The organism is Alkalibaculum bacchi (assembly GCF_003317055.1).
Lineage (GTDB): Bacteria > Bacillota > Clostridia > Eubacteriales > Alkalibacteraceae > Alkalibaculum > Alkalibaculum bacchi.
The window spans coordinates 1-57,671 of the sequence record NZ_QNRX01000014.1; the positions used below are offsets into that span (position 1 = coordinate 1).

50 protein-coding genes (1 of these 50 running past the window's edge) are annotated in these 57,671 nt (G+C 34.4%); 37 read left to right on the plus strand and 13 right to left on the minus strand.

The window, feature by feature from the left end; genetic code table 11:
• Window positions 1-189 precede the first annotated feature (189 nt).
• Both DES36_RS10450 and DES36_RS10455 read right to left on the minus strand, forming a co-directional pair.
• A complete protein-coding gene (locus DES36_RS10450) occupies window positions 190-1,686 on the minus strand; it encodes a 4Fe-4S dicluster domain-containing protein (protein WP_113921149.1) in 1,497 nt (498 codons plus the stop codon).
• 21 nt (window positions 1,687-1,707) lie between these two features.
• Window positions 1,708-1,977, minus strand: coding sequence for a hypothetical protein (locus tag DES36_RS10455; protein ID WP_113921150.1), 270 nt, complete (start codon window positions 1,975-1,977; stop codon window positions 1,708-1,710).
• 423 nt (window positions 1,978-2,400) lie between these two features.
• Here DES36_RS10455 and pyrR point away from each other — a divergent pair, with 423 nt between their 5' ends.
• The 8 genes from pyrR to nspC all read left to right on the plus strand — a co-directional run bounded on the left by pyrR (window position 2,401) and on the right by nspC (window position 10,710).
• On the plus strand, window positions 2,401-2,934 hold the full coding sequence (gene pyrR, locus DES36_RS10460; protein ID WP_113921151.1) for a bifunctional pyr operon transcriptional regulator/uracil phosphoribosyltransferase PyrR: 534 nt from the start codon (window positions 2,401-2,403) through the stop codon (window positions 2,932-2,934).
• Between the two features lie 198 nt (window positions 2,935-3,132).
• Window positions 3,133-3,771 (plus strand): HAD-IA family hydrolase, encoded by a 639-nt coding sequence (locus tag DES36_RS10465; RefSeq protein ID WP_113921152.1) that lies wholly within the window; start codon window positions 3,133-3,135, stop codon window positions 3,769-3,771.
• 633 nt (window positions 3,772-4,404) lie between these two features.
• Complete coding sequence (gene speD / locus DES36_RS10470; protein ID WP_113921153.1) at window positions 4,405-5,172, plus strand: adenosylmethionine decarboxylase; 768 nt, start codon at window positions 4,405-4,407, stop codon at window positions 5,170-5,172.
• A 15-nt stretch (window positions 5,173-5,187) separates the two neighbouring features.
• On the plus strand, window positions 5,188-6,636 hold the full coding sequence (locus DES36_RS10475) for an aminotransferase class I/II-fold pyridoxal phosphate-dependent enzyme (protein ID WP_423230758.1): 1,449 nt from the start codon (window positions 5,188-5,190) through the stop codon (window positions 6,634-6,636).
• A 24-nt stretch (window positions 6,637-6,660) separates the two neighbouring features.
• On the plus strand, window positions 6,661-7,512 hold the full coding sequence (gene speE, locus DES36_RS10480; RefSeq protein WP_113921154.1) for a polyamine aminopropyltransferase: 852 nt from the start codon (window positions 6,661-6,663) through the stop codon (window positions 7,510-7,512).
• A gap of 3 nt (window positions 7,513-7,515) precedes the next feature.
• Window positions 7,516-8,361, plus strand: coding sequence for an agmatinase (speB, locus tag DES36_RS10485; protein WP_113921155.1), 846 nt, complete (start codon window positions 7,516-7,518; stop codon window positions 8,359-8,361).
• Between the two features lie 16 nt (window positions 8,362-8,377).
• Entirely contained in the window at window positions 8,378-9,577 is a 1,200-nt protein-coding gene (locus DES36_RS10490) for a saccharopine dehydrogenase family protein (protein WP_113921156.1), read from the plus strand.
• Window positions 9,577-10,710: a carboxynorspermidine decarboxylase gene (nspC, locus tag DES36_RS10495; protein WP_113921157.1), complete on the plus strand. Its 1,134-nt coding sequence runs from the start codon at window positions 9,577-9,579 to the stop codon at window positions 10,708-10,710. The genes DES36_RS10490 and nspC overlap by 1 nt, the downstream gene beginning before the upstream one ends.
• A 240-nt stretch (window positions 10,711-10,950) precedes the next feature.
• Here the strand turns inward: nspC and DES36_RS10500 are convergent, their stop codons facing one another.
• Entirely contained in the window at window positions 10,951-11,304 is a 354-nt protein-coding gene (locus DES36_RS10500) for a NifB/NifX family molybdenum-iron cluster-binding protein (RefSeq protein WP_113921158.1), read from the minus strand.
• 186 nt (window positions 11,305-11,490) lie between these two features.
• On the opposite strand from DES36_RS10500, the gene DES36_RS10505 reads away from it, so the two are divergent.
• On the plus strand, window positions 11,491-11,847 hold the full coding sequence (locus tag DES36_RS10505; protein ID WP_113921159.1) for a DUF134 domain-containing protein: 357 nt from the start codon (window positions 11,491-11,493) through the stop codon (window positions 11,845-11,847).
• Window positions 11,848-12,022: 175 nt separating this feature from the next.
• The gene (locus DES36_RS10510) at window positions 12,023-12,190 is read left to right on the plus strand and encodes a CDIF630_02480 family spore surface protein (protein ID WP_113921160.1); all 168 of its coding nucleotides are present in this window, start codon (window positions 12,023-12,025) and stop codon (window positions 12,188-12,190) included.
• 158 nt (window positions 12,191-12,348) lie between these two features.
• Here DES36_RS10510 and nifJ read toward each other — a convergent pair whose 3' ends face one another.
• Window positions 12,349-15,870, minus strand: a complete 3,522-nt coding sequence (nifJ, locus tag DES36_RS10515; protein ID WP_113921161.1) for a pyruvate:ferredoxin (flavodoxin) oxidoreductase — start codon at window positions 15,868-15,870, stop codon at window positions 12,349-12,351.
• A 698-nt stretch (window positions 15,871-16,568) separates the two neighbouring features.
• Between nifJ and DES36_RS10520 the strand changes: the two genes are divergently transcribed.
• From DES36_RS10520 to DES36_RS10530, 3 genes are all read left to right on the plus strand, one after another.
• A complete protein-coding gene (locus DES36_RS10520) occupies window positions 16,569-17,309 on the plus strand; it encodes an NYN domain-containing protein (RefSeq protein ID WP_113921162.1) in 741 nt (246 codons plus the stop codon).
• Window positions 17,310-17,443: 134 nt separating this feature from the next.
• Entirely contained in the window at window positions 17,444-17,986 is a 543-nt protein-coding gene (locus DES36_RS10525) for a prolyl-tRNA synthetase associated domain-containing protein (RefSeq protein ID WP_113921163.1), read from the plus strand.
• 34 nt (window positions 17,987-18,020) lie between these two features.
• Window positions 18,021-18,986, plus strand: coding sequence for a Gfo/Idh/MocA family protein (locus DES36_RS10530; protein ID WP_113921164.1), 966 nt, complete (start codon window positions 18,021-18,023; stop codon window positions 18,984-18,986).
• 22 nt (window positions 18,987-19,008) lie between these two features.
• On the opposite strand, the gene DES36_RS10535 is transcribed toward DES36_RS10530, so the two are convergent.
• The gene (locus DES36_RS10535; protein ID WP_113921165.1) at window positions 19,009-19,632 is read right to left on the minus strand and encodes a cobalamin B12-binding domain-containing protein; all 624 of its coding nucleotides are present in this window, start codon (window positions 19,630-19,632) and stop codon (window positions 19,009-19,011) included.
• A 358-nt stretch (window positions 19,633-19,990) separates the two neighbouring features.
• Here DES36_RS10535 and rpe point away from each other — a divergent pair, with 358 nt between their 5' ends.
• Window positions 19,991-20,650 carry a ribulose-phosphate 3-epimerase gene (rpe, locus tag DES36_RS10540; protein WP_113921166.1) on the plus strand — a complete coding sequence of 220 codons (660 nt, stop codon included), beginning with the start codon at window positions 19,991-19,993 and terminating at the stop codon, window positions 20,648-20,650.
• 96 nt (window positions 20,651-20,746) lie between these two features.
• On the opposite strand, the gene DES36_RS10545 is transcribed toward rpe, so the two are convergent.
• The 3 genes from DES36_RS10545 to DES36_RS10555 form a co-directional block, all read right to left on the minus strand.
• On the minus strand, window positions 20,747-21,658 hold the full coding sequence (locus DES36_RS10545; protein WP_113921167.1) for a glycyl-radical enzyme activating protein: 912 nt from the start codon (window positions 21,656-21,658) through the stop codon (window positions 20,747-20,749).
• A gap of 20 nt (window positions 21,659-21,678) precedes the next feature.
• Complete coding sequence (locus tag DES36_RS10550) at window positions 21,679-24,084, minus strand: glycyl radical protein (RefSeq protein ID WP_113921168.1); 2,406 nt, start codon at window positions 24,082-24,084, stop codon at window positions 21,679-21,681.
• 101 nt (window positions 24,085-24,185) lie between these two features.
• The gene (locus tag DES36_RS10555) at window positions 24,186-25,142 is read right to left on the minus strand and encodes an ROK family protein (RefSeq protein ID WP_113921169.1); all 957 of its coding nucleotides are present in this window, start codon (window positions 25,140-25,142) and stop codon (window positions 24,186-24,188) included.
• A gap of 199 nt (window positions 25,143-25,341) precedes the next feature.
• Here DES36_RS10555 and DES36_RS10560 point away from each other — a divergent pair, with 199 nt between their 5' ends.
• The 6 genes from DES36_RS10560 to rpiB all read left to right on the plus strand — a co-directional run bounded on the left by DES36_RS10560 (window position 25,342) and on the right by rpiB (window position 31,600).
• On the plus strand, window positions 25,342-26,334 hold the full coding sequence (locus tag DES36_RS10560) for a LacI family DNA-binding transcriptional regulator (RefSeq protein ID WP_170128270.1): 993 nt from the start codon (window positions 25,342-25,344) through the stop codon (window positions 26,332-26,334).
• Window positions 26,335-26,470: 136 nt separating this feature from the next.
• Window positions 26,471-27,448, plus strand: coding sequence for a D-allose transporter substrate-binding protein (gene alsB, locus DES36_RS10565; RefSeq protein WP_113921171.1), 978 nt, complete (start codon window positions 26,471-26,473; stop codon window positions 27,446-27,448).
• Window positions 27,449-27,533: 85 nt separating this feature from the next.
• The gene (locus DES36_RS10570; RefSeq protein WP_113921172.1) at window positions 27,534-29,054 is read left to right on the plus strand and encodes a sugar ABC transporter ATP-binding protein; all 1,521 of its coding nucleotides are present in this window, start codon (window positions 27,534-27,536) and stop codon (window positions 29,052-29,054) included.
• A gap of 11 nt (window positions 29,055-29,065) precedes the next feature.
• Window positions 29,066-30,025 (plus strand): D-allose ABC transporter permease, encoded by a 960-nt coding sequence (alsC, locus tag DES36_RS10575; RefSeq protein WP_113921173.1) that lies wholly within the window; start codon window positions 29,066-29,068, stop codon window positions 30,023-30,025.
• A gap of 208 nt (window positions 30,026-30,233) precedes the next feature.
• Window positions 30,234-31,151, plus strand: coding sequence for an allose kinase (gene alsK / locus DES36_RS10580; protein WP_170128271.1), 918 nt, complete (start codon window positions 30,234-30,236; stop codon window positions 31,149-31,151).
• Window positions 31,148-31,600, plus strand: coding sequence for a ribose 5-phosphate isomerase B (gene rpiB, locus DES36_RS10585; protein ID WP_113921219.1), 453 nt, complete (start codon window positions 31,148-31,150; stop codon window positions 31,598-31,600). Before alsK ends, rpiB begins: the two co-directional genes overlap by 4 nt.
• Window positions 31,601-31,711: 111 nt before the next feature.
• Here the strand turns inward: rpiB and DES36_RS10590 are convergent, their stop codons facing one another.
• Entirely contained in the window at window positions 31,712-32,479 is a 768-nt protein-coding gene (locus DES36_RS10590; RefSeq protein ID WP_113921175.1) for a DeoR/GlpR family DNA-binding transcription regulator, read from the minus strand.
• Between the two features lie 463 nt (window positions 32,480-32,942).
• Window positions 32,943-33,887: a ribokinase gene (locus DES36_RS10595; protein ID WP_113921176.1), complete on the minus strand. Its 945-nt coding sequence runs from the start codon at window positions 33,885-33,887 to the stop codon at window positions 32,943-32,945.
• Between the two features lie 789 nt (window positions 33,888-34,676).
• Here DES36_RS10595 and DES36_RS10600 point away from each other — a divergent pair.
• From DES36_RS10600 to DES36_RS10640, 9 genes are all read left to right on the plus strand, one after another.
• Entirely contained in the window at window positions 34,677-35,801 is a 1,125-nt protein-coding gene (locus DES36_RS10600; protein ID WP_207657451.1) for a sugar ABC transporter substrate-binding protein, read from the plus strand.
• 77 nt (window positions 35,802-35,878) lie between these two features.
• Window positions 35,879-37,399 carry a sugar ABC transporter ATP-binding protein gene (locus DES36_RS10605; protein ID WP_113921178.1) on the plus strand — a complete coding sequence of 507 codons (1,521 nt, stop codon included), beginning with the start codon at window positions 35,879-35,881 and terminating at the stop codon, window positions 37,397-37,399.
• Window positions 37,377-38,363: an ABC transporter permease gene (locus DES36_RS10610; protein WP_113921179.1), complete on the plus strand. Its 987-nt coding sequence runs from the start codon at window positions 37,377-37,379 to the stop codon at window positions 38,361-38,363. Before DES36_RS10605 ends, DES36_RS10610 begins: the two co-directional genes overlap by 23 nt.
• A 102-nt stretch (window positions 38,364-38,465) precedes the next feature.
• Complete coding sequence (locus tag DES36_RS10615; protein WP_113921180.1) at window positions 38,466-39,242, plus strand: DeoR/GlpR family DNA-binding transcription regulator; 777 nt, start codon at window positions 38,466-38,468, stop codon at window positions 39,240-39,242.
• Window positions 39,243-39,380: 138 nt separating this feature from the next.
• Window positions 39,381-41,246 (plus strand): hypothetical protein, encoded by a 1,866-nt coding sequence (locus DES36_RS10620; protein WP_113921181.1) that lies wholly within the window; start codon window positions 39,381-39,383, stop codon window positions 41,244-41,246.
• Window positions 41,240-42,139, plus strand: coding sequence for a type I phosphomannose isomerase catalytic subunit (locus tag DES36_RS10625; RefSeq protein WP_113921182.1), 900 nt, complete (start codon window positions 41,240-41,242; stop codon window positions 42,137-42,139). Before DES36_RS10620 ends, DES36_RS10625 begins: the two co-directional genes overlap by 7 nt.
• A 349-nt stretch (window positions 42,140-42,488) precedes the next feature.
• The gene (gene lspA, locus DES36_RS10630) at window positions 42,489-42,911 is read left to right on the plus strand and encodes a signal peptidase II (protein ID WP_113921183.1); all 423 of its coding nucleotides are present in this window, start codon (window positions 42,489-42,491) and stop codon (window positions 42,909-42,911) included.
• 362 nt (window positions 42,912-43,273) lie between these two features.
• Complete coding sequence (locus DES36_RS10635; protein WP_113921184.1) at window positions 43,274-44,155, plus strand: malate synthase; 882 nt, start codon at window positions 43,274-43,276, stop codon at window positions 44,153-44,155.
• Between the two features lie 168 nt (window positions 44,156-44,323).
• Window positions 44,324-45,907: a hypothetical protein gene (locus DES36_RS10640; protein WP_113921185.1), complete on the plus strand. Its 1,584-nt coding sequence runs from the start codon at window positions 44,324-44,326 to the stop codon at window positions 45,905-45,907.
• Window positions 45,908-46,646: 739 nt separating this feature from the next.
• On the opposite strand, the gene hcp is transcribed toward DES36_RS10640, so the two are convergent.
• Together hcp and DES36_RS10650 are read right to left on the minus strand one after the other, a co-directional pair.
• Window positions 46,647-48,368 (minus strand): hydroxylamine reductase, encoded by a 1,722-nt coding sequence (gene hcp, locus DES36_RS10645; RefSeq protein WP_113921186.1) that lies wholly within the window; start codon window positions 48,366-48,368, stop codon window positions 46,647-46,649.
• Between the two features lie 210 nt (window positions 48,369-48,578).
• Entirely contained in the window at window positions 48,579-49,001 is a 423-nt protein-coding gene (locus DES36_RS10650; RefSeq protein WP_113921187.1) for a DUF2935 domain-containing protein, read from the minus strand.
• A gap of 254 nt (window positions 49,002-49,255) precedes the next feature.
• On the opposite strand from DES36_RS10650, the gene DES36_RS10655 reads away from it, so the two are divergent.
• From DES36_RS10655 to DES36_RS10675, 5 genes are all read left to right on the plus strand, one after another.
• The gene (locus DES36_RS10655; RefSeq protein WP_113921188.1) at window positions 49,256-50,341 is read left to right on the plus strand and encodes a DVU_1551 family NTP transferase; all 1,086 of its coding nucleotides are present in this window, start codon (window positions 49,256-49,258) and stop codon (window positions 50,339-50,341) included.
• Between the two features lie 54 nt (window positions 50,342-50,395).
• Window positions 50,396-51,418, plus strand: a complete 1,023-nt coding sequence (locus DES36_RS10660) for an XdhC family protein (RefSeq protein WP_113921189.1) — start codon at window positions 50,396-50,398, stop codon at window positions 51,416-51,418.
• A gap of 30 nt (window positions 51,419-51,448) precedes the next feature.
• Window positions 51,449-52,483, plus strand: a complete 1,035-nt coding sequence (locus DES36_RS10665; protein WP_113921190.1) for a molybdopterin-binding protein — start codon at window positions 51,449-51,451, stop codon at window positions 52,481-52,483.
• Window positions 52,484-52,494: 11 nt separating this feature from the next.
• Window positions 52,495-53,337: a TylF/MycF/NovP-related O-methyltransferase gene (locus DES36_RS10670; RefSeq protein ID WP_113921191.1), complete on the plus strand. Its 843-nt coding sequence runs from the start codon at window positions 52,495-52,497 to the stop codon at window positions 53,335-53,337.
• A gap of 256 nt (window positions 53,338-53,593) precedes the next feature.
• Complete coding sequence (locus DES36_RS10675) at window positions 53,594-53,806, plus strand: hypothetical protein (protein WP_113921192.1); 213 nt, start codon at window positions 53,594-53,596, stop codon at window positions 53,804-53,806.
• Between the two features lie 268 nt (window positions 53,807-54,074).
• On the opposite strand, the gene DES36_RS10680 is transcribed toward DES36_RS10675, so the two are convergent.
• Window positions 54,075-55,457, minus strand: a complete 1,383-nt coding sequence (locus DES36_RS10680) for an MFS transporter (RefSeq protein ID WP_113921193.1) — start codon at window positions 55,455-55,457, stop codon at window positions 54,075-54,077.
• Between the two features lie 492 nt (window positions 55,458-55,949).
• Here DES36_RS10680 and DES36_RS10685 point away from each other — a divergent pair, with 492 nt between their 5' ends.
• The 3 genes from DES36_RS10685 to ftcD form a co-directional block, all read left to right on the plus strand.
• Window positions 55,950-56,459, plus strand: coding sequence for a M15 family metallopeptidase (locus DES36_RS10685; protein ID WP_113921194.1), 510 nt, complete (start codon window positions 55,950-55,952; stop codon window positions 56,457-56,459).
• 111 nt (window positions 56,460-56,570) lie between these two features.
• Window positions 56,571-56,792: a YdbC family protein gene (locus DES36_RS10690; RefSeq protein ID WP_113921195.1), complete on the plus strand. Its 222-nt coding sequence runs from the start codon at window positions 56,571-56,573 to the stop codon at window positions 56,790-56,792.
• A gap of 253 nt (window positions 56,793-57,045) precedes the next feature.
• Window positions 57,046-57,671: the 5' portion of a glutamate formimidoyltransferase gene (gene ftcD, locus DES36_RS10695; protein ID WP_113921196.1), read on the plus strand. The gene runs 250 nt beyond the window's last position; the window shows 626 of its 876 coding nt (coding positions 1-626); the start codon lies at window positions 57,046-57,048; the stop codon falls past the right edge of the window.

The window sequence follows — 57,671 nt, forward strand, 5'->3', positions numbered from 1 at the left end:
TTGAATATCACCAAAAACAAACAAAAATGGGTTCAAAATGTAATATTATCGTGTCCAAACGTGGCATAAAAAGCTTATTTTCACACAATCTGACGACCCTTCCAGTCATTTTATATAGCGACTGTTCGTATCTAAAATGCTTTAACATAGAAATTAGAGCAAAAAAAGAAGAGCGCTGATTGCTCTTCTTTATTTTTTAGACTGAATTTTATCATTTTCAGATGGTGTCTTATAGATAGATTCATTAGAGAATTTGGTGACACTTTTTCTTGCTCGTGGAAGTGAAGTAAGAGTACCAGGTCCGCCGATACAGCCGCCTTCGCAGGCCATACCTTCTATTAGACATCCATTTTTCTTGCCTGCCTTGGCTTGTTTCATGAGTTTTACACAATCATGTAAACCATTGGCACTTTCAATTTCTATCTTTTTATCTGGATCTAATTCTTTGATCATAGCTTCTACAGCGCTAGCTACGCCTGTAGCTATTGCGTATCCTCTTCCTGTGACAGAGGCATCTTGAATTTCTTCGTCTACTTGGATTTCAGATGGCTCAATGTCTTTTGCAATAAACATACCCATGAGTTCTTCAAAAGTAATAACAAAATCTACATACTCAGCTACGTTTTCTTCAAGTGCTTCTAGTTTTTTAGAAATACAAGGTCCAATAAAAACCACAAGAGCATCTGGATTGTTTCTCTTAACATATTGAGCTGCGTATACCATTGGACTTGAAGAGTCCGAAATATACTGGTATTGATCAGGATAAAACTTTTTCACCATAGAACTCCACGAGCTACAGCAACTTGTCCCCATATAGGGTCTGTGCTCAGGTACTTCTTCAATAAATTCTTTTGCTTCGTTGACAGTTGTAATATCTGCACCTAAGCTTACTTCGACAACTTCAGTGATTCCAAGTTCTTTGATCGCCTCTACTACTTGTGAAGGACTTGTCAATGCACCAAACTGTCCTACAAAGGATGGAGCGATGATACCATAGACTTCTTTTCCACTTTGAATGGATTTGATTAATTGATAAATTTCAGACTTATCAGCTATGGCACCGAATGGGCATTCTTGTATACATCTTCCACAGGATACACATTTGTCGTGAAATATTTTTGCTCTACCTAATTCATCACTACCAATGGCGTTTACACCACAACCAGCAGCGCAAGGCCTTTCGTATTGAGTTATAGCTGCATAAGGGCAGGCACTAATACATTTGCCACATTTAATACACTTGTCCTGATGGATAAAGGCTGCATTTTTTTCAATACTCACCGCATTTGTAGGGCACACATTAGTACATGGATGTGCAAGACATTTTCTACAATTGTTTGTAACCCATACAGTCTTTGTTGGACATGCTTCACATGCAAAAGGAATCACGTTGACTAGAGGTGGCTCATAAACCCTATAATCTAGATTAATTTTGTCAATACCTTCTTCAATAGGTCCCATATTTGCTGCACTTCTTACATCTAAACCCAAGGCTAAACGGAGTCTTTCTCCAACTACAGCTCTCTCTCTAAAAATACTCTCTCGGTATGTTGCCCTTTCACCAGGCAATAAGGCGTATGTTGAATCTCCTAATTTGGTCAAATCGCCATCTTCATAGGCCAATCGAGCAATTTCTGAGAATACCATCCTTCGAATATTTATTACATCAACGTAACTTTCCTTCATCTAAACCTCCATGTAATACTTTTATTCTTTTCTGGCTGCCTCCAGAATCCTAGCCATTACCATCTGGCTGTGAGCATTGTTAATCACTTCGCCATCGATAAAGACTTTAGGATAAACATCCCCTTCATCCTTACATCTATTGTTGCATTTTACTAGTGATACTTCTAATTCGAAGCCTTCTGCAATCTCCATATCTTTTAAGACGGTTTCCTGCAAATCCTCAACACTTTGTATAATATGATCTGCACCGAACATCGTACATTTAGACCCCACACATATTTCTAATTTCATTATTTTGCCCCCTTAGATTGAATGATATTAGTTATATTATAAACAATATCGAGCAATTAAACTACTAGATTATTATATTATTGACAATTTCTTTTCATCTATTCACTCGTATTGTAAATAATATTTTCAATCCTAAGAAAACTTATTATATACAAAACTGATTTGTAATTCAATGTATTATAATGCATTTTTTATACAATGATTAGATGGTTAGTCGTTTAGTTCGTTGGACTGGAAAAAACGAAAAAGCCGAATACTGAAAGCTGAATGCGGAACTTTAAAGGCAGTGTAGAATTGAAAATGTAAAATACAGGATTTTAAAGTGTAAAGTAAGGAAAAATCATTGTTTGAGTTGATTGATTAAGAGGAATATATGGTATACTATACAAAAGAAATTTAAAATATGGGGCAGGAGAATTTATGATGAAAGATTCAATTATACTTGTAGATGAGAAGGCAATGAAAAGGGCATTGACTAGAATCGCTCATGAAATTATTGAGAAAAACAAGGGTGTAAAAAACTTAGTTATTATTGGCATAAAGACAAGGGGAGTACCTCTCGCTCGTCGCATAGCAGAAAACATTGAAAAATTTGAAGGAGAAAAAATTCCTGTAGATGTATTAGATATCACATATTATAGAGATGATTTAGAGAAAAAGACAGAACAGCCTCGTGTAAACAATGCATTGAAAGTAGAAGTAAAAGACAAAACAGTAGTCTTAGTAGATGATGTTATTTATACAGGTAGAACTTGCCGTGCAGCCATGAATGCGGTTATGGAGTATGGTCGCCCACAAAAAGTTCAATTAGCTGTTATGGTTGATAGAGGCCATAGAGAATTGCCCATTCGACCAGATTTTGTAGGAAAAAACCTGCCAACGTCTAAGGATGAAATTGTACATGTTCTGACAACAGATATAGATGGAAAAGACGAAGTCGTTTTGACGAAACAATAATTTGAAACGATTGTTAAACAATCGTTGAACAATGGTTAAACGGTTGGAAAGCAATCATTTCAAACCGCTCACTCCTATAGACGAGCTTCCGCTTTCCACATTCCACTTTCCGCAATACAACTGAGACACTGAACTATAAATTCAGTGTCTTTTAGGTAATATAATAATTTTAAAATACATATAGAAACAGGAGAACTTATGATTACTACAATTATTTTTGACTTTGATGGAACTTTATTAGAAACGACAGAATTGGTAAAAAACTCATTTAAACACATATGTCAGGTGTACAATAAGGAATATAATGAAGAATATATCTTATCTACTTTTGGAGAGCCACTAGCTAGTGTTATTAGTAGGGATTATAAGGAATACGATGTAGATGAGGTTTTAAGAACCTATAGAAATTATCAAGAAAAGCGGTTTGATAATGAGGTCAGTCTATATGATTCAGTATATGAGACCTTAAAATACCTATATGAAAAAGAATATAAATTGGGTATTGCTACTTCAAGGCTTAAAGATAGTACTCTTAAAGCACTAGAGCAGTTTGATATTGCGCATTTTTTTAAGTGCATCATTACTGCAGATGATGTAGTTAATCCAAAGCCTCACAAGGAACCTCTTGAAAAGGCTATGATCTTATTAGATAGCAAACCAAAAGAGACAATGTATGTAGGAGATGCAAGTATTGATATGATTTGTGCTCAAAATGCTGGTGTACTACCCGCCCTTGTTGGTTGGCAATCAAACTCTATAGAACTAGCAAAAGAGCATGGAATTAAACATTTATTGTCTACTATGAAGGATTTGATTTCTATTGTCCAAACAAAATAATGTATAAAATATTCTTCGACATATTACGAGAAAATGCTTGTAAATTGTTGTTTGATTCTTTATAATGTTCTTTATATGACAAGAGGCAAGAGCCTTCTCATTGTTTTTACTAGAAAGAATTTTTGACCATCTCTTTTTTAAAGAGTTTATAGCCATACGGACAGCTGGGTCAAAAGCCGGAAATGGCAACTTTGTTGCCTTATTGGTTGAGTGTTACGCTCATTTTGATAAGTTGGCTAATAATAGCCAGGTGTATCGCAGCACATTAAACTTGTGGATCAATCAATAAGAGTAGTAAAAGTAATTCTTTGCTATATAAACTCTTAGCCTCTGAGGACAAAATTTATGCTACTATTTCTATGTGGCAATAGAGTTTTGAATTATTTTATTCGATTGAAGACCAAGTTTATGTGAGTAACATATAAACTTGTTTTTTTTATGCGAAAAGCTGAAAGCGGAAATTCGCCTGTGGCGAGAAATATTTTACAATTGTTTAATGATTGTTGAACTACCGTTCACCATCGTTCAACAAAGCGTATGATTGTATATAAGGAAGGAAATAATAAATAGTGTTCTTGCGTATTTAACGCTATAAGCCTAGTCTTATCCTACTAATAGAAAGAAGATTGATAAATGGAAAAAAAACTTAAACTATACGGATTTAATAATCTAACAAAATCATTAAGTTTTAACATATATGATGTCTGTTATGCAAAAAGTGCTGTGGAACAACAAGAGTACATAGCTTATATCGATGAGGAATACAATTCAGAACGTCTTACGGGCATTTTGACTTCTTTGACGGATATGATTGGGGCTCAAGTACTAAGTATCTCAAAGCAGGATTATGATCCAGAAGGGGCTAGTGTTACAATTCTTATTGCAGAAAAGGCTATAAATAGCCTGAGAATGCGAGGAGATGCCGTAGTAGCTCATTTAGACAAAAGCCATGTAACCGTTCATACTTATCCAGAGTATCATCCGGATACCTTTATCGCTACATTTAGAGTCGATATCGATGTAGCCACTTGTGGAGAAATTACTCCATTGAGTACCTTAGATTTTCTGATTGATAGCTTTGATTCAGATATCATTACAATGGATTATCGAGTAAGAGGGTTTACAAGAGATGTAAATGGGGAAAAATTATTTATGGATCATGAGATCAATTCCATTCAGGATTATATTGCAAATTCAACACTTGAAAAGTATGAAAAAGTAGATATCAATGTAAAAGAAGCAAATTTATTCCATACAAAAATGCTTTTAAAAGAATTAGAACTAAAAAACTACCTCTTCAACAAAAAGGAAGAGGAATTATCTATAGATAAACGAAATGAAATCAAAGATAGCTTACGCAAAGAAATGCTCGACATATACTATGGTCAAAATATAAAATAAAGGCAGGTGACAGTAGTGTTTATTGAAAGACAAAGAAAAGCCCCTATCTACGAAGCTTTAAAAAGATTCAAATCAGAAAGAGTAGTTCCATTTGATGTACCAGGTCATAAACAGGGCAGAGGCAATCCAGAGCTGACGAATTTTTTAGGCAAACAGTGTATGGAATTAGACGTAAATTCTATGAAACCTTTGGACAATCTATGTCATCCTATATCTGTAATAAAAGAAGCAGAAGAGTTGGCGGCAGAAGCTTTTGGTGCAGCTCATGCATTTTTTATGGTCAATGGGACTACATCAGCTGTTCAAAGTATGATTTTGAGTGTGTGTAAAAGGGGAGAAAAGATCATCCTGCCTCGAAATGTGCATCGTAGCGTAATCAATGCACTTATTATCTGTGGCGCAATACCTGTTTATGTCAATCCACAGACAGATGAACGGTTAGGGATTTCTCTTGGCATGAGACTTGAAGATGTCAAAAAAGCAATTTTAGAAAATCCAGATGCCAAAGCCGTTTTTGTCAATAATCCAACCTACTATGGTATCTGCTCAAATATTAAGGAAATCTCAAAGTTAGCGCACCAATATAATATGTATGTTTTAGCAGATGAGGCTCATGGAACTCATTTTTATTTTGGCAAAAATATGCCTACAAATGCTATGGCTGCTGGAGCAGATATGGCGAGTATCAGCATGCACAAGTCAGGTGGCTCATTAACCCAAAGTTCTTTTCTGGTTATTGGACCAAATATGAGTGAAGGATATATAAGACAGATTATCAATTTAACTCAAACAACGAGTGGCTCTTACTTGCTTATGTCTAGTTTAGACTTGTCTCGAAAAAACTTGTATCTAAATGGTGAGGATATCTTCCAAAAAGTATGCTCCTTAACAGATTACGCGCGGAAAGAAATCAATGAAATAGGGGACTATTACGCTTATTCTAAAGAAATCGTCAATGGAGATTCTGTATTTGATTTTGATCATACTAAGCTTAGCATTAACACTTTTGACACAGGATTAGCAGGTTTAGAAGTATACGATATTTTAAGAGATGAGTATGGCATTCAAATAGAATTTGGGGATCTTGGAAATATATTAGCTTATATTTCGGTGGGGGATAGACAACGAGATATAGAGCGTTTGATTAGCGCATTAGCTGAAATAAGACGCCTTTATAAAAGAGATAAATCCGGAATGTTAAAAATGGAGTATATCAGCCCACAAGTAGCAACCACTCCTAACGAAGCATTTTATGCAGATACCAAGTCCTTGCCTATTGGAGAAACAGCAGGTTATATTTGTGCAGAGTGCGTTATGTGTTATCCACCAGGTATTCCAATACTCGCTCCTGGAGAGCGAATAACAAGAGAAATTTTAGATTATATAAAGTACATCAAGGAAAAGGGCGGTTCTTTAACAGGTCCTGAAGACTTAGAATTAGAATATTTAAATGTTTTAAGCTAGCTAGAAACAGAAAGGAGGGGTATTATGAATCTAGTATTTACAGAAAAGCACACAGAAAATGTTGGTTTATCTATAGGAGTAACACGTCAGCTTTATTCTGGACAAAGTGAATTTCAACTAATAGAAGTCTTTGAATCAGAAGATTTTGGGCGTTTTTTAGCCTTAGATGGATTTATGATGTTAACGGAAAAGGATGAATTTATTTATCATGAAATGATCGTCCATGTGCCTATGGCCGTTCATCCCAATCCTCGAAATATCCTCATTATCGGAGGAGGAGATGGAGGAGCAGTAAGAGAGCTATGTCGCTATAAAAGCGTAGAGCACATCGATTTAGTTGAAATTGATGAGCAGGTAGTGCAGGTGTGCAAAGAGCATTTGCCAACAGTAGCTTCTGATTTAGATGACTCTAGAGTCAAAATTCACTATGAAGACGGTTTACGCTATATTAGACGTTTTACGGATTACTATGATCTTATCATTGTAGATTCTACAGATCCTTTTGGTCCAGGAGAAGGGCTGTTTACAAAAGAATTTTATGGCAATTGCAATAAGGCCCTAAAAGAGGATGGCATTTTATCTAATCAGCATGAGAGTCCCTTTTATCCATTAGATGCCTCTGCCGTTCGTCAAATACACAAGAGGGTGATTACTAGTTTTCCATTGTGCAGAGTGTATCAGGCTCATATTCCTACTTATCCTTCTGGTCATTGGTTGTTTGGATTTTCCTCTAAGAAATACCATCCTGTGAAGGATTTAGATTGTCAAAAGTGGGAAGAACTAGGTCTTAAAACCCGGTATTACAATACAAAATTGCATAAAGCATCCTTCGCATTGCCTACTTATGTAGAAGAACTAATCAGGGAAGTGGAGTAAACTATGGAGAAGTTTCTTGGATGTGAGACAAACTATGAACAAGCAGATATCGTAATTTTTGGAGCTCCCTTCGACTCTACTACAAGCTTTCGGCCAGGAACTCGTTTTGCTAGTAGAACCATGCGAGCAGAATCCTTTGGCTTAGAGACTTATAGCCCTTATTTAGATGCAGACATGGAAGACCAAAAGGTTTGTGATGATGGAGATTTAGAATTGTGCTTTGGTGATCCAAAGTCAGCATTAGACGCTATCGAAGAAAAAACAGCACAAATCTTAAAGGATCATAAATTGCCGGTTATGATCGGTGGAGAGCATTTAGTCACTTTAGGTGCACTTAGAGCTGCTCATAGTAAACACTCGGATTTGCATATTATCCATTTTGATGCCCATACAGACTTGCGAAATGATTATTTAGGAGCTACGCTCTCTCATGCTACGGTTTTGAGACGAGCTTGGGATTTGGTTGGAGATGGGCGGATTTTTCAGTTTGGTATTCGCTCAGGGGAAAGAGTTGAGTTTGAATGGGCAAAAGACCATGTACACTTACAAAAGTTTGATTTTATGGGACTAGAGGATGTCATTATGTCTTTACAGGGCAAGCCCATCTATTTTACTTTAGATTTAGATGTATTAGACCCATCTGTTTTTCCAGGTACAGGTACTCCTGAACCTGGGGGAGTGAATTTTTTACAATTGTTAGAGGCAGTGAGAAAAGTATGTAAACTAGATATTGTAGCCTGTGATATCAACGAGCTGTGTCCTGTTTACGATCAAAGTGGAGTTTCTACTGCCGTAGCTTTAAAAATTATGAGAGAATTGTTGTTAGAATTGAGTATTAAAAACAAATGATATTGGAGGTAGAAAAATGGGAAAAGCATTAATAATAGGTTGTGGTGGCGTAGCAAGTGTTGCAATTCACAAATGTTGCCAAAATTCAGAAGTATTTGAAGAAATTTGCATTGCCAGTCGTACGGTTTCAAAATGCGATGAACTGAAGGAGAAACTACAAGGTGGAAAGACAAAAATATCTACTGCAAAAGTAGATGCAGATAATGTAGACGAGTTGATCGCATTAATCAATGATTTTAAACCTGATGTAGTTTTAAATCTAGCACTACCATATCAAGATTTGACCATAATGGATGCTTGCTTAGCGACAAAGACAAATTACGTAGATACAGCAAATTATGAGCCTCTTGATACCGCTAAATTCGAATACAAATGGCAATGGGCATATCAAGATAAATTTAAAGAAGCAGGCATTACAGCTCTTTTAGGAAGTGGTTTTGACCCAGGAGTAACAGGAGTCTTCTCTGCATACGCTATGAAACATTATTTTGATGAAATACATGAGATCGATATTTTAGATTGTAATGGTGGAGATCACGGTTATCCATTTGCGACAAATTTTAACCCTGAAATCAATATACGTGAAGTAACCGCAAATGGAAGCTATTGGGAAAATGGGGAATGGATTGAAACAGAGCCGATGGAAATTAAAAGGGTTTATGATTTTCCAGAAGTGGGCACAAAAGACATGTATCTTCTTCACCACGAAGAACTAGAAAGTCTAGCCTTAAATATTAAGGGAATCAAACGAATCCGATTCTTTATGACTTTTGGACAAAGCTATCTTACTCACTTAAAATGCTTAGAAAACGTAGGGATGACTTCTATTGAACCAATTGAATTTGAAGGAAAGCAAATTGTGCCTTTACAGTTTTTAAAAGCTGTTCTTCCAGACCCTGCATCTTTAGGACCTCGTACAGTAGGTAAGACGAATATCGGTTGCATCTTTAAAGGAATAAAGGATGGAGAGCCAAAAACTTATTATGTATACAATGTCTGCGATCATCAAGAATCGTATAGAGAAGTTGGAAGCCAAGCCATCAGCTATACTACAGGCGTACCAGCTATGATCGGAGCTATGATGCTCATGACTGGAACATGGAAAGGCGAAGGGGTATTCAATATCGAACAATTTGATCCAGATCCATTTATGGAAGCCTTAAATAAATGGGGACTTCCTTGGAAGGAAGACTTTAATCCAGAGTTGGTGGACTAATGAAAGATCGTTTTTATGATCTACCTACACCTTGTTATGTAGTAGATGAAAAAAAAGTGATTTCTAATCTAGAGGTACTAAAAGATGTTATGGATCGCAGCGGATGCAAGATTTTACTAGCACAAAAGGCTTTTTCTATGTTTAGCATGTACCCTTTGATTTCAAGATATCTATGTGGTACAGCAGCTAGTGGGCTTTATGAAGCCAAACTAGGCCATGAACATTTTAGTGGGGAAAATCACGTATTTTCCCCTGCTTATAAAGAAGAAGAATTTATTGAAATCGTAGAAATTTGCGATCATATTATTTTCAATTCCTTTTCTCAGTGGCGAAAATTTGGTCCTCGTGCTTTAAAAAAAGAGCGCTCTTGCGGACTTCGGATTAATCCTGAATGGTCTACTCAAGAAGGACATGAAATTTACGATCCCTGTGCTACCGGTTCTCGTTTAGGTACAACTATTGAACATTTTTATCCTGACCAACTAGGAGATTTAGAAGGACTTCACATGCATACATTATGTGAACAAAATTCGGATGATTTAGTAACCACTCTTCGAGTAGCAGAAGAAAAGTTCGGTTCTTATATGAAGCAGATGAAGTGGATTAATTTAGGTGGCGGTCACCATATTACGAGAAAAGATTACGATATAGAAACTTTAGTTTCTGAGATTATTCGAGTTAGAGAAAAATATGATGTAGTGGTGTATTTAGAGCCTGGGGAAGCAGTCGTTCTAAACACAGGATATTTAGTGACTACTGTTCTAGAGACCATGCACAATAAAATAGACATTGCTATATTAGACACTTCAGCAGCTTGCCACATGCCAGATGTACTAGAAATGCCCTACCGACCAGAAATTATTGGCGCTAAACTGCCAAATGAAAAAAAGTATACCTATAGGCTCGGAGGTCCAACCTGTTTAGCAGGAGATATTATCGGCGATTATTCTTTTGATGAACCCCTTAAAGAAGGAGATAAACTAATATTTTGTGATATGGCTCATTACAGTATGGTTAAAAACAACACCTTTAATGGTATGCCACTACCTGCTATAGCGATTCAAGGAATAGATGGAGAAAACAAAATCGTACGCCAATTTGGTTATGAGGATTTTAAGGGAAGACTTTCGTAAAGGCTGAAAGCTGAATGCGGAAAGCAGAAAAAATTAGGGAACGACGCTCGCGTCGTTTCCCCTAATGGGCACCACTGGTGGCTATTAGCTTTACATAAAATTTGCAGCAAAGAATGTGCAACTGCAAAAGCCCCTAATGTGTTTTTTGTATATTATAGTTTATAAATCTGTAGCAATGGAGACCTAAAGGAATACCCTAATGCTAGAGACTAATAGGCTAGTGTCTAGCGACTAAAGCATTTAATGACAGCCGTGCTCGTGTGCAGCACAGGCTACTCCAGAGTCTATTAGTGTCCCATTGATATAAGCTAATGCTACTTCTCTTACATCACCAGAACATCCCCGTATTACTTTTATTCCAGAGCGATTTAAGACGTTTACAGCACCTTCACCCATATTGCCTGCAAGCATCATGGTAACGTTCATTTGAGCTAATTGCTGTGCAATATTTGACTTACATCCACAACCTTCAGGTGATGTAATCGTTTCTTCAGATATAATCTCTTTGCCTTCTATTGTGAAGACTGTAAAGTACTCACAATGCCCAAAATGATCATCAATTCGATTTTGACGAGATGGTAAAGCAATTTTCATAGTAAACCCTCCTAAATAGTAATAAATTAATTAGATAATAGATACCACTTTTTCAATATATTTGCTATACTATAATTATAGTAGCGTTATTGACATATGTCAATAAATTTAATAATTCATTTTATAAAAAACTTATTTAAAATAGGAAATAACACATAATCGTTTTAAATAAATTAGGAGGTAATTATGCCAAGACCAAAAAAATGTAGAAGAGTTTGTTGTCTTCCGGATAATAGCAAATTTGGACCACTTGACGTAGAAAATGATGAGAATAATCACCTTATTATGGCCGTAGATGAATATGAGACCATAAGGTTAATCGACTTTGAGGGATTGAATCAAGAAGAGTGTTCTCTTAGGATGAATGTAGCTCGCACTACAGTACAGGCTATCTATAATAATGCTAGAAAAAAGCTTGCTGAATTTTTAGTAAATGGCAAAGTCCTTCATATTGCTGGTGGGGAATATCAATTATGTAATGAGACCATCAAGCCATGTGGCAAATCCTGTTGCAGTGAAGCGAAATGCAAACAAAAGTTTTAATAAAAAATCTTTAATGAATTAAACTTCTTAGAATATGCAGTAGAATCTATTGGTTTCTTATTACCTCTCCTTTTTATATAAAATATCTGACATAGCATAATAATATTCTTTACCTGGAATAACTTTTCTCGGACAGCAAAGAATAAAGTAAAATACAGTAAAAGTGGAGGGAAAAATGGCTAAAAATAGATACAAAGAAAAGCATATGCAAAAACCTATAGAAAATCACGACACTGCAGCATGGGCAAATTCAAAGGAGCAATTAAACCAATCACAGGTTAATGTGCCTGATGAAAAACAAGTGAGAAACGCAAAGGAATATGTAGATTCAAATCAAAAATAAGGCTCTTACGAGCCTTGTTTTTGTATAATAGGAAGGGTTATACTCCTGACTTAATAACTATTTAAGTTATTTTTATGAATGTTTGACCCATGAGGCTTGACCCTAGAAACTGGTGGCTGGCCACTGATTGCTATAGCTAAAGTCCGATCGGCACTTTCTTATAATACATCATGATCAGCAAAAGCCTTTAGTCTTCTGTATCTTTCCTTAGCATGAGCATCTGATAAGTCAAACATTTCACCTGCAATTTCAGGGAACACGTTCATCAATTGTGAATATCGAACTTCTCCATGTAGGAATTCTTTATAGTCATCTGTTGGTTCTTTTGAATCTAAAATAAAAGGATTTTTACCTTCATTCTTTAGTTCAGGATTATATCGGTAAAGGTGCCAGTAACCTGCTTCGACAGCCTTTTGTTCTTCTCTTATGCTTGTTCCCATACCTGTTTTTATTCCATGATTGATACATGGCGAGTAAGCAATGATTAAAGATGGCCCATTATAACTTTCAGCTTCTTTTATGGCTTTGATGGTTTGATTCATATCTGCACCTATTGCAATCTGGCCTACATATACATAGCCATAAGACATAGCCATAAGACCTAAGTCTTTTTTTCTGATTTTCTTTCCTGCAGCAGCAAATTTTGCTACGCTAGCAGTAGGAGTAGCTTTTGAGCACTGACCACCTGTATTTGAATAAACTTCTGTATCCATGACAAATATATTTACATTGTCTCCTGTAGATAAAACGTGATCTAATCCACCATAGTCGATGTCATATGCCCATCCATCTCCACCGATAGCCCAGTAAGATTTTTTGATGAGATGGTCTGATAAATCCAATACATCTTTAATTAGTTGATTATCTTTATAATCATAATGGTACAAGGCTTCAAAAACTTCGTCTGTAGCTTTTTTAGATCCTTCGCCATCATGGTAATTGTCTATCCAATTTTGGAATGCTTTCTTCGTAGCTTCATCAATTGTAGTGTCTAAAGCTTGTTGCATTAAAGTAGATAATTTTTCCCTAATTTGCTTTTCACCTAGATATAAACCAAGCCCAAACTCTGCAGCGTCTTCAAACAGTGGATTAATCCAGGCAGGGCCTTTTCCTTCTGCATTCGTAGAATAGGCAATAGAAGGTGCAGAAGCTCCCCAGATAGAGGAACAACCTGTAGCATTGGATATAACCATGCGGTCTCCATAGAACTGAGTCAAAAGTTTGATATAAGGAGTCTCACCACATCCTGGGCAAGCACCGTTAAATTCTAGATAAGGTTTTACAAATTGGCTACCTCTGACAGTATAAATGTTTACGAGCTCCTCTTTAGAAGTAACCGTCGTTGCAAATTCCCAATTTTCAGATTCTTTTTCTATTTCTTGTTCTGCAGATTTCATAATAAGTGCTTTTCCTGGTGCAGGGCATACATCAGCGCAATTTCCGCAACCAGTACAATCTAAAGGTGCAACCTGAATACGCCATTGGTAATCTTCTAGTCCTTTACCTTTAGCAGTTGTAGTTTTAAAGGTATCAGGTTTACGTTTTTCTTCTCCATCATCTAAGATAATAGGCCTAATAGTTGCATGAGGGCAAATATATGAGCATCTACCACATTGTATGCACCGATCGATTTGCCATTCTGGAAGCATTGGTGCAATGCCTCGTTTTTCATATGCAGTAGTACCTAAAGGATAAGTCCCGTCTTCCATGCCTTTAAATGCGCTAACAGGAAGCTCGTCTCCTTCATGTCTAGCCATTGGTCTTTGGATATTTTTAATAAAATCAGGTTCTTTCTTAATAGGAAAATCTTCATCTGTTGCGTTTTTCCACGATTCTGGTACATCTACTTTAATAAGAGCGTTTACTGCCTTGTCTACTGCTTTTTTATTTATTTCAACAATTTCTTGACCTTTTTTTCCATACATTTTCTCGATAGAGTTTTTTAAATATTCTACGGCTTTTTCATATGGAATAATATTTGCAAGCTTAAAGAAAACAGATTGCATAACCATATTAATTCGATTACCTAAACCTACCTCAGAAGCGATGTTTAAGGCATTAATAATATAGAAATTAATATTATTTTCCCCTATATACTGTCTTATACTAGCTGGGATTTTTTCTTCTAATTCATGAGGACCCCATGGGCAATTTAATACAAAAGTGCCACCCTTTTTAAGACCTTTTAATAAGTCGTATTGATATATAAAGGATTTGTTGTGACAAGCAATATAATTTGCATTATACACTAAATAAGGAGAACGCAAAGGTTTTGGTCCAAATCGCAAGTGAGATACTGTGGTTCCACCAGACTTTTTACTGTCATAAGAGAAGTATCCCTGCACATGAAGATCTGTATTATCTCCAATGATTTTTATTGCTGATTTATTCGCTCCTACAGTACCATCAGACCCTAATCCCCAAATTTTGCAGTTTATTGTGCCTTCAGGAGTTGTTTCAATTATGTCTTCTTCTGGAAGTGAAGTATGTGTTACATCGTCTACGATTCCTATGGTAAATCGATCTTTTGCTTCTTGCTCTTTTAAATTTTTAAATACTGCCACAATTTGTGATGGTCTAGTATCTTTTGAGGAAAGACCATATCTTCCTCCAACAATAATAGGATTTCTACTATCGTTTTTAAAAGCCTTTACTACATCTAAATACAAGGGTTCACCAATAGAACCAGGCTCTTTTGTTCGATCTAATACAGCAATTTTTTTGACTGAATTTGGAATAGCCTTAAGAAAATGTTCTTCAGAAAAAGGTCGATAAAGATGTATTTTTATAGCGCCAACTTTTTCGCCTTTGTTGCTTAAATAATCTACTGTCTCCTCTATCGTGTCTGATCCAGATCCCATTGCTATAATAATACTTTGAGCATCTTCTGCACCATAATAATCAAATAGATTATATTTTCGATTAGTGACTTTAGATAATTTATCCATATAGCTTTGAACAATATTAGGAAGTTTATCATAAAATGGGTTTGAACTCTCTCTTTGTTGGAAGTAAATGTCTGGATTTTGTGTAGTTCCCCTAACTACAGGATGTTCTGGATTTAATGCTCTTTTTCTAAACTCTTGTATTGCTTTAGAATGAACTAATTTTTTTATTTCATCGTAATCGATAACACCTATTTTTTGAACTTCATGAGAAGTTCTAAATCCATCAAAGAAGTGTAAAAAAGGTATTCGTGATTCGATTGCTGCTAAGTGTGCGATTACTCCTAAATCCATTGCTTCTTGTACATTTGAAGAAGCAAGCATCCCCACACCTGTCTGTCTACACGCCATGACGTCTTGATGATCTCCATAAATGGAAAGAGCATGAGTGGCAATCGTTCTAGCTGATACGTGTAATACACCAGGTAAAAGTTCGCCAGCCATTTTATATAAATTAGGGATCATTAAAAGGAGGCCTTGAGAAGCAGTATAAGTGGAAGCTAGTGCTCCAGATTGTAGAGAACCTCTCATAGTAGCAACTGCACCAGTCTCTGACTGCATTTCGATGACTTTAACTTCTTGATCAAAGATGTTTTTCTTGCCGTGAGCAGACCATTCATCCACCCCTTCAGCCATAGGTGTTGAAGGAGTTATTGGGAAAATCGATGCAACTTCTGTGAGAGCATAAGATGCATATGCGGCAGCTTGATTGCCGTCCATAGTTTGAGTTTTCATTGGTGTTCCTCCTGCAAAAATATTTTTATGAGTAATCTTTTTAAAATATCTTTGCCTAATAAGATATAAATATGTAAAATTATTAAGAACAGAGTATGATAGACTATAAAAAATGTCATCGTCTTTCAATTCGTTTTATGCCATAAGAAAGCGCCTGCGGCGCATTAGTCGCTAGCCTTTAGTCACTAGCATTTAGGGTATTCCTTTTGGGCCAATATCCTTCACTTACATAGAATGATTGGGTAGGAGTCAATGTCAAAAGTAGGGCTTTCCTATTACATAGAAAAGTTTCACTTTTGGCTAAGCCCCTACTCCTGTCATGCTGAGCACCAGTGAAGAATTTTTGACCCACAGAGCCTAGCTCTAAACACTGGTGGCTGATAGCTAAAGTGCCACAGGCACTTTCTTGTATATTAGGAAAGATCTACTTTTGGACTTAGATATTATTTAAGACCTCTTTATATGTAATTGAATCTTTGACCTGTAAGGGTTGACCCTAGCACTGATGGCTGAAGACTGGCCGCTGATGGCTAAAGTGCCAAAGGCACTTTTTTATTGTCTTTGAGAACTTTCGTGGGATGGTTCTTTTTGATGTATTATTTGATATAATATATAGTAACGGTAATGATTAGATAATCACTAAGATCGCATAGGATAACAAAATAACATAATGAACCTACATAAAGAGGAGGATTTCTTTGGAAAACGATAAGATGATTGCTGTGTTAATTGACGCAGATAATGTTTCTGACAAATACATCAAATCCATATTTGATGAAATTTCAAATCACGGTACGCCTACCTATAAGCGTATTTATGGAGATTGGACCAAACCGCAATTAGGGTCTTGGAAAAGCGTACTGCTCAAATACTCTATAACGCCTATTCAGCAGTATAGTTATACAACAGGAAAAAATTCAACGGATTCCGCATTAATCATCGATGCTATGGACATTTTATATTCGAATCATGTTGATGGCTTCTGCATTGTATCTAGTGATAGCGATTTTACTAGACTAGCTGCTAGACTTCGAGAGGCGGGCATGTATGTGGTAGGAATGGGAGAGAAGAAGACTCCTGCGCCTTTTATTGCAGCATGTGAACAGTTTAAGTATTTAGAGGTATTAGCAGGTGAAGAAGCAAGCACTCCTGTTGAAAAATATAAGAAACAAGAAATATCAAAGGATGGCGATGATAAGGAAGAACTTATTAAATCCTTAAAGACCATCATAACTGAAAGCTCTGATGAAGACGGCTGGGCGTATTTAAGTGAAGTAGGAAAAAGGTTAAACAAACGCCATCCTGATTTTGATACAAGGAATTATGGTCATTCAAAACTGACTCCATTTATCCTATCTTTAAAAGGATTTGAAATTCAAGCTAGAAAAACAAATAAACCCCATGTGACCAATTATTATGTGAGAAATTCTAGTAAGTAATATAGAAATATTTATGCAATTATAGGCATTACAACAATATGGGAGTTATTCCAATATGGATCTTCTACTTAAGGAAAGGCGGTGTAGTAGAGTTCTTACCTACAGAAGTGTAGGCCGTTAGAGTTCTAATATTTATGACGAAAGAAAGTGCACTATTTAATATAAAACCAAATTGTTCTAATAGACTACAAAAAGAAATAGAGACATATGATCTGCTTAACAAATTGAATATTCCTTTTGCCGGAATTGATCACCAGGCAGCTATGACTATAGAGGATTTAGGAGATACAGAATCATTGCTAGGAATAAGCATAGCTAAAAATCTATTTTTGCGCAATTCTTCAAAGAGTAAATTCTACTTATTAGTCATGCCAGGACATAAAAAGTTTTTGACTAAGAATTTATCTAAACAAATCGAGAGTTCAAGATTGTCCTTCGCAGACGGCTCCTATATGGAGGAGTATTTAAATATTACTCCCGGTTCATGTAGTATCTTAGGTCTGATGTTTGATAAAGAACACAAGGTTAATCTTGTAATTGATAAAGATATTATAGACAGTGAATATTTAGGTTGTCATCCTTGCGTAAATACCTCAAGCTTAAAGATTAAGACATCAGATATTATGGAGGTATTTTTGCCACATACAGGTCATGAGGCCGCTATTGTTGAATTATAAAGCAACAAAAACAATGAACAGAGGGTGAGTAGTCTTGAACATTACGTATGGAATTATCAGCACAGCATCAATAGTACCAAGATTTATGAATGCAGTTCAAAAAGGTGGACAGGGTAAAATTATAGCAATTGCTTCAAGGAGCTTAGATAAAGCTCAAAAAATGGCTGAAGACTATAATATACCTAGAGCATATGGAACTTATGATGAGCTATTTCATGATGAAGAAATTAATGTAGTTTATATTGCTACAATAAATAGCAAACACTACCAATATATCTTAGAAGCATTACATCACGGAAAAAATGTAATCTGTGAAAAGCCCTTTACCATGACTAGAGAAGAAGCGGAATCCTTGTTTGATTTAGCTAAAGAGAAAAATTTATTTATTATAGAAGCACAGAAATCCGTATTCCTTCCAGTAATAAGGCGTGTTAAAGAAATTATCCAAAGTGGGCAGTTAGGGGATATTAAATTAATTGATTTTTCTAGTTCCTTTGACATAAGTTATAACACATGGATTACTTCTGAAAAAGAAGGCGGAGGCGCATTATATACTAACGGAAGCTATTTTATTCAAATCATAAAATACCTATTTGAGTCTCAAGTAACTGCAAAGAACGGACTATATCTCGATGGAACAAATGGGGGAGATAGTCAGTGCATCATCACTTTAAAGCTTTTAGAGCACATCCATGTAGTAAGTAAAATCTCTACTGAAATTCAAATACCTGGTCTAGCAATAATCTATGGGAAATATGGGCGCATAGAGATTCCAAATTATTGGAAAGCCAGAACTGCTAAAGTAATCTACAATGACGGCAAAACCGAGGAGATACACTACCCATGTGATTATGAGTTGCTTTATGAAGTAGAGCATATTGAAAAATGCTTAGAAAAAGGACTGATAGAAAGCCCTATTATGAACAGAGATATGACCGTAGAGACGATAGGATTAATGGAAGACATTAAAAAGTCTTGGCAGATAGATAAGGCGCCGTAGGCGCCCTTATATTTTATTAGGATTATTCCTTTGAAATAAGCTTATTTGCTACAGTAGCTGAACTTACAGCATCACATGCAAAGCCATCTGCCTCAATTTCTTTTGCAAGTTCCTCCGTGACAAAAGAACCGCCCACCATAATAGGAATATGAGAATAAGTTGCCTTTATTTCTTGTATTGTAGACTTTAATGCAGGCATATTATTTGGTAAGAAAGCAGAAGCTGCTACTAGGACTACATGCTCATTTTCGTGTATGGTTTTTATAAACTGTTCCTTTGGCACATTTACACCAAGATCAATCATTTCAAGACCTAAACTTTCTAACATAATAAGTACCATATTCTTACCCACATCATGAAGATCCCCCTCTACACTTCCAATTACGCAGGCTCCAGGTGAATTTTTCCATAAAAAAGGTCTTAATAGTTCAACACCTTTTCTCATAGCTCTTGAAGAATTTTGAATTTCAGGTAAAAACAACTTGCCTTCTGAAAAGCTCTTACCTACAATTTTCATAGATTCAATCATAGCCTTTAAAATAGATTCTGGATTATGACCATCATCAAGAGCAGATTGAACAGAATCACTAATCCATTTTACTTTACCCTCTTCTATATAATTTCTAATTTCATTTAAATGAGTCATGTTAAATACCCCTTTGAGATTTTATTTAATGAAACAAAGCCTACTTTAATTCTAGCAGACGAATTCCCTGAATTGGTACATTTTTTTCATGTTCTTTAATTACTAAGTAGAGTATATTGTATTTTCCATTACTAGAATAAAATAATAAACAGACTTTTGTTTTATAAACAAAGAAAAATTTCGTTCTATATAACATAATCTTATACTCGTTGTTTAAGTAAGCTTATGTTATACTATTACTAACGAATTTATATTTATAAAGGAAGTAAGTATACCAACCATGATTTAATTGCAAAGGTTGCTAATGGTTTGGTAGATAGTACATATAGTCGTAAATGATAAGGAGGAGAAGATAAAAATGATTAAAGTTTCAGCGTCAATTATGTGTGGAAATTCTATGAAGTATGGTGAAGAACTAAGAAGATTAGAGGAAGCAAATGTAGACCTCATTCACTTCGATATGATGGATGGTTCTTTTGTTCCTAATATTGCCATGGGTTTGTATTTGTTAGAAGCTATGAAGAAAAATACAAATATTCCATTTGATGTTCACTTAGCTGCATGGGAACCATCTAGGTACTATGAGGAAATTGCAGGTTATGGTGTAGAATACTTAAGCATTCATGCTGAGGCAGTGAAACATCTCCATAGGGATATACAGAAAATCAATAGTTTAGGAATGGGTGCAGGTGTAGTTTTGAATCCTGCAACGAATGCTAATGTTTTAGAGTATATTATTGAAGATATCAAAATGGTAACAGTTATGACTGTAGATCCAGGATTTGCAGGGCAAAAATTTATTCCTTCTCAATTGAAGAAAATCCAAGAAGTAAAAAAAATGGCAGAAAAGTATAATAAGGATTTGCTTATTTCTGTAGATGGAAATATCAATGCAAATACTATACCAAATTGTGTAGCAAATGGAGCAAATGTACTCGTTGCAGGCACCTCATCAATTTTTAAGGGTGATGATGCAGATTATAAAAAATTAGTTGAGATCATGAAAGAGTCTGTTTAAGTGATATCGTTTATAAGATCAAAGAAGATCATAGAGTGAAAGTATAAAATCAGCCTCCACATTCAGTGTGAAGGCTGATTTTTCTTATACAAATTTTTATCCACCTATTCTCGCTTCAAATCCTGCATCTAAAAAAACGGAGAGCATTTCTTCTAAATCCGCATTTTGAAGATTCTTATCATCTTTATACTCGTATTCTTGCCCCATCATTTCATACTTTCCCAAAGCATAATTATGAAAGGGGAGAAGATGTACTTGTTTGATCTGGTGTTTTTTTAAGAGCACTATAAACTTACGGGCATCATCAACAGAATAATTAAATCTTGGAATAACAGGTATTCGTGCGACAATATTTTTTCCGGCGTTCACAGCAAACTCAAGATTATTTAAAATCAATTTATTAGAGACACCTGTATACAGTTTATGTCTTGTGGAATCGTAATGTTTGATATCAAAATATATCAAATCCAGGTGGGAGATGATTTCGTTAAAAGATTCTGTGTCAATATAACCAGTAGTTTCCATATTTGTATGTACTTTTAGCTCTTGTAATCTTTTTAAAAACTCTACAATAAAAGCTTTCTGTAAGGTAGGTTCACCGCCTGATAAAGTAACGCCTCCACCTGATTTGGTGAAAAACACTTCATCCTTCATAACTTCTTTTAATAGTTCATCCACTGTATAAAATTTCCCTTCTAAATACAGTGCATGAGGGGGACAATTGTTTATACAATTTAGACAAAAGTTACATTTATCATGATTTATTACTATTCTATCATTTGTATATTCTATAGCACTATTAGGGCAGACTTGTGTACAAGTTTTACATTTGCTGCAATTCTTGTGGTTATAGGCGATACGGTTTCTAGGGTCTTTTGATTCAGGATTGGCACACCACTTACAATTTAAAGGGCAGCCTTTAAAAAATACAGTGGTGCGTATACCCGGACCATCGTGCACAGAGAATTTCTGTATATTAAAGATTAATCCCTGGAGTTCCTCAGTCATATTAATCTTCTCCTAACTATTTAAAGAGTATGTTCCGTCCTAGCAATAATATCATCTTGTGTTTCTCTAGATAAAATATTGAAGAAGGCGCTATAGCCTGCTACCCGGACTACTAAATCTCTATGTTTTTCTGGATTCTTTTGAGCATCTAGCAAAGTTTCTCTATCAACCACATTATATTGAACATGGAATCCCTTTAATACATCAAAGAAAGTTCTAAGCATCATAATAAGCTTATCTACATCTCTTGGGTTGTCTAGTGATTTTGGATTAAGTTTTTGATTTAAGAGCACTCCACCTGTCATTCGAATAGTTGGCAGTTTTGAAATAGACTTAAATACTGCAGTTGGTCCATTTACATCCACCCCATGAGTAGGAGAGCATCCCTCCGCGAGAGGTTCTCCAGCGCCTCTACCGTCAGGCGTTGCACATACAATAGCACCTTGGGGTACATTAGCAGAAATAGAAGATGTACTAGGATAATACTCACCGCCTATTGGTCCTCTTCCATAACGTGTATTTCTATAATTTGCGATTTCATCCATATATACTTCGTAAGCTTTTGATGTAAGTTCATCTACATAATCGTCATCATTTCCAAATTTAGGTGCATCGTTAATTAGCATTTCTTTGATTTTCCATCCATCTTTATTTTGGAAATCAGACATTAGTGCATCCCAAAGTTGTGTAGGGGTTATACGCTTTTCTTCAAACACTAATTTTTTGATAGCCGCTAGAGAGTCTCCAATATTAGCAATTCCTACTTGCAAAGGTCCAATAAAATCGTAAACTGCTCCGCCTTCTTTTAGTGTAATACCTCTTCCAATACAATCATCTACTAAAGCAGAACATAATGGGTCTGGTACTTCTAATTCTATAGCGTAATCTGCGCAATTATCTAATGATACACTAATTGGAGTGAAGTGTTTTATTGCTTTTACCCAAGCATCCCATACTTGTTCGAAGCTGGTCATCTCCGTAAAGTGAATATCTGTGTCAAATACTTTTTCTCCAGAAGTCACATCGATACCTTTATTAAATGCCATCATGAGGATTTTTGGGAAATTCATAAAGTTCATTCCAGAAGTACGATATCCAAATTTTCCTGGTATGGATACTTCAATACAACCGATAGAACAATAATTATAGGCATCTTCTTTTTTTACTCCCTTTGAGATGAAAGAATCAATGATGATCTCATCATTATTAAAGGATGGCATACCAAATCCAAGCTTGATTACCTCAATACAGTCTCTCATGAATTCTTCTGAGATTCCCTTGTGATAACGTACAGATAGATTTGGTTGAGTTAATCTCAAATGAGCTACTGATTTTAAAACCATAAAAGATAGATCATTTACGGCGTCAGTTCCATCTACATGCTGACCACCTATACACACATTTTGATACAGTGGACTTCCAGCTGAGAATTTGGTGTGAGACATACTTCTAATTTTATTAATAGAAAATGTCTTTATCCATAAGTTTTCAATAAGTTCTAGTGCAAAATCCTCTGTCATTACTCCATTTTTTATATCCTTTTCATACAAAGGATATAAGAATTGATCGAGACGACCATAAGAAAGGGAATGACCATTTGATTCGATTTGTAAGATTAAGTGGATAAACCAGGTACTTTGCACCGCTTCATAAAAAGATTGAGCTGGGTGTTCTGGTACTCTACTACAAACTTCCGCTATTGTATGTAATTCTTTCTTTCGTTGAACATCTGTCTCTTCTGATGCCAATTTAGTAGCTAAATCAGCGTAACGATTAGCAAAAGCGATACATGCATCTATGGTAATAAGAACAGAATTATAGAAAGGCAACTTTTTCAAGTCATTGTAATTGCTATATTCTAATTTTCTCTTCGCTTCTTCAACTTCTTTTCTTATTCCTCCTAAGCCTACTTTTAATACTTTGTCATAATCTACAGCTAAGTGAGCATCGCCGGCTGTAATATTCCCTTCGATTTTTATGATTCCAAGATCATAACATTGTTTGCTTTCAGGAGGCATAATGGATAAGCCCTTGTCTTTTAGGGTATTTCCTTTCCAAAATGGGGCAATATCTCGCAGTATTTGTTTGTTCTCTTCGGTTATGGTAAAGCGATCTCCATTTCTCTTTTCCCATAAATCCAATTCATCAATAACCCAGTCAATAGCATACTCTGGAAAAATAGGAGCAGCTCGATCACAACTTGCTTGGTTTCCAGCAAGTAATCCATGTTCTTCAATATAAATAGTCATCTTGCGCAAAACATTGTCTAGAGCGTGTGCACGTTGAAGAATTTTCATCTCTGACTTATGAGCTTCGTATGCCTCTGTAGTTAATTGTGCCCTTTCTACACAAACCGTTTGTTCTGTATTTAATATGGATTCTCTTAAATAATTGATACGTTTGCTTGGTTCCCCAAAATAACCCATAAATTAACCTCCTGATTTAACATATTTTCTTTAATTATATAGGGCTTAAACAAGTAAGTCAATATAACAACAATAAAAGTCCAATAAAAATCCAATTATGTTCAATCTAACAGCTCCACTGCTCCGATAATACCAAAATCATTGCCTAGTTCTGCTTTTTTAAGGTGAATTATTTGGTCTTTTTGATGGTTGAAATGATCAAAGGATTTTTGTATTCTCTCTAATAGAGGTTCTCCGAAATTCACCATGCCTCCACCAAATATGTAAGTGTTAAAATTTAAGCTCATAAACATATTGTACACATAAAGTCCTATATAGTAGCCTATCTGGTCTAACATTTGTTCTGCTAATGGATCTCCTTGGGTAAAGGCAAGATTTAAGTGTTCTGCTGTAATCTTTTCAAAGTCCCCACCAACCATTTCTGCTATAATAGATTGTCTGCCATTGCGAAGTTCATTTGCAATGTGTTTTACAATCATAGAACCAGACGCAAAGCTCATAAAACATCCATTGTTTTCACATCCACACTGAATGCCTTTTTCGGGATTGATAATCATGTGTCCAGATTCACCTGCGCCGCCATAATCTCCTCTAAAAATATCGTTATTAATAATAAATCCACTGCCAATTCCAGTACTTAAGGCGGTATATAAAAAGTTTTTTAGATTTTTTCCGGCTCCATATCTATGCTCTGCAATAGCTGCTAAATTAGTATCATTGTCCACAAGAATTTGGCTATTGGGAAAATACTCTTGAAAAGTGTCCCTAGCGTAGAAGTGATTAAGGTTGATCATATTGCTAGTGAATACAACAAGACCTTGTTCAAAATCTACGTAAGATGGAAAACCCATGCCAATTCCTTGCAGATGCTCCTTTGTTAATTGATTCTCTTTTAATATGAACTCAATATCGTTTACAGTATCCCTGACAAATTTTTCGATTGTTGTAGTTGGATCTGTTGAAGCTCTATGACGATAGACAATTTCTTTCTTATCGTTAAAGAGGCCGTACGCGATTTTTGTTCCACCAATATCAATTCCTATTTTAAATTTATTCATAAAGAACCTCCTATTACAAAATATTATAAATCCTGAGTAAACGATTACTCAATTGTATTATAGATAATATAGTAAACGTTTTCAAGATATATTTTTTAAAAAATTATAATTATGGAAAAATTAAAATAACTGTTGACATAAAAATAAGGTGGCTCTATAATAAAGTTGTGTAATCGATTACTCAAAAGGATGAATGCATATGGGTACAGAAAAAATATCTATGAAGAAAATATCAGAGGAAGCAGGTGTATCTGTTGCTACCGTTTCTAGAGTAATTAATCAAAATGGTCGATTCTCTAAAGAAACAGAGGAAAAAGTATTACGTGTTATTAAAAAATACGATTATAGACCTAATTTACTTGCTAAAGGATTGAGGACAAAGAATAGCAAATCTATAGGAGTCATTGTTCCTGATATTACTAATGAATTCTTCGCTAGGATATTTAGAGAATTAGAGACGAGATTGTTTCAAAAAGGATATACGGTTATTCTTTGTAATTCAGGAGAAGACCCTCACATAGAAGACATTTATTATCAACACTTACTTACAAAAGGTGTAGTAGGAGTCATTTATCTTTCAGGAAAAAATGATAGAAGAGCAATTGATTCACCAATTCCCGTGGTGTACATAGACCGTGCCTTAAATTTTGAAACCAGGGGTGTCTTTATAGAATCCGATAGTATTCAAGGGGGATATCTAGCTACAAAAGAGTTATTAGATAATCAGTGCAAAAGAATTTTACTAGTACGAGATAAAAGAATTATTACACCTCCAGAACATCGTCAAAAAGGTTATGAAAAAGCTCTAATAGAGGCAAATATTAAAGTAGATCCGCAACTTATTGTTAAAGCAGATGTTGGGTATGAATCCGGGAAAGAAGCTATTAAAAAAGCAGTCAATTGCAATTTAAGATTTGATGGTGTGTTTGCAACTACAGATTGGTTGGCCCTGGGGGTAATTGATGGACTTAGAGAATTGAGTTATAGAATTCCAGAGGATATAAAAGTAATTGGTTTTGACAATATCTCAATTTCAAGGTTTTCATATTTACCTTTTTCTACCATACATCAAGATATACCTAAAATATCCGAGGCTGCTGTTAATGTCATGCTAAAGTTAATAAAAGACCAAGAGGTACCAGATAAGCATATAGTCATACCTGTCAAATTGATTAAAAGAGAAAGTGTATAGATTTCGTTATTGGCTAGTGTGTATTCTGTTTCAAATCTAAATCTTAGGATTTGTACAATCGTTTAATTTATTGATATAACTACTTAAGGATTTACTCTTTAAGTATTTATATATAAATAAAAGGGGAGGAAAGAAAATGAAAAAGAAAACCAGTACAAAACTAACCATCCTAGTCTTAGCGCTAATGCTGATGATATCCTTTACAGCATGTAGTAAAGACGCAGAGACAGCAACTACTGAGCCTGAGGAGCAAGCTGAAATTGCCATAATCTTAAAAACCCTATCGAATGATTTTTGGGCACAAATGAAAGATGGTATCGAAGCTGAAGCAGAAAAATTAGGTATTAAGGTTGATGTTTATGCTGCTCAATCAGAAGATGACTTACAAGGGCAATTAGATTTATTTGAAACTGCTATTTCTAAAAAATACAAAGCTATTGGTATTGCACCATTATCACCAGCGAACTTAAATACTGCAATTGTAAAAGCTAATGAAGCAGGCATTTATGTTGGTAATATTGATGAACAAGTTGATATTGATCAATTACAGGGCTTAGGTGGAAGCCTCTTATTCTTCGTAACTACGGATAATGTAGCTGTTGGGGAAAAAGGAGCAGGATACATAATAGAGCAAAATTCTGATGGCGGTAAGGTAGCTATCATTGAAGGAAAAGCAGGTAATGCAACAGGTAATGACCGTAAAGTAGGTGCAACAAAAGCTTTTGAAGGTGCTGAAGGATTTGAAGTGGTAGCAAGTCAACCGGCAGATTGGGATCGTACGAAAGCATTAGATGTAGCTGCTAATCTTATTAGCAAATACCCAGACTTAGTAGGTATTTACTGTGCAAATGATACTATGGCTTTAGGTGCGCAACAAGCTGTTGTAAATGCAAACAAAAAAGACCAAATTATTGTAGTAGGTACTGATGGAGCAAGTGAAGCAGTAGATGCAGTTAAGGCAGGTAATCTCGCTGCAACCGTTGCACAAGACTCAGCTGAAGTTGGTGCAGAAGCCTTAAGACAATTAGTTCAAGCTCTTAAAGACAAGCCAGCTATTGACCCTCAAGTGATTCCAGAAAAAACTCCAGTTGATTCTAATTTAATCACAAAATAATAAGGATACAAAAGGATGAGATGCTATTTGCAAGGGTGAATACGCATCCATCCTTTTAATAACAGAACAAGAAAGGGATGGATGTATGCATACTTTAGTAGAGATGAAAAATATAACAAAAAAATTTCCTGGCGTTATTGCATTAAATAATATTAGTTTTACTATTGAAGCAGGTGAAGTGCATATCCTCCTAGGTGAAAATGGTGCAGGTAAATCAACTCTCATGAAAATACTTAGTGGAGTTTACGAGCCTACTGAAGGAGAAATAATTATTGAAGGCAAATCTTTTAATAGGCTAACTCCTAAAGAGTCCCTAGCAAATGGCATAAGCATAATTTATCAGGAATTAAGCGTAATTGGAGAACTTACCATTTATGAAAATATATTCTTAGGTAAATTAGCTACAAAAAAGGTATTGAACATTGATATTGTAGATTACGATTATATGAAAAAGCGAACTAAAGAAGTCCTAGAGCAATTAGGCTTAAAAAAAGATCCTGAAACATTGGTTAAAGATTTGAGTATATCGGAAAAACAAATTGTTGAAATCGCAAAAGCAATAGCCTTTAATGCAAAGGTAATCATTATGGATGAACCAACATCATCTTTAACAAATGAAGAAGTAGATCGACTATTTATTATTATAAGAAAATTAAAATCAGAAGGAAAAGGAATCGTCTACATATCCCACAAGATGAATGAACTAAAGCAAATTGGTGACCGAGTATCTGTATTGAAAGATGGTACTTATGTAGGAGTACGAGATGTACATAAAATAGAAATTGATGAGTTAATAAAAATGATGGTAGGAAGAGAAGTTAAAGACTCTTATGTAAGTAAAAGACCTAGATGTGAATTAATGTCAAATAAAATATTTGAAGCAAAAAACATTACGAGAAAAGATAAAAAAATTAAAGATATTTCTTTTGAAGTATATGAAGGCGAAGTATTAGGTTTTGCAGGTTTAGTAGGTTCTGGAAGAACAGAACTCATGGAGGCAATCTTTGGAATAGCTCCTATCGAAGCAGGTGAAATCTATCTTAAAAATAAGAAAATCGATAATAAAGGATCCTTCAAAGCAATTAAACAGGGTATCGGATTATTGACAGAGAATAGAAGAGAAACAGGATTCTTTCATAATTTTAGTATAGAGCAAAATGTTACTTTTATTAAAAATATTAAAAATGCTGGTTTGGGTGGCGTTTCTGGTTTACTAGATAACAAGGATGATTACAAGGATGCAGAAGAACAAAAAGAAACATTTAATATAAAATGTAGATCAGTAAAGCAAAATATTACGGATTTATCTGGTGGAAATCAACAAAAAGTAATTATTGGAAAATGGATTGCATCTAAAGCAGAAATGCTCATTTTTGATGAACCAACGAAAGGTATCGATATTGGAAGCAAATCTGAAATATATCGTATTATGAGAAACCTTGCAGATAATGGAAAAGCTGTAGTAATGGTATCATCTGAATTGCCAGAACTTCTTTCTGTATGTGATCGAATTGCAGTGTTTTGCAATGGCGAAATAAAGACAATATTTACTTCTGATGAAGCGTCAGAAGAAGTTATTTTAAAAGCAGCAACAGGAAACGATTAGGAGGAAAGCAGATGTCAAAAAAGATGAATTTAAGTCAATTGTGGGAAAACTATGGTACATTTATTATTCTTTTAGCCATGGTTGCCATATTTGGAATCATATCGCCAGATAGTTTCTTTAATAAAGAAAATTTTATTCAAATATTACTACAGAGTTCTGTAACCATATTAATTGCATGTGGAGAATTTTTCGCCATACTAATTGCAGGAATCGATCTATCTGTAGGTTCTATTTTGGCTCTAAGTGGTATGGTAACAGGTAAACTTTTAGTTGCAGGAATTAGCCCAATTATTTCAATTTTACTTGGTGGGATCTTGCTTGGCGCAGTACTAGGTGCAATTAATGGTACTTTAGTCAATGTGACAAAATTGCATCCATTCATTATTACACTTGGTACCAACTCAATTTATAGAGGGTTTACCCTTATTATTTCGGATGCAAGGCCAATATTTGGATTTGATACAGCTTTCTCTAGCATGGTTTCTGGATGGCTCTGGGTTATTCCCAAGCCGGTAATTATTGCCGTTGTAGTAGCTTTAATTCTTACATTTATAACAAATAAAACGAAATTAGGTAGAAATATATATGCCATGGGAGGAAATAAAGAAGCAGCATGGTATTCAGGAATCAATGTGAATATGCATACTCTAATCGTATTTATTATCTCAGGTGTATGTGCCGGTATCGCAGGTGTTGTGTTAACAGCAAGACTTGGCTCTGCTGAACCATTAGCAGCTACAGGATATGAGACATTTGCTATCGCTTCTGCTATTATTGGTGGAACTAGTTTCTTTGGCGGAAAAGGTGTGGTTTTAAAAGTACTTGTCGGGGGTATCATTATTGGTACTATTAGCAATGGTTTAAATATGCTTGCTGTTCCTACCTATTATCAGCAAATCGTCATGGGTGCTTTAATAATAGGGGCAGTTACTCTTGAAAGAGTATTTGGAGCTACTGTAAAGGGTAAATAAATAATAAAAGAAAGTTTTATTAAATTTCGTTATAGAAGTTAATGGTCCGTATAATAAAAAGGCATCTAAGAGATTACATAATAATGGAGCTGAGCTCTAAGTAATAGGATTAACAGGTTTATTCGGTCTAGATTCTGATTTAGACAAGGCATATGATATGATGCTCCATGATTTTAAGGAGAAGACCATCAGGCATAAGGAGGATACAATGAAGGAAAATGGTCTGATTATCGGCTTAGATATTGGTGGAACCAATGTAAGAATAGGGATGGTAAATAAATCAAAAGTAGTTGAAGAATTCGAAATAATTAAAAGCAAAGAGATATTTCATGACAAACCTATTGAAAATTTATCATGCTTTATAGAAGATTATAGAAGAAGAAAAGGTAAAAACAAGAATATTCTTGCAGTCTCACTAGGCTTTCCTTCCACAATAGATAGAACAAGAAAAATCGTCCTATCTACCCCTAATCTAACAGGAATGAACAATCTGAATGTAGTTGAGGAGCTACAAGAGAGTTTAGAGCTTCCGATATTTTTAGAACGAGATGTGAACTTACTTATTCAATATGATATGTACATGAATAAGATTCATCCTGAGAGCACTGTTTTAGGTTTTTACATTGGTACTGGGCTTGGAAATGCAATAGTAATTAAGGGCAGAATATATAATGGAAAGAATGGTTGTGCTGGAGAGCTAGGACATATCCCCATTATGAATAATACAATACCATGCGGTTGTGGCAATAAAGGTTGTATGGAATTGTTTTCATCAGGAAAGTATTTACAGATTATAAGAGAAGAATTTTTTCCAGAAACAAGTTTAGATAAAATATTTGTCAAACATTCCCAAGATCCTAAAATAGTAGAGTATGTAGAATATTTATCTATTCCAATTGCTACAGAAATTAGTATACTAGATCCAGATTATGTTATTTTAGGGGGAGGAGTTTTACAAATGGAAGGATTTCCTTTCCATAAATTAGAGTCAAATATTTTGAGTCATACTCGAAAGCCTTTCCCCGCAGATAATCTAGCATTTCACTATGCGAGAGCTCATCAAGAGAACGGAGTAATTGGGGCTGGAATATATGGTTTTTCATGCTTAAAGGAAGGAAGAAGATAATGATAGCATTAGGTAGTGATCACGTAGGCGTAGACTTAAAAAAAGAAATTATAAAACATTTAGAAGAAAGAGGAATTCCGTATAAAGATTATGGCCCTTTTGATACAGAGCGAACAGACTATACTATATATGCTGTAAAGGTAGCAGAAGCGGTTTTATCAGGAGAATGCGATAAGGGCATTCTTATTTGTGGAACTGGAGTAGGAATTTCTATAGCAGCAAATAAGGTACATGGAATCCGAGCCGTCGTTTGTAGCGATTGTTATTCAGCGAAATTATCTAAAGAGCATAATAATACGAATATTTTAGCAATGGGAGCAAGAGTAGTAGGAATTGATTTAGCAAAACTCATAGTAGACTCATGGTTAGACGCTAAATTTGAAGGTGGAAGGCATGAAAAGAGAATAGAGCAAATAACACAAATTGAAGAGAACACATTTCATCTTTAAGCAAGGTGCCCTTAATATCATTATTACAGGGCACTTTTTATAGATTCAAGTAAACAATTATTAAACTATTGTTAAACTAGGGTTTAATGAGTCTAAGGCGTTTTCCTGCTGTTAGATAATAATTAGTTCTGTAAAATTAGAAATAGTAGATTTATTGTCGTTCGGAATATTATCATCTGTTATTACAAGATCTATTTCACTCCAATCAGCTACTTGAACCAAAGAGCTTTTTTCGAATTTACTGTGATCTAAAAGTACTACAGATTTACGGCTTCTTAATATGAGCTCTTTTTTAATATCAATATCGAAAAAACTCGTAGTACAGATACCATCTCTATGGAGTACGCCACTAGAACCTAAAAAACATACATCCATTGCAAAGGTTTGCAATGCGTTTTTAGCAAGTTCTCCTCTAAAACACATATCATGGGGGTGGTATTCTCCGCCTGTGCATATCAAAGTATTCTTACTAGAAATCAGTTCTTGAGTAGCTGGAAATGAATTTGTAATAAATATATTGTTACTCATTTTAGCATATAAGCTTGCAAGAACAGTAATAGTACTGCCAATATCTAGGCCGATGATGTTGTCCTTTAGATTAAATAACTCTATTGCTTTAGTAGCCAGTTTCAACTTTAAATCATAATTTTCCGTCTTCCTTATTGAGACAGGAGAAATAATATCGCTTTCATTGGCAATTGCTCCTCCATGAACTTTTTTTAAAATCCCGTGTTCCTCTAAGTATGCGAAATCTTTACGAATTGTTTCGTCAGAAACCTTAAATAGTTTTATTGCATCAGCAATTCTTAACATTCCATTTTGATTTATTATTTCTACGATTTGATTTCTGCGTTCAACAATTTTGCGAGAAGTAATCAACTATTGTTCCCCCTTGTGTAGTGAAATGTGCGTGGTAATATAAATAATATCTTAATCATATCATATTTGTCAAAATTTAGACCCAAAAGTAATATAATCTGTTTGATGTTTCTTTATTAGTAATTCGTTTTTTCTTTGCTTTTTTACGGATGTGACACTTTGGTCTTCATATATTACTGTCTTGAGGTGTTTTGGAACAGAAAATGAACAAGGTAGTTTTTTGGGAACTAGTGAAGCAATTCTGATTATTTATAACATAAAATATAAATACCATATTCTTTACTTTTATAAATGATAAACCTGAATTATTCATGAAGGTATAGATTGATATCAAAATCAGGTAAAAAAGAAGCTCATAATATCTTGATCATATGCAAAATAAAATAATTGAGATAAACTAGGCGACAAAATAGTCGCCATTATATATACAATCATTCATTGCTCGCTCTTGAAATATAAGTAATCATGTTATCTTACCACGCTGATTAGTAAGAAAATTCATAACTTCATCAAATGAACATATAGAATTTTGTGCGCCAATTGTAAGCGATGCAAGAGCGCCACAGGCATTTCCTAATTCCATGCATTTTTGGATAGGCCATTTGTTAGCTATACCATAAGCAAAACCACCATTGAAGGAATCTCCAGCAGCTGTTGTATCAACAGGTGTTATTTTAAATGCATCAAGGTAGATTTCTTCTTTACCATTATAAAAGTAGGAACCTTTTTCTCCCATTGTAATACAGACATTCTTAACTCCTCGCTCTAGAAACCACTCAGCATTTTTACGTGCCCAATCATCTAATTTCATGTTTGAACGCAACAGGCCTGTATAAGTTTCACTTTCCGTTTCATTAGGTGTAATATAATCTACTAGTTTGAATACAATTTTATCAAGTGGCAGAGCTGGCGCAGGATTAAGGACAGTAGTGGCGCCTGCAGCTCTTGCTTTTTTAAGACCATAGTAAACCATGTCAGAATTAATTTCATTTTGGGTGATAAAAACTTCAGCAGTAGCGATATCCTTAAGTGCTGCATCTACTATATCCTGAGTAATGGTTTTGTTTGATCCTGGAGCATAAACAAGTTTATTATCACCACTGGAGTCAATGAAAATTGAAGCACAACCAGTACGGTGTGTAGATGAGATGTATAAATAACGTATATCTACTCCTTTGCTTGATATTCCGTTGCGAACTGCAATTCCTTGTTGGTCTGACCCAGTGCTTCCAATAAAAAAGGTTTGAGCACCTAACATTGCTGATTGTACAGCTTGATTAGAACCTTTGCCACCAACATACATATCTATACTAGTGCCTTCTACTGTTTCGCCAATATTTGGTAGTCTTGTTGATTTGGCAACGATATCATAATTAATGCTCCCTAATACTATTATTTTAGTACTCATAATATCCTCCTTATGTATTTTTATTGATATAAATGAATATTAATATATTGGTTTTCTTGTGTTTTAGTTGGAAATCTTGTGGAAAAATACTCCTAGTCCCATGTCTATTATATACATATTAATATATTATACCTTAAAATGTGTTAAAAAAGAAGTTGAAAGAAGGAGCTGTGCACTAAATATTAGTAGGACAGCTCTTTGAAATAGTGTTGATAGGTTGTAATAAAGATGGTATTTTATTGTTAGGAGTGGAAATCAAAATTAAAAACTATTTATTTACAACACTAAACCATATTACTTTCCAAGCTATTTGCGAACTTAATTGAAAAAACGTAAATGGTTTATGACTTCTAAAAAAGCAACAAAAATAAGGTTGTAAGAAACTGTTGTTTTAGAGTATATAAACTTAAGTATTTCAAGGCCATCCTTTTCACTTGTCGTATCACAACATTCGGTAAGTACTGTAGTGATACATGTTCAATATTATATCAAATCTCTAATGTATAAGCCGGACATCATGATAATGGCAATGTAAACGTTTTAATTAACTAGATTTATTTATCGAATCGATATGATTAATAGTTTTGATAAGGCTAATCTAGTTCTTTAATAAGTAACAATCGATGCAATCAACTCAAATCTTTAATTATATATGCAAAGGATTACAGTTGTATTTGCATTGATATTACTCGTTTGAAAATGTACATGAGGTAAAAGTATTTATTGAGTATGGGATTTGCTATAGTTTTTTACAAAATATTATACATTTTTAAAAGGGGAGGAATTAATGTGAAGAAAAAACTAATTGCAGCTCTACTGGTAGGTTTATTAGTAACCTCAGCCGCAGGATGTAGCTCAAAATCTCCAGCGGACAGCAAAGAGGAGAAACCAACAACAGCACAACCTACAGAGCTTGCAGCTGCTGATGTAGCAGAACAAGGCTTTGACTACTATGATGGAGCTATGCAGTACAAAGATGTCGTTGCTAAACTAGGACCAATTCCAATACTAGACAAAGAGATCAAACTTGGTTATGTTTGTAAAGCTTTTGAAAATGAGTTTTGGAGAATGCAGAAAGAAGGTGCAGAAGCAGCTGTTAAGCCTTTAAATGATCTTGGAATAAAATATTCAATTGATGTTCGAGCAGCTCAAGGCGAAACAGATGAACAAGGTCAGCTTGCTGTGCTTAATGACATGATAAATAAAGAATATGACGGTATACTTTTATCACCTATCTCTGAGGGAAATCTAGTACCAGGTATTGAAAATGCCCTTAAATCTGATATTTCTATGACCGTTGTAAATGATGCTTTTATGCCACACATTGGTGTTACTGTTGGAGCATGGCATCTCGAAGCTGCTGAACTTGCGGCAGAGTGGGTAAATGATAAGATAGGCGGAGAAGGTCAAGTAGCTATAGTGCAAGGTCTTCCAAAGGCTCCTCCTGCAAGAACAAGAACTGAAGGGTTCAAGAACTGGTTTACAGAGAATAGTCCGAATGTAGAAGTTGTTGCTATACAAAATGCTGATTGGGATCGTATGAAGGCAAAAGAAACAGTAGATATCTGGATGAAACAATATCCTGATCTTAAGGCTATCTACGCAAATAATGATACGATGGCAATGGGTGCCCTTGAAGCTGTAAAAGCTGCAGGAAAATTAGATCAAGTTCTTGTTGTAGGAACGGATGGTACAAGCGAAGCTCGTAAATCTATTAAAGATGGTGAGTTAGCTGCAACAGTTGACTCATTCCCATATTATATGTCACAAATCGGAACTGAAATGTTAGTCAGAAAGATGGCTGGTCAAGATGTTCCTAAAGTAGTGTACTCTCCACAAGCTGTTATTGACAAAGCAAATGTTGATGTTCCAGCTGAAGAGATTATTGGTTGGACTGGGTTCCTAGCGAAATAATTTTTATCAACATTGTCCGGGACAGTTTCTAAATAACTGTTCCGGACATACTTTTAACGTAGAAGGGGGAGCTAGCTGTGGAAAATTATATAGAATTTCAAAATATAACAAAGATATTTCCAGGACACAGAGCACTTAATGATGTTTCCTTTAATATCTGTAAAGGTGAAATTCATGCTTTGTTAGGTGAAAATGGAGCAGGTAAATCTACTTTGCTTAATATACTTCATGGAATGTTTCCAGCAACAGAGGGAAAAGTATTTATCAATTCAGAAGAAATCAATTATAAAAGTGCATTTGATGCAATTCAAAATGGAGTTGTAAAGGTACATCAAGAAATTAATATAGTACCTGAGTTAACTGTAGCACAGAATATGATGTTGGGCAGTGAAATTACAAAGCAGGGGTTATTTTTAAATAAAGAACAGATGGTACAAGAAACGCAAGAACTTCTAGATAAGTTAGGATGTAATTTTTCTGCAAAGGAAAAAATGAAAAATTTAAGTACTGGTAAAAAACAGATGGTTCAAATTGCTAAGGCGTTATACTTAAATGCTAAGATAATCTCTTTTGACGAACCTACTGCATCGCTTAGTGATGGCGAAGTTAGGACACTTTTTCAAATTATTAATGAGCTCAAGGCAAATGGCATAACGATTATATACATTAGTCATAAACTAGATGAAATATTTGAGATATGTGATCGAGCGACTGTTCTACGGGATGGCGAATACATTACAACATTAAATATGAAAGAAACCACAGAGGATGAGTTAATCCGCAACATGGTCGGTAGAGATGTTGCCATGTTTGGGCAAAGGATTAAGCCATCCCGTGTTGAAAAGGATAATATAGTTCTTAAGGTAGAGAATTTAAGTGGATCTTCAGGGTTTAATAATATTAACTTTGAATTAAGGAAAGGTGAAATTTTAGGTTTTTTTGGACTTGTGGGAGCTATGCGGACAGAGGTAATGCGAGTGATTTTTGGTGCTGATCAAGCAACGAGCGGAACAATATATCTTAATGGCAAAAAACTAGACAATACCTCACCATCTGCATGTGTAAAAGCAGGTATTGGATTAATTTCGGAGAATAGAAAAGAAGAAGGTTTTGTAAAAAATCTTAACAACGCAAATAATATCGCATTAGCTTCTATACATAAATATATGAATGGCATCTTCGTTAGTAAATCCATGAAGGAAAAAAACGCAGTTAAAGTTGGTGAGAGAGTTAAATTAAATCCGAATAATCCTAATTTTATGACATCAAATCTCTCCGGTGGAAATGCTCAGAAGGTAATACTAGGAAAATGGTTGTCTACTAACGCAGACGTTTTGATTATGGATGAACCTACTAAGGGAATCGATATTGGAGCAAAGGCAGAAATATATAAACTTATGGAGGAATTGCTTGAGGAAGGAAAATCTATCATCATGATTTCATCAGAGCTTACTGAAGCCATGGGTATGAGCGATAGAATTATAGTTATGCGAGAAGGGGCCATTGTTGCCGAGTTTGATAGGAATGAATTTGCTGAAGAGAACATTATCACTTACGCACTGGGAGGAAAGAAAAATGAAGCAATTATTGAAAGATAATAGTAGAGAGTTGAGTGTTGTAGTCGCGATTGTCCTTATGTTTCTTATCTTTGGAACTATAGAACCTATTTATTTATCAGCTAACAATATAAGAGATATTATTGAACAGGCGACAATTTATGGACTAATGGGTATCGGTATCACAGGTGTCATTATAACTGGAGGGATAGATCTTTCAGTAGGTTCTGTTCTCGCACTGGTAGGGGCTGTAGTTGCCCAAATGACTGTAGCGGGTGTACATCCTATTATTTGTATTATAATTGGTCTTGCTTTTGGTTTTACACTAGGTACTATCAATGGGATTTTAATTGCTAAGCTTGGCCTTCAGCCTTTTATCGCAACAATGGGTACAATGTCAATTTATAGAGGTCTTGCTTATGTTGTAACAAAAGGCTACCCTGTATTAGGCGTTCCGGATACATATAGAAAATTAGTGGATGGAGAGTTAATACCTTATATTCGCGTTTCAGTAATTATTTTCTTTCTGTTTGCAGTATTCATGTATGTTGTTCTAAAAAAGACAAAATTAGGGACATATGTTCACTCTATAGGAGGAAATGAAGAAGCTACTAGACTTTCGGGTGTAAAGGTAGATAAATATAAAACATTAATTTATGGTCTTGCCATGCTAGGTACAGCACTCGCAGCAATGATACAGATAGGTAAGCTAGGTACTGGAGACCCAACAACTGGGCAGGGATATGAACTAAATGCTATTGCTGCAGCTGCAATAGGAGGAACTAGTATGGCAGGGGGACGCGGAACGATACATGGAACTGTGTTAGGGGCAATTCTATTTGCAGGTCTAAAAGTAGGGTTGATTGTTATGGGAGTAGATACTTTTTATCAGTATATTGCAACAGGTTTAGTTATCGCTATTGCTTCATATATAGAAGTCGTGCAGACTAAATTATCTAGTAAACCTAAATTATCTACAAAATTTGAAAGCAAAAGTGAAGCTTAAGATGACAAAGTGTAAGAACCGTAATGATGAGTAAATATTAAAAATGTTGCAAAAATAAAATTATTATATTAACTGTTAGTTTATTAATGCACCGGATCAGAGGTGATTACTATTAGCAATAGAAGTGTATTAAACCGTAGAAATATAATCCTTAAAAGGCTGAATAAGGATGGAAGAATTTTAATTGGGGAATTAGCCTCATCCCTAAAAGTTTCTAATGAAACGATTCGTAAAGATTTAATTGCTATGGAGCAGCAAGGTTTTCTTAGGAGAGAGCATGGATCTGCTGTACTAGCATCAGAAAGTGATGAAGAAGCAATTGAATTTAGAAATATGGATAATCTCCGGGTGAAAAATAGAATTGCAAAAGAGGCACTCAAATATATTCCACAATCGGATTCTACCGTTATTGCAATAGATGCTGGAAGTACTACGTGGTGTTTAGCAAGATTATTAGCTCAGAGAAGTAGACAAAATATAATTACAAGTTCTATCCCTGTAGCGGAACTTTTTAATAAGGATGTAAATAATGTTTACATGTTAGGTGGGCTTATGCGCCAAAAGGATAAATCAGTTTATGGTCAATGGGCACTAAATTGTATTAATAGCGTAGGTATTTCAGTAGCAGTACTTGGTTCAGGAGGAACTAAGAGCATGGATGGTCTATGTGCAGTAACCTTTGATGATGCGAAACTAAAGAAAGCGATGATTCGGAATAGTGAACTTTCAATTGCTCTCCTAGACAGTACTAAATTTCAAAAGCGATCCATGGTGGAGGCCGCCAAATGGGAAGAAATTGATTATGTGATTACAGATAGCGATATTGAGGAAGAAGTACGAGAAAGATTATCAAAGAGAACGAACCTAATTATTGTATAAATAGGAAATGAGTTTATGGTAACTTCTAAGAGCTTGAATATATGACGAAAAAGGCCATGTATTCGAGCTTTATGTAAAATAAGTTATAAATTATACTGAATGCATGATATTAGGAATTTAAAAAAATGGGAGGATTTCATGTTTAATTTACCAGAGGACTTTATAAAGCACCCTGTATTTATCTCCGATATTAGAAAATTGTTTGAGAACTTAGATAACAATGAAAAACAGATTTTAGTTCTTCATTTAATCATTAATGAAAAAGGGGATTATCGTAATATAAACCTTAAACTACCCAAATTCGAGGAGGACAACAAGCAGTTATTAAACTTAGTTGAACGATATATCTTGGCAACATTGAATAATCTTTTAATCTCTTTTGGAGGAGTAAAACTTAAAATTTATCTAAATATGGACAATCAAGCCTTGATTTCGATTGTGAAAAATGCAGTTCATGAATTTAGTATTAATTCTAATGATAACAATAGAAAAGGTTATGGTAGTTACATTAATTATATAAATAGGATAAACAACTTATTAGGAAGGGAAAAATTCTCAGTAGAGTACATTGATATATCCTTATATCAAATCCCAGAAGAGTCTAAAGGATATAAGATTTATTCGCCACAAAATATAGAAAGAGAAGCGGAATACTTAAGAAGGAGCGCGACGGAACTAAAAGGAAAATTATTTTGTGGCATTGATATAGGAGGAAATTCTATAAAAGCTGCTGCTGTAGTAAATGGAGAAATTGCGCTAGTAAAGGGATACCGTTGGTTTCCAGATGCTTATAAAACTGCCGATGAAATAAATAATCCAGTCCTTATGTTAATCCGATTTATGCGAGCATATCTGATTTATAAAGACATGCATAAAGACGATCCATTACTCTTGGCACAAAGTGAAGTTTTTGAAGAAAATGCATCTTATAGCTGTATAGAAAAATATACAAAAGACATGGAGGCGTTAACGAATAAGGATCTTTGTATATTTGATGGAATAGCTATAGGATTCCCCGATATTGTCATAAACAACAAAGTATCCGGTGGTGAGACTCCTAAGCAGAGAGGAATTAGAGAAAGTTCAGGAGTAAACTATGAATCTGAGTTTTTGAAGATGTCTCATCTTAATGCATTAGCAGAACAATATATCAAACCAGACGGAAAAGTAGTTGTATTAAATGATGGAAATTTAGCATCTTTTATTGTATCAGTTGAACAAGCCTTTTCTGACGAAGGTCGTATTGGAGATAATGGCATGTTTGCCCATACAATAGGTACTGATTTAGGAACAGGCTTTATTTCAAAAACAGGAACTATCCAAGAAATTCCTTTAGAATGTTATCAGTATGTTATTGATCTAGGAAGCCTCCAAGAGAGTCAATATATTGCTAAAGATGTCCGCAGTATAAGAAATCTTAATACAGGAATCCCTGGATCTGTTCAAAAATATGTTAGCCAGATAGGAATGCTGAGATTAGCAATAAAAAACATAAAACAATATAATTCTAAACTTTATAATAATTTATTTGAAAAAGGTTATCTACAAAAAATACAATTAGATGAACAGGAAACTCTTATTATTCCGACAGAGCCAATTGATAAAAGAGGTGAATTAACAAGGTATTTGATTGAGCTTCTTAATGAGGGCAATACAGAAATTGAGAAGACTTTCTTAGAAATGGGCGAGATGTTAGGTAAGACTATTGAAGAAACAAAGTTTTTCTTTCCTGAAATTCCAACATCTAGGTTAATAAGTGGAGGTATTGTTGCAAATGATACTTGTTTTAATCTTTTAAGAAAGGGAGTACAACGAGTAAATAAGAAATATGAAATAAAGAGACTTGACGAAGATGTTGTCCAATCCCCCTTACTTAAGAGATTAGATATAAAAGATCGAAATTATATTTCAGCTGTAGGTGCAGTTTATATTGTTAATAAAGAGCTGATTAAAACTTCAGACATTAATCCTGGCATTAATAAAGGAGGGGGAAAAATTTGCTAATATTAGAAACCATTTCACTGCCTACATTGTGGGGGGGACAAAAGCTCTATTCTTATGGTGGAGATACAAATATTGAAAAATTAGGGCAACTTTATACCATTGCAGCAGATGATGAGTTAAGTAATAGAATCTTAAATGGAAAATATAAAGGAGATAATCTCCGAGATGTTTATAGAAAAAATCCCCAGATTTTTGGAGAAAATACTCCTATTGAATTTCCTTTATTAATTGGTTTTGTTGATGCTAGGGAAAATTTAAGTCTTCAAGTACATCCAAACAATGAGTATTGTAAGCAATATGAAGGAAAAGAAATGGGAAAGTGTGAGTCGTGGATTTTTATAGAGCCACCTACAAGCGGAGAAATCTACAATGGATGTAAAACTAAAACAAGAGAATTAGTCCAAGAAAATATTCATACTGGTAACTGGGATAACATTATTGATACATTACCAGTAAAGAAAGATCAGTATGTTTATGTTGAGGCAGGTACGTTACATGCATTAACTGCTGGCTCCCTTGTGTACGAAATACAACAGTCGACTAATTTAACCTATCGTTTTTATGACTATGATCGAGTTGATAAATTAGGAAATAAACGTCCTCTCCATCTAGATAAAGCCCTAGATGTGCTAGACACAGAAAAAAAGTCTCTTGCAGAAAACATCCAGATAGGTGAGAGGAGAGAAGAAGAATACTACAATATTATGCTCTACAATATTGAAGGTCAATTTAAAAATAATTCAGATACATATTTTTGTATTACAGTGTTAGAAGGCAGTACGACATTAGACGAAGTTAAGATTTGTAAAGGTATGAGTTTTATTTTATTTAGTGGTGAAGAGATTTATGTAGAAGATAAACTAAAGTGTGTCATAGCGTCTAGCAAGATATAAAAGTGAACGCAAAATAGGACCCTGACTACTTGTAGATTGGAGTATCAGGGTTCTTTATGTGGGTTGCCTTGAGAGTATAGGTAAATCTACACTTTAAGCTAAACCTTGAATATAAAATGATTTTATGCTTTGAAAATAATATTTTAATATTATTTATTTCTTCTTCAGATAATGCGCTTACTTCATTCAGTGCATATTGCTTTTTAAAAGAGTTGAATCTTTCTTTTCCTGTTAAAATCTCTGGCAAAATAATATTTTTGAAGCTATAATTAGAGATAACGAATGACCTCATTCTATATAAGTGTTAAATTTAGGCACTACTTATTTTAAAAAGAGGCAGTGAAGCGAAATGATCTATATCTCCATTATTTTTTTTATCATTTTTATGGACTTAAGCTCAAAAAAGTACATTACAGAGTATCTAAAAGAAAATTCATTTAAAAGAATAACGAAACATTTTTATCTCAATTTAGTAGTTAATAGAGGCGCTTTTTTAGGTTTACTAAAAAATAGACAGCGCCTTTTAAAGACGGCTATTGCTTTATCTCTTCTCACTCTACTAGGAGTTCTCATTTATTATGTTCAAAATAATGCAGAGCCTAAGATGTTATTGGCTTTGTCTTTTATTATTGGTGGCGCAAGTGGAAATTTTATAGACCGAATTCATAACGGTTATGTTACGGATTTTTTATATATTAAATATAAAAAACTTCCAGTATTTAATATATCAGATATCTTTATTTTTCTAGGTTCAATTTTATTAGTGGTCTAATCCATCTCAAAAACGAATATTTGTGTGAAAAGATGTTAATAATACAATTAGGAGAAGTCTACAAAAAAATAAAAAATGTTTGCAAAGAAATAACTATATATAATATAATATACATATAAGTATGTCAATATAAAATTTGTTTTTTTAACTAAAATATGTTATAATAGATACATAGCCGCATTCATATTCCAATACAAGGATTTGTAGGAAGAAGATGGAGCGGTTTTTATATATTCGTTTCAAAGTAAACGGCTAAGAGTAAAAGGGGATGTATTCCTCAGAATTACTCCATTTTGTGCAGGGCATCGAGACAAATTTTGCGAAAATTATAATTGTTGTTTAGATATGAGAGGGGAAGGCGTATGGATATCATTAATGAGTTAGTAAAACACGATAATTTTGGCGAGGGAAGTATCGTCAAATGCAACGATAATATTGTAGAAATAAAATTTGAAACTGGAAATAAGAAATTTATCTTTCCTGATGCTTTTGCATCTCATCTGACTATTCTTGATCAAAATATTGCATCAGATATGAAAAAAATTATTGAACAAAATGAAATAGAACGTAAAAAGATAGAATTAGAGATGGAAAGGAAAAGAATGCTTGATACCCAAGAGCGAGAACGTCGTTTAGAAGTAGAAAAGTTTATGAAGAGCAATAAAATTCATCCTAGCTCACAAGCTGTTTTTTGGTGCCAAGAAGAAGACATAGAACAAGTATTTACGGACTGGAAAGTTAATAGTGGTGTGATAAAAAGTGGTGTCAAAAAAGGTGAACCAAATCGCCCTATACGAATGCATCAAAATAGCGCCTGTCTATTAACTGAGAGAGACTCTGAGAAACCTGAGGATCAAAGAAAAATAATTGGTGTTTATATGGTTCATGAAACCTTCTCAGGGAATCAATGCGAAGATGGGTATATTCCTGCTCATTCAATATACAAGATTCGATTAACACAGGAAGAGTCTGAAAAAATGTTATTCTGGAATTACTATATCAACAAAAGATACCCTCAAAATACTACATGGAATACTGGTATTTATCGCTATTTTGAAAATATCTATATGGCACAAATCTTGCGAGATATTGTGTATTTAAAACCTGAAGGTAAAGAAAAAGAAATTGCCCAGAACTTTTATAAACATTTTTGCAAGATGAACAATCTAGTTGAAAATCAAATACCACAGCCTAGTGGAGTATTAAAACAAAATAATGATGCTGTGGCGGAAGCTACAGTTTAATGTGATAATTATGCAAAAGACGGTTCAGGCCGTCTTTTGTTATATAAAAAACTTGTGAACCTATTTGCTTCTTTCAAGAAAATCAACTGCATTGTATCATTAATATTGTGAATGAGCCAATTAATGGTATAATCAAGGTATAATTAAATATTGAAAGGAGTTGCATTAATGAGTTTAAAGAAGTGGCACAAGGCATTGATTTCATATGGTTTTCCTATATTGGTTTTACTTATTGTTTGGTATATCACTCTAATCCCTTTATCTTTTCAATCTTTAGGATTTTGGTTTTGTTTGTTTTCGTATATTGCCGTGAGTACTGTACTTTGGATGATTTTAAACGGTCGTGAAGGTACAAAAGTATTTAAATTTTCTTCGGTATTAATAGCAATCGGTGTAGTAGTCATTATCATAGGTAGTGTTGGTGGTTCTGCAATTTTTCGTTCTAAAGGATATGCTAATATACTGACCTATACCGAGGGGAACTTCGAAGAAGATCTAACAAATAAAGATCCAGCAAATATTCCAACTATAGATCGTGATATGGCAGAGAGATTGGGCAGTCGGAAAATTGGAGAGGTCCTTAATCTTGTCTCCCAATTTGATGTAAGTGATGAATACACTCAGATTGCTTATCAGGGCAAATCCGTGCGAGTTTCTCCACTTCAATACGTAGGCTTTTTTCGTTGGTTAACCAATCGAAGTGAAGGAATTCCTCATTATATTACTGTAGATATGGTGTCTGGAGAATCTGAATTAGTTGATCTCAAAGACAATATTCGTTATTCTCATTCTGGATTTTTTAATGACGATATTAACCGCCATATTTTCTTACATTATCCCACGGTTCTATTTGAAAATCCAGCCTTTGAATTAGATGAAGAAGGTAATCCTTATTATATTGCACCGATTGTCAAAAAGAGATTTAGTTTCTTAGGTCCAACAGATGTTGTAGGAGCTTTTGTGGTAGATGCTACGAATGGTGATATTAAAAGATACGACTTAAAAGATATTCCTGATTGGGTAGATCGAGTGTATCCAGCAGATATGGCTATGAGGCATATTAATTATAATGGAATGTACCAAAGTGGCTTTTTGAATAGCCAAATTACAAAAAGGGGCGTAATCCAAAATGCAGAAGGGTATAATTATATCGTATTAAATGATGATTTATATCTTTACACAGGATTAACATCTGTCGTATCCGATGAATCAAATATCGGATTTACTTTAATCAATTCCCGTACAAAAGAAGCAAAGAGGTACAATTTAAGTACTGCCACTGAATGGAGTGCCATGGAAAGCGCTCAAGGTTCTGTTCAAGAAAAGGGGTATATAAGTACATTCCCATTATTATTTAGAATGGAAGGAAAGCCTGTTTATCAGCTTTCTTTAAAAGATGAAGCTGGCTTGATTAAGCTTTATGCTTTTGTAGATGCAACCAATTACCAAAAGGTAGGGATAGCTAATACTTTATCTGCTGCATGGAACAATTTTACAGGTGGTGTTGTCCCAAGTCCAGAGGATGAAAAAGATTCAAGTACAGAGACTACAAGCATCAGCGGGAAAATCGCTACTATTGCAAATGCGGTTGTAGGTGGAGAGACTACCTATTTCTTTACTCTTGAAGGAGATGATCAGAGTATTTACACAGCTAAAGTTTCTATTAACAAAGAATTGCCTTTTATTCAAGTGGGGGATTTGGTAAAACTAGAAGTATCCGGTAACGAGGTAGTTTCTTTGATAAAAGAATAAATTCAAAGCTGAAAGCTAAATGTAGAAAGCTGATAAAAGCAAAGCTCCCCTATGTGCGAGATAGAGTAATATAACAGACTTCTTCTCATTTGGCTAAAGTAATGCTAGTATAAGATGTAATAGAAATAAGTTAAAAAGTGAAAAATAAATTTTAAAAATGTTGCATAGTATTTTCGAGAATTGACATAATAAGATTATAAAGTAGTGCAGAGGAACTGTTAGCAAGAGTAGCAAGTATTGAAAATCGAGGAGAGAGGTGATGTGAGTTGAAAAGCTTGATTTACCACGAACCAGAGATTCGAAATATTTCCGGCGCTCCAACAATAAACAAAGGCTTAGACATTTGGCCAAAGGTTATACGAGCAGTAAGGTAGCTAAAATATTTGTTTTATAGCAAATATTGATTTTGTCAACAAGTTCATTGTGTAACATTTATCTCTTTGTAGGTTTATGGACAATGAAAAAATAATTCCTCTTCACTCTTTATAGCAGGGAGCTTCTCCCTGCTTTTTTTCGTGAAACAATGAGCCATGCTCATTTCTTCAGTTTAAGTCTTAAAAAAGAACGCATCTGTCGATGCGCCCTTGTAAAGGTTATTTGTATAAGGTAAAGTTTTATAATCTTGGATTGCTTTCATAGAAAGTCAACCCGAGAGGAATACATTTAAGCAAATCCCTTAAAAGCTTTTACATAGAACTTACAACATAAAACTTAGAAATAAAGTGCCGAAGGCGCTTTATTAAGCTTCCATGAACATTCCAATATCGCTCGCTACATCTGTAATGCCACCAATACCAAATGTATCAACTAGTACTTTCGCTACATTAGGAGATAAGAACGCTGGCAATGTTGGTCCTAGATGAATGTTCTTTACTCCTAAGTATAGAAGAGCTAAAAGTACAATAACTGCCTTTTGTTCATACCAAGCAATATTATAAGATATTGGAAGGTCGTTAATATCACTTAATTCGAATACTTCTTTTAATTTTAGTGCGATTACTGCCAAAGAGTAAGAGTCATTACATTGCCCTGCATCTAATACTCTTGGAATGCCACCAATATCTCCAAGTTCTAATTTATTGTATCTGTATTTTGCACAACCAGCTGTTAAAATGATTGTATCTTGTGGTAGCTTTTTCGCAAATTCAGTATAGTAATCTCTACCCTTCATTCTTCCGTCACAGCCTGCCATAACAAAGAATCTTTTAATAGCACCTGATTTAACAGCTTCTACTACTTTATCTGCTAAGCTAATAACTGTAGCATGAGCAAATCCACCGACGATCTCGCCTTTTTCAATTTGAACTGGAGGTTTGCATTTTTTTGCATGATTGATGATTTCAGTAAAATCTTTTGGTTTTCCATTTACACCATCTGCTATGTGTTTTACTCCTTCAAAACCTGTAGCTCCAGTAGTATACATTCTGTCTTTGTATTCTGGTTTTGGAGGTACAAGACAGTTTGTTGTCATTAGGATAGGTCCGTTAAAGCTCTTAAATTCTTTATCTTGTTTCCACCATGCATTTCCATAGTTTCCAACAAAGTGTTTATATTTTTTAAAAGCAGGATAGTAGTGAGCTGGAAGCATTTCACTATGAGTGTATACATCCACACCTGTTCCTTCTGTTTGTTTCAACAATTCTTCCATATCTTTTAAATCGTGACCACTAATTAAGATGCCAGGGTTTTTACTTACACCAATATTTACTGTAGTGATCTCAGGAGTTCCATAAGTAGATGTATTCGCCCCATCAAGTAGTGCCATAGCATCTACTCCATATTTACCACATTCTAATACAAGAGCTACTAAATCATCTGCGCTTAAGCTATCATCTAATGTAGCAACTAATGCCTTTTGTATAAATGCACTGATTTTTTCATCCCTAGAACCTAAATTATCTGCGTGTTTTAAGTAAGCAGCCATACCTTTTAGTCCGTAAATCAATAATTCTCTAAGAGAACGAACATCTTCATTTTCTGTTGCTAAAACGCCAACTTTTGGTGCTTTCTCTTTTAATTGCTCAATAGTATATTCTGTTTGAGTTTTATTTCCGCCAGAAAATAAACTAAATATTTTTTGTAGGATGCCTTCTGAATTTACATTACTAGATCCCCATGTAGCTGCATCGTGTAAATTAGTAAGTTTTCCGCTAGCTTTTTCTACTTGAGCTTTTAGATCATCTCTCATTAATAAACCTTTTTTTACATTGGCTTCAAAATGATTTTTATCAAAGTTTGCATTTGTGATAGTAGAGAAAAGACTATTAACAATAAAATCATCTACCTCAGGATTCTTAATACCTAGTTCATTTGCTTTTGTGCCATAAACAGAAATTCCTTTTAATACGTAAATTAATAAGTCCTGTAATTGTGCTACATTTTCATCTTTCCCACAAACTCCTCGTACTGTACATCCAGTACCTTTTGCTGCTTCTTGACATTGATAACAAAACATGCTCATAATAACGCCCCTTTAATATTGTATTTTTTATAATTATTATAACAAATATAACAAGATGAAACGCTATATTTGTAAACTTTTTCTTTCGATAACCTTAGTATAAGGATTTGTTATAAAGTTATCGGTAACCACTGTTACGAGAAAATGTATTTACTTAATAAAAAAGTGGATGATTAAGAAACATCCACTTTTAAAAAGATATACCTTGAATTATAAACTCAAATAAGCCTTGGCTATACCTATATAGTATTGTGATTCTCTTATAATATGATTAATCACAACTACAGATGCAGGATAATTTGCTACTGCTGTGCTTTCTTCAATCATTCGAGTTAGATAGCTTACAAAAGCTTGACTTTGATTGATAGTAAAGGCAATTAATTGTCTGATGTCGGATTCTACATTTGGTGGGATTGGACCTCTAATATTGATTGCGTATTCAATCATTTGTACAATAACCCCTTCTGTAGATTCAAACTCTTTTTTAAATGTATTTAAAGTATTCTTATACTCATCTTCTAAATCAGGAACGATCTCCTGTATCACTACTGTATGCTCTGCTTCTTGTCTTTTCCAAAATTCTGCTTCTTCTAAGATTCGAATTCCATTTTTATTACCATAACAAAATCTCATATCTTCCTCCATTATATAGTATTTATAATAATATATGTTAGAAAATGTCTCGTGTTCATAACTGATAGTAGTTGATAAAGAATTTCAATTAGTCCATAGGTCTTTCCATATTATTAACTTCAAAATAGGATAGGATTAAATTAACAGGTAATTTATGAATAATTTTAATAATATTACAATTTATTCATAAAAATATGATAAAATAATAACATATTGTATTATATGTATTAAAAAGATAAGCATGGAGGTGAATTATGAAAAAGCATAAAATTGGTGCTGTAATTGCAGTAGCAGGAATGTCTTCTAGAATGAAAACCTTCAAGCCATTGATGATTATAGACAACAAAACGATTATTGAAGTAACAGTTGAAAACTATAAACGTGCAGGAGTTGATGAAATTTTTCTGGTTACAGGATATCGGGGCAATGAAATTGAGGAAGTATTTAAAGATGGAGAGATTCATTTTATAAGGAATACAAATTACGATTCAACTCATATGTTTGACTCCATTGTCATGGGTCTTAGACAAATAAGGGACAAAGTGGATTATGCATTTTTATCTCCTGGTGATAGCCCATTTGTTCAACAGTTTACGCTGAAAGGAATGATAGAAGAAATAAAAGATGCTCGAATAAAATTAGTACAACCTTCTTATGAAAGTGAGAATGGTCATCCTTTATTATTAAAAAAAGATGCCTTTAATAAAATACTAGAGCACGATGGCACGATGGGGTTACAAGGCGTAATAAACAAAATGAGGAGTGAATGCAAAAATATTTCTTTTATAGATCCTGGAATAATATTAGATGCAGACGTTAATCTTGACTATATAGAACTTTTAGCGTTTAATGACCAAAAAGATTGTCCTGATGTTGATATATGTCGTAAAATTCAAGATTACTTTCAAATGACAGATGCTGTAAAACTGCATTCTGATAAAGTCGCGCAAAAGGCTTTAAGCATTTGTGAGTATCTAAGTGATGAAGGAATATTTCTTGACAAGAAAATAATCCTAGCGGCCAGTTTGCTACATGATATTGCGAAAGGCAGAGCGCACCATGATAAAGTTGGTGCACAGTGGCTAGAGGATATGGGATATAAAAAAATTGCTCACATTGTATCTGAACATATGGGATTAGAAGAGATTCCCTCCATGATAACCGAAAAGGAAGTTGTTTTTTTATCAGACAAATTAGTAAAGGAAGACAAATTTGTCCCCCTCGATGAAAGATTTTCGGTTAAAGAAAATATGTACAAGAACGACGAGATTGCGTTGAAAGCTGTAAAAAGAAAGAAAGAGCAAGCTGAAATTTTGTACAAAATGATATTTAATAATTGAAATAAGAGCGAGATCACAATATATATACAACACTAATGGTAAGGAGAGAAACCAATGGAATTTTTTAAAAAATTACAGCAAATCGATAAGAGCAAGGACAATAGAATCTTAACCATTGTATCAGGTAAGAATATGGATTCTAAACTGCTCTTGTCAAATGGAGAAATCGTTTATACGAACAACAATAAAGTAAATTGGCAACAATGGATAGATCAAATTACACAAAACAGTAAAAGTCAAATAATTACTGTAGGTGATGAAAAAGCGTATATGGAATTTTTAACACAAAAATACAATGTGGTTATATGTGGAGCAGGCCATATTTCAATGCCGATAATAAGCATGTGCAAGCTTCTTGACTTGCCAGTGACTGTAATCGATGACAGGATTTCTTTTGCAAATAATGCAAGAAATACAGAAGCAGACTTGGTGATTTGTGAACCTTTTGATAGCGCCTTAGATCAAATAGATGGCGATAATGGCACTTTTTTTGTCATAGTCACAAGAGGACATCGATATGACCAAATCTGTTTGCAGAAAATAATCCAAAAGGAAAATGCTTATATCGGAATGATTGGTAGCAAAGTGCGTGTTGCCAAGGTCTTAGACTACTTAGAGGAGGAAGGCATTGACAGAGAAAAACTCAATAAGGTATATACGCCAATCGGATTAAAAATTGGGTCAGAAACTCCTGCAGAAATTGCAGTATCTATTATGGCCCAAATAATAGAAGTAAAAAACAAGAAGATTGGAACGAGCACCTATAGTAAGGAAATAATGAACCACATTTTAGATGAAGAATATCAAGATATGCCGAAAGCATTAATTACGATTGTTTCGAGGAGAGGTTCTGCTCCAAGAGAAGTGGGAACAAAAATGCTTGTATTAAAAGATGGCACTATGATTGGCACAATTGGGGGAGGCTGTGTTGAGGCAGACATAAGGCAATCTGCATTTTCATGTATAGATAGTGGAGAATCTAAGTTGGTAAAAGCAGATATGACAGGAGAAGAAGCAGAAGATGATGGAATGGTTTGTGGTGGAATTGTAGAACTATTTGTAGAAATCATAAAGTAAATTATACAAAATGAGAGGAGACATAGTAAAATGAATCAAATAAAAACGAAAGATGCAGTAGGTCATATACTTTGTCACGATATTACACAAATCATTAGAGGTGTTACCAAAGATGTGGTCTTTAAAAAGGGTCATATTATCAGGAAAGAAGATATACCCGTCCTCTTATCTGTTGGCAAAGAAAACCTTTATGTATGGGAAAAACAAGAGGGAATGCTTCATGAAAATGAGGCCGCTGAAATACTTTATGGTGTTTGCAAAAATGAATATATGAAACCTACTCCTGTGAAAGAAGGAAAAATAGAACTTATTGCAGATACATACGGATTATTTAAATTGGATTCAAAAAGGCTTTTTCAGATCAATAGTTTGGGAGAAATGATTATAGCCACAAGACACGGTAATACCATTGTCAGGAAAGGAAACAAATTAGCTGGAACAAGAATCATTCCATTATTAATTGAAGAAGAAAAGATGGTAAAGGCTCAGGAGATTGGTGCAGGAAAACCTATCATGTCTATTATACCTTTTAAGCACAAAAAAGTGGGCATCGTAACCACAGGAAGCGAAGTTTTTCATGGGAGAATAAAGGATACCTTTGGCCCTGTAGTTATAGAGAAATTTAATGAATTTGATGTAGAAATTATGGGTCAAACTATTGTAGATGATAAGAAAGAGCAAATTACTGCTGCAGTATTATCATACATAGAAAATGGGGCAGATGTTATAGCTTGCACTGGTGGCATGAGCGTTGATCCTGATGATTGTACTCCTGGCGCTATAAAATCAACGGGAGCAGAGATTATCACATATGGTGCTCCAGTACTTCCAGGTGCTATGCTATTAGTAGCTTATTATGACTATAAAGACAAAAAAGTGCCAATAGTAGGTCTACCAGGATGCGTCATGTATTCAGACCGCACTATCTTTGATTTGATATTACCTAGAATTATGGCAGATGACCCCATTAGTAAAGCAGATTTAGACAGGCTCGGTCAAGGTGGATTATGTTTAAACTGCGATCTATGTACATATCCTAATTGTGGTTTTGGAAAAGGATGTTAGGGGAGCTTGTAATGAAAAAAATTGTAATATTCGGGGCGGGGCAGGCAGGAAAAATGATTGGCAAATTACTTCACGGAAGCTGCGAATTACTTGCATATGCAGATAACAATTATAAGAATATTCCAACTACTTTGGATACTATTCCTGTAATATCTTCTAATGATATAAAGAGCTTAAAACCTGATGCAGTGATTATTTCCGTGCTAAACAAAGAAGCAGCAGAAAATATATTCGAACAGCTTGTATCAGAAGGAATAAGGGAAACAAAAATACTAAATATTAATGAATTAAGGGGATTGTTTGATATTAGACTATCAACTTTGAGGCTACTAGCTAGAGAAATCAACGATAAAAAAGTAAAAGGAAATGTAGCAGAGTTAGGAGTATATAAAGGATATCTTGCGAGAGAAATGAATACCATATTTAAGGAACGAAAAATGTATCTTTTCGATACATTCGAAGGTTTTGACTGGAGAGATTTAGAATGTGAAAATCAATATGATAAGAGTAGATCAAAAAGAGGGGATTTTAGTGACACAAGTATGGAAGATGTAAAAAGTGTACTACCATATCCTCATATGGCTGTATTTTGTAAGGGGTATTTTCCAGAAACTGCACTTGGTGTAGAAGATACATTTGCGTTTGTAAGTATAGATACTGATTTGTATCTGCCCACATATAATGGTCTTATATATTTTTATCCTCGCCTATCTAAAGGAGGATATATATTAGTTCATGACTATAATAGCACTCAGTTTCCAAATGTAAAAAAGGCTGTAGAAGACTTTTCAAAAAAAGAGGATATAAGAATCATTCCACTTTGTGACTTGCATGGAAGTGCACTTATTATTTGATTTTATATCTGAATTTTATCTCCAACTGTTCTTAGTTGGAGATTTTTTATTATTAAAAATAATAATTTTAAGAAAAGGAGAAATATTCAACATATTTCCTTAAAATGACATATGTTATGAAGGAATAAGGATATATTAATTTAAAGACAAAATACCCATTAGCAAGCCACAATCAAAATTTAGGGATTGGTGCCCTTCTCAACTAAGGCAAAGTAACTTGTAGTTAGTAATTTTACAAGGGGAGAGGGGTTTTTGCATGTCTGATGAAATAGGGGCGAGAAGAGATTATAAAAAGATAATATCATATGAAAACGCCTTACAAAATACCATATCGTCTATTAACGATACAATTGTAAAATTATCCATCGCTAAAGAACGTAATTTAATAGGCGAGGAAGGATATGAAGAGTTAAAAACACTTGCATTAGAATTAAATGAAATGCTTTGCAAAATAAAAGAAGACATTTAGAATTTCTTAACTTGAATAGGTAAGCATATCAACTTTTAGGTTGGAGGGGCATCAATCTAGAATTCTCGTCTTATTTCATCATACTAAATGATTTAATCAAAAAAGCTAAGAGCCTTGCATTTTGCAAGGCTCTTAGCTTTTTTTGTACTAGAAAATTCTACTTTTTCCTATATCTACTGCCCAGTCATCCTATGCGTAGGATCGGATATTGACCCTAAAGGAATACCCTCATGCTAGTGACCAAGGACTAGTGACTAGAAACTAGCACCTATTTCCTTGTAGCAATTTCAGCTTCCATTTCTCTTACCTTATTGTCTGGAAGATTATAGAAGAACATAATTGCAAAAGCCACCACTGCAAAAATAAATGGAGCAATAAAGAAGATGTTCTTAAATCCTTCGATAATTTCAGGGCTGATGTTTTCTGCTTTTGCATCAAATCCTAATGCAGCAATTCCCGCCGTTAAGATAAGACCACGAACTAAGATACTTACCTTAATAGAGAAGCCAGAGAAAGCCATGATAACACCTTTAGTATCTTTACCTGTTTTCCATTGGCTATAAGTAGCACCATTAGAATAGAATGAAGATGTTAATCCATATGAGAAGCCAAAGAATACTTGCCCAATTCCCATTATAGTAATAACAGCTATTACATTTTGTGCTACAAAATATGCAAGGATAATAGATGCAGCGTAACCACCCATTCCTAAAAGGTATGTAAGCTTTGTTCCAATCTTTCCTACGATAGAAGGGGATGCAATTGCTCCAATAAATCCTGCAATATTAAATACAAGAAGGAATACAGGTTGTAAGGCCATGCTATTTGTTACATAATTAAAGTAATAGAAAGAAGCAGCCATTAATAAATAGTATCCAATTAATTTTGTGAAATCTGAAATTACGAATAATACAAGGTTCTTATTAGAAAATACAGACTTAAACATATCACCTAATGAAGGACCTTTCTTTACTTGAGTTTTTGTGCTAGAAGCACTTATGGGTTCTTCATATCCTTTAGAAATAGCAAAATGCATATAATAAGCTACCATCATAACTGCTGCGAAAATACCTGCTGTTACAGTAAAGCCAAGGCTTGATCCTTCTCCAAATATTCCAGTGAAGAATAAGACTACTGGCATAGTCAAGTAAGAAGCCACTACTTTACCTACAGTAGAACCAGCTGCTCTTCTACTTGATAAGAAAGCTCTTTCTCTTGGATCGTCTGTTAAAACAGATACAAGAGACATATTCGCAGTCCAAGATACATTCCAAACTGTATGACTGATGATAAAACCTAAACTAATAATAATTGCGGCAAGTGTAGGGGAGCCAATGTTCGTAAATTGGAATATATAGAATAGCACGACAAATGGTGGTCCAACTAATAACCATGAACGGTATTTTCCCCATTTTAGATTGGATTTGTCTAAAAATACTCCTGCAACCAATGAGCTGACAATATCCGCGATTCCAGTGATTGTAGTGATTAACACGACTAAAGCATTTGGAAGCAATGCATAGTTGGTTAAGAACGGTGTAAAATAAGATGTCTCGACGAATGTCATAAAAGAAAAACCAGCATCTGCAATACCAAAGAAAGTCTTAATTTTGCTGTTGATTCTTCTACCCGCCTTTTGAATTTTGTCCATTATTTCATCTCCTCTTGTCTGTAAAGCATTACACTTTTACATAAAAAAGCACCATGAAATGGAATGAATAATAGAGTATTGCTAGTAAAAACGTAACAAAGGTATCGCTTTGCGATACCTTATAATAATCACAATAATTTTCTGTATTCTTACTATATCTTATGTATATTCATAGGTGTCTTTTATACCAAGTGTTGCTCTACAAAATTTATATTTATATAATATTATATTCAATTAAGATTGTCAATATGTCGCAAGATATAGAATTTTATTAATCGTTCTGTTCCTAGAATTACTTTTCTATAAGCTAAATAATTAAAAATTAAGAAACAATTAAGAAACATAAGCTTACTTATTTTTTTGTATGTTGTATAATATTGCTAGGAGCATTGTACGGAGTATTCAAATAATAAAAAATATAAAAATCGCTTAAAGCCAATAATTCTTATAAGATTTTGTATTTTGAGTGAGGTAAAGGAATGGATTAATAATATGAGAAAAAGAATAGTATTATTTTTAATAATTTTAATATTTTTATCATTGATATTTATTGTATTACCAAAGATTGGGTTTTATACATTCGTATTTGATCAAGGAGAGTATGAACATTCCGATGAATCTTCTACTGAAAGAATTTCTGATTTAAATGAGCTGAGTCCCAAAACTAGGGAATTGGCCCTTGAATTTTTAGAAAAATGCGAAGAAAATGGACTTAATGTGCGGATTACAGAAACCTATAGAACGCAAGCTCGACAAGATATACTATATGAACAGGGCAGAACTACACCTGGTTTAGTGGTTACATGGACGAAAAACAGTAAACACACTAAAAGGCATGCATTTGATATTTGCGAAGACGATACGGATGATCCTTATGGGGATTTAGAGTTTTTTAGGAAATGTGCAGAAATAGGTAAAGAAGTGGGGTTTACTCCAGGTTATTATTTTGATGAAGTGCAAGATATGCCTCATTATGAATTAAATAGATGGTGGATACAGTAATCACTTGTTCCTTATTTGTGTGATAAAAAGATAAGGGAATTAATATTACTGAAATTGATACATTAAGCAGAAGGTTCAAGAAATGAATAATACAAAGGAGGAAATAATATAATGGCCGAAATTAAATTTAAACTTGTTGAAACGATAGGGACAATATCTGAAAGCAATAAAGGTTGGGTAAAAGAGCTTAATCTGATTAGCTGGAATGAACGAGCACCTAAATACGATTTAAGAGATTGGGCACCAGATCATGTGAAGATGGGGAAGGGGATTACACTTTCTAAGGATGAATTGATTGTATTGAGAGATATCTTAAATCAGATGGAAATATAAAACCGCAAAGCCATTTGTATAATGGCTTTGCGATTTTATAATGTACTAGGAAACACCTACTTTTGACCCTAGCTCCTGCTCAGTCATCCTGAGCGCAAGCGAAGGATCTAGACCCAAAAGGGATACCCAAATGCTAGTGACTAAAGACGAGCGACTAATGCGCCACAGACGCTTTCTTGTATATGTGTTAATGGTAATGAAAAGCTTAATTATATATAAGTTTAAAGGGTTCGTATAAATGGAGGGGTTACTTATGAAGATTTTACTTGTAGAAGTAAATATAAGTGAGGGACGAGATGGAGCTAAGATAGAACAAATAAAAGAATCGTTAATGGTAGGTAATGATATAGAAATTATAGATTTAAATTCTGATAAGGACCACAATAGATCTGTATTCACTTATAAGGGAGAATGTGAAGCTGTTTTAGATGCTACAAAAAGATTATCGAAAAAAGCTATTGAACTTATCGATATGACGAAGCATAGAGGAAGTCACCCAAGAATGGGAGCAGTGGATGTAGTACCTTTTATACCTATATTAAATATGACTGGTGAGGAAGCTGTAGAAATTTCTAAAGAATATGGTAGGTATATGGGCAGCTTAGGCGTACCAGTATATTATTATGAGGATTCAGCCATTAGGGATGATCGAAAGTCCTTAGTTAAAATTAGGAAAGGTCAATATGAAGCACTAGCTGACAAAATGAAGGACGAAAGCTGGAAACCAGATGAAGGTCCATTTGAATTTAATCCTAAGAGTGGAGCCACTGTTGTAGGATCAAGATTTGCCCTATTAGCATTTAATATCAACTTAGATACTGAAGACTTAGAAATAGGAAATAAAATCGCTACTGCTATAAGAGGATCTTCTGGTGGATA

Coding starts and splice junctions, on each gene's coding strand:
- DES36_RS10450 (WP_113921149.1), bottom strand. CDS start 1,686: ATGAAGGAAAGTTACGTTGATGTAATAAATATTCGAAGGATGGTATTC.
- DES36_RS10455 (WP_113921150.1), bottom strand. CDS start 1,977: ATGAAATTAGAAATATGTGTGGGGTCTAAATGTACGATGTTCGGTGCA.
- pyrR (WP_113921151.1), top strand. CDS start 2,401: ATGAAAGATTCAATTATACTTGTAGATGAGAAGGCAATGAAAAGGGCA.
- DES36_RS10465 (WP_113921152.1), top strand. CDS start 3,133: ATGATTACTACAATTATTTTTGACTTTGATGGAACTTTATTAGAAACG.
- speD (WP_113921153.1), top strand. CDS start 4,405: ATGGAAAAAAAACTTAAACTATACGGATTTAATAATCTAACAAAATCA.
- speE (WP_113921154.1), top strand. CDS start 6,661: ATGAATCTAGTATTTACAGAAAAGCACACAGAAAATGTTGGTTTATCT.
- speB (WP_113921155.1), top strand. CDS start 7,516: ATGGAGAAGTTTCTTGGATGTGAGACAAACTATGAACAAGCAGATATC.
- DES36_RS10490 (WP_113921156.1), top strand. CDS start 8,378: ATGGGAAAAGCATTAATAATAGGTTGTGGTGGCGTAGCAAGTGTTGCA.
- nspC (WP_113921157.1), top strand. CDS start 9,577: ATGAAAGATCGTTTTTATGATCTACCTACACCTTGTTATGTAGTAGAT.
- DES36_RS10500 (WP_113921158.1), bottom strand. CDS start 11,304: ATGAAAATTGCTTTACCATCTCGTCAAAATCGAATTGATGATCATTTT.
- DES36_RS10505 (WP_113921159.1), top strand. CDS start 11,491: ATGCCAAGACCAAAAAAATGTAGAAGAGTTTGTTGTCTTCCGGATAAT.
- DES36_RS10510 (WP_113921160.1), top strand. CDS start 12,023: ATGGCTAAAAATAGATACAAAGAAAAGCATATGCAAAAACCTATAGAA.
- nifJ (WP_113921161.1), bottom strand. CDS start 15,870: ATGAAAACTCAAACTATGGACGGCAATCAAGCTGCCGCATATGCATCT.
- DES36_RS10525 (WP_113921163.1), top strand. CDS start 17,444: ATGACGAAAGAAAGTGCACTATTTAATATAAAACCAAATTGTTCTAAT.
- DES36_RS10535 (WP_113921165.1), bottom strand. CDS start 19,632: ATGACTCATTTAAATGAAATTAGAAATTATATAGAAGAGGGTAAAGTA.
- rpe (WP_113921166.1), top strand. CDS start 19,991: ATGATTAAAGTTTCAGCGTCAATTATGTGTGGAAATTCTATGAAGTAT.
- DES36_RS10545 (WP_113921167.1), bottom strand. CDS start 21,658: ATGACTGAGGAACTCCAGGGATTAATCTTTAATATACAGAAATTCTCT.
- DES36_RS10550 (WP_113921168.1), bottom strand. CDS start 24,084: ATGGGTTATTTTGGGGAACCAAGCAAACGTATCAATTATTTAAGAGAA.
- DES36_RS10555 (WP_113921169.1), bottom strand. CDS start 25,142: ATGAATAAATTTAAAATAGGAATTGATATTGGTGGAACAAAAATCGCG.
- DES36_RS10560 (WP_170128270.1), top strand. CDS start 25,342: ATGGGTACAGAAAAAATATCTATGAAGAAAATATCAGAGGAAGCAGGT.
- alsB (WP_113921171.1), top strand. CDS start 26,471: ATGAAAAAGAAAACCAGTACAAAACTAACCATCCTAGTCTTAGCGCTA.
- DES36_RS10570 (WP_113921172.1), top strand. CDS start 27,534: ATGCATACTTTAGTAGAGATGAAAAATATAACAAAAAAATTTCCTGGC.
- alsC (WP_113921173.1), top strand. CDS start 29,066: ATGTCAAAAAAGATGAATTTAAGTCAATTGTGGGAAAACTATGGTACA.
- alsK (WP_170128271.1), top strand. CDS start 30,234: ATGAAGGAAAATGGTCTGATTATCGGCTTAGATATTGGTGGAACCAAT.
- DES36_RS10595 (WP_113921176.1), bottom strand. CDS start 33,887: ATGAGTACTAAAATAATAGTATTAGGGAGCATTAATTATGATATCGTT.
- DES36_RS10610 (WP_113921179.1), top strand. CDS start 37,377: ATGAAGCAATTATTGAAAGATAATAGTAGAGAGTTGAGTGTTGTAGTC.
- DES36_RS10620 (WP_113921181.1), top strand. CDS start 39,381: ATGTTTAATTTACCAGAGGACTTTATAAAGCACCCTGTATTTATCTCC.
- lspA (WP_113921183.1), top strand. CDS start 42,489: ATGATCTATATCTCCATTATTTTTTTTATCATTTTTATGGACTTAAGC.
- DES36_RS10635 (WP_113921184.1), top strand. CDS start 43,274: ATGGATATCATTAATGAGTTAGTAAAACACGATAATTTTGGCGAGGGA.
- DES36_RS10640 (WP_113921185.1), top strand. CDS start 44,324: ATGAGTTTAAAGAAGTGGCACAAGGCATTGATTTCATATGGTTTTCCT.
- hcp (WP_113921186.1), bottom strand. CDS start 48,368: ATGAGCATGTTTTGTTATCAATGTCAAGAAGCAGCAAAAGGTACTGGA.
- DES36_RS10650 (WP_113921187.1), bottom strand. CDS start 49,001: ATGAGATTTTGTTATGGTAATAAAAATGGAATTCGAATCTTAGAAGAA.
- DES36_RS10655 (WP_113921188.1), top strand. CDS start 49,256: ATGAAAAAGCATAAAATTGGTGCTGTAATTGCAGTAGCAGGAATGTCT.
- DES36_RS10660 (WP_113921189.1), top strand. CDS start 50,396: ATGGAATTTTTTAAAAAATTACAGCAAATCGATAAGAGCAAGGACAAT.
- DES36_RS10665 (WP_113921190.1), top strand. CDS start 51,449: ATGAATCAAATAAAAACGAAAGATGCAGTAGGTCATATACTTTGTCAC.
- DES36_RS10670 (WP_113921191.1), top strand. CDS start 52,495: ATGAAAAAAATTGTAATATTCGGGGCGGGGCAGGCAGGAAAAATGATT.
- DES36_RS10675 (WP_113921192.1), top strand. CDS start 53,594: ATGTCTGATGAAATAGGGGCGAGAAGAGATTATAAAAAGATAATATCA.
- DES36_RS10680 (WP_113921193.1), bottom strand. CDS start 55,457: ATGGACAAAATTCAAAAGGCGGGTAGAAGAATCAACAGCAAAATTAAG.
- DES36_RS10685 (WP_113921194.1), top strand. CDS start 55,950: ATGAGAAAAAGAATAGTATTATTTTTAATAATTTTAATATTTTTATCA.
- DES36_RS10690 (WP_113921195.1), top strand. CDS start 56,571: ATGGCCGAAATTAAATTTAAACTTGTTGAAACGATAGGGACAATATCT.